This is a genomic window from Pseudomonas sp. GD04091 (assembly GCF_029836165.1).
GTDB lineage: Bacteria > Pseudomonadota > Gammaproteobacteria > Pseudomonadales > Pseudomonadaceae > Aquipseudomonas.
Genome location: NZ_JAOEBG010000003.1, coordinates 1 through 55927, shown reverse-complemented (window position 1 = coordinate 55927; position 55927 = coordinate 1). Strand labels below are relative to the sequence as shown.

The following is a 55927-nucleotide window of genomic DNA, read 5'->3' as shown; positions in this document are numbered from 1 at the left end:
GCCGAGCACGGCGGTGACGACCACCCCCGTCGCCGCCACCGTGGCGTAGCTGGACGATGACATCATCACCCCGGCACCGATGGTGCCCGCCAGGATCGCCAGGAAGGTGCCCATCTCGACCAGGCCGTTGCCCCCCACCAGCTCCTCTTCACGCAGGGCCTGGGGCAGAATCGAGTACTTCACCGGGCCGAACAGCGCCGAGTGGGTGCCCATGGCGAACAGTGCCACCAGCATCAGCTCCAGGTGGTGGGTGACGAAACCGGTCGCGCCGATGGCCATGATGACGATTTCGGCCAGCTTGATCGCGCGGATCAGGCGGTCCTTGGCGAACTTCTCGCCGAATTGCCCGGCCAGCGCCGAAAACAGGAAGAACGGCAGGATGAACAGCAAGGCGCACAGGTTGACCCAGATCGAGCGGTCGCCTTCCAGGCTCAGCTTGTAGAGGATCGCCAGGATCAGCGACTGCTTGAACAGGTTGTCGTTGAAGGCGCCCAGCGACTGGGTGATGAAGAACGGCAGGAAGCGCCGCTTGCCGAGCAGGGTGAATTGCGAGGGGTGACTCATCGTCCGTGTACCTGGTTGGGCTTTGTCATTGGAGGCACGCACAGCGCGCAAAGCCACAAATCTGCACGGGATCGGCCCCAGGTACAAGATTTACCCAGGCCGGTCCCGCTCCAGTAAAAGCCAGGACAGGATCAAGACTGGGCAATGCACGGCGACACGAACAACTCGCCGCGCCAGGCCCCACGCAGGGTCCGACTGGCCACCAGCAGCCAGAGCAGCGCCAGCGCCACCACCAGCACCTGGCCGAACACCGCGAAAAATCCCAGCCCCAGCCAGGCGGCCAGCTTCAAGGTGGCCAGGCAGTACACGCCCAGCGGGAAGGTGAACCCCCACCAGCCCAGGTTGAACGGCATGCCCTGGCGCATGTAGCGCAAGGTGATCAGCACCGCCGTCAGCAACCACCACAACCCCGCACCCCAGAGCACGATGCCGGCCACCAGGCCAAGTCCCCGGGCCACCTCGCCGAGGCTGCCCAGGCCGTTGGCAGCGAACACCGCCGGCGCATCGCCGCCCAGCACCAGCATGCCCAGCGCGCCGGTGCCGATCGGCCCGAGCGCCAGCCAGCTGGAGGCCGCCATGTTGGCCGGCGGCAGCTTGTGCAGCGCCATGCGCAGCATGAGGATGGTGAGGATGCTGAATGCCACCGGCAACGACACCGCCCACATCACATAGCTGGTGATCACCACCAGGAACTGCCGGTGGGCATCCAACAGGTGCGGCGCCAGCAGCCCACCGCTGGCGGCGGCGACCTCGGCCGCCACCACCGGCAGCAGCCAGACCGCGGTCATCTGATCGATGCTGTGCTCCTGGCGGGTGAACATCAGGTAGGGAATCGCCACGCCGCACAACAGTGCCAGGCCGACATCCAGCCACCACAAGGCTTCGACCCACGGCACCAGCCCCTCGCCCCAGCGCGCCAGGCCGAACACCAGCGCACCATTGAGAATGGTGGCCAGCCCCATGGGAATGGTGCCGAAGAACATCGACACGGTGGAGTGGGCGAAAATTCGCCGAGCCTCGTCGAAGAACAGCACCCAGCGTGCGCCATACAGGACACAGAACAGGACGAACAGGCCAATGGTCAGCCACCACAAGCCTTCCGCCAGGCTATCCAGGCCGGGCACCTGCAGCTGATGAAACGCCAGCGCCAGCACACCGGTTCCCATGGTGGCGGCGAACCAGTTGGGAGTGAACTGGCGGATCACCTCGCGGGGGTGGGCCAGCTGGCTGAGCGGGCGCCACGAGGAGGCGCGGGTCTGGGGGCATGGCATGGGATGTCTCCTGGCCTTGTGTAAGGTGAGCTCATCTTATGCCCACATCGAATATCTATATAACGGGTAATTTCTCTAACTATTATCTGTTTTGCAGATATAGCAAAAGCCATGGATGCTGGAATATGCTTGGCGCGGCTTTCCCACGACAAGAATGACAAGGACGTGTCGATGCTCACCGCTCTCAAGGGTTATCCCAAGCCTGTCCGGCTGCTGCTGCTCACCACCTTCACCCTGACCATCGCCCGGGCGATCACCCTGCCCTACCTGGTGGTGTACCTGTCCGCGCACATGGCCCTGTCGATCGGCCAGACCGGCCTGCTGGTCGGCGGCGCGATGTTCGTGGCCTCGTTGCTGGGACTCTATGGCGGTCACCTGGTCGACACCCTGCGCAGCCATACGCTGATCGTCGCCAGCACGCTGGTGTTCGCCCTGGCCTTCGTGGGGATCGTGGCCAGCACCTCGGCCACACTGTTCTTCTGCTTCCTGGTCGTGGCCAATCTGACCCAGACAGTGGTGGACATCGCCGCCAAGGCGGGCTTCTGCGCCTTGCTGCCGGAGGACAGACGCGGCGAGGTGTTCGCCATCAAGTACACCTTCAACAACATTGCCTGGGCCGGTGGGCCGATGCTCGGGGTGTTGCTGATCGGAACCGACGACCACCTGCCGTTCCTGGTCTCCGCCCTGATAGGCCTGGGCCTGAGCCTGACCTACTACCGCCTGGGCGAACGTGACCTGATGAGCCGCACCGAAGGCGAACCGGCGGCGGGCTTCGCCGAAGTCGCCCTGGGCATGCTGCGCGATCGGCGGCTGGTCTGCTTCACCTTGGGCGGTGTGCTCAGTGCCGTGGTGTTCGGGCAATTCACCGCCTATCTGTCCCAGTACCTGGTGGTGACCATCCAGGATCCCGCCGAGGTGGCGCGGCTGGTGGGCTACCTGGTGACCACCAACGCCGTCACGGTGATCGTCCTGCAGTACGTGATCGGCCGACGCATCGCCCGCCAGCAGCTGATGGGCTGGCTGATGGCCGGCATGGCCATGTTCATCGCCGGACTGCTGGGATTCTCCATGGCCGGTTCGGTACTGGCCTGGTGCCTGGCCATGCTGGTGTTCACCCTGGGCGAGATCATCGTGATCCCGGCCGAATTCATGTTCATCGACCTGATCGCGCCGGAGCACCTGCGCGGCGTCTATTACGGCGCGCAGAACCTGTCCAACCTGGGCGCGGGGCTGGGGCCGATGCTGGTGGGCCTGGCGCTGGGGCACCTGATGCCGGCGGCGGTGTTCTACCTGCTGATCGCTTCGGTGATACTGGCGGGATGTTTCTATTACCTGGGGACGCGTCGTCAAGGTTGAGGCGGGAGCGGCGGTGAACCAATGCGACTTGCCCGGCGATGACGATGTTCGACATGACATCGCAATCGCGGGGCAAGTCCGCTCCCGCAAATGAGTCCTGCGACGACCTGCCACTGCGACCATGGTCGGCGCTGACGAACCGAGTCCTGCGTGCCAGACTGGTTGATCGGGACCGCGTTTCTTTTCTTGCTCCGGAGTTTGCATGTCGTTGTCCAGCGGGCTGATCGCCGTGGTCGCCCTGGCCTATATGGCCATCATGTTCGCCATCGCCTTCTATGGCGACCGCCGCAGCACGCCGTTGCCGCCGCGCTTGCGTGCCTGGGTGTACAGCCTGTCGCTGGCGGTGTACTGCACCAGCTGGACCTTCTTCGGCGCGGTCGGCCAGGCCGCCGAGCAGCTCTGGGCCTTCCTGCCCATCTACCTGGGCCCGGTGCTGTTGCTGATCTTCGCGCCCTGGGTGCTGCAGAAGATGGTGCTGATCAGCAAACAGCAGAACATCACCTCCATCGCCGACTTCATCGCCGCCCGCTACGGCAAGTCGCAGAGCCTCGCGGTGGTGGTGGCGCTGATCTGCCTGGTCGGGGTGCTGCCCTACATCGCCCTGCAGCTCAAGGGCATCGTCCTCGGCGTGAACCTGCTGATCGGCGCCAATGCCGATGCCACCGGCAGCCGCGTGCAGGACACCGCGCTGGTGGTGTCGCTGGTGCTGGCGCTGTTCGCCATCGTCTTCGGCACCCGCAGCCTGGATGTCACCGAGCACCACCGCGGCATGGTCCTGGCCATCGCCTTCGAGTCGCTGGTCAAGCTGCTGGCCTTCCTCGCCGTGGGCGCCTTCGTGGTGTTCAACCTGTACGACGGTTTCGACGACCTGTTCACCCAGGCGCGCCAGTCGGTGCACCTGAGCGATTACTGGAACGAGACCATCAACTGGCCGTCGATGGTGGTGCAGACCGCCGTGGCGATGATGGCGATCATCTGCCTGCCCAGGCAGTTCCACGTCACCGTGGTGGAGAACATCGAGTCCCAGGACATGCGCCTGGCCCGCTGGGTGTTCCCGCTGTACCTGGCGCTGGCCGCGCTGTTCGTGGTGCCGATCGCCCTGGCCGGGCAGATGCTGCTGCCGGGCACGGTGATCTCCGACTCCTTCGTGATCAGCCTGCCGCTGGCCGAGGCGCACCCGAGCCTCGCGCTGCTGGCCTTCATCGGCGGCGCCTCGGCCGCCACCGGCATGGTCATCGTCGAGGCCGTGGCCCTGTCGACCATGGTCTCCAACGACATGCTGCTGCCCTGGCTGCTGCGGCGCAACAACGCCGAGCGACCGTTCGAGGTGTTCCGCCACTGGATGCTCTCGGTGCGTCGGGTGACCATCGTGGTCATCCTCCTGCTGGCCTACGTCAGCTACCGCCTGCTCGGCTCCACCGCGAGCCTGGCGACCATCGGCCAGATCGCCTTCGCCGCGGTGACCCAGCTCACCCCGGCCATGCTCGGCGCGCTGTACTGGAAACAGGCCAACCGCCGTGGTGTGTTCGCCGGCCTGGCCGCCGGCATCTTCCTGTGGTTCTACACCCTGGTGCTGCCGATTGCCGCCCACAGCCTGGGCTGGTCGCTGTCGCTGTTTCCGGGCCTTGCGTGGCTGCACGGCAATCCGTTCAACCTGCCGATCACCCCGCTCACCCAGGGCGTGGTGCTGTCGCTGGCGGGCAACTTCACCCTGTTCGCCTGGGTCTCGGTACTGTCGCGTACCCGGGTGTCCGAGCACTGGCAGGCGGGCCGCTTCATCGGCCAGCAGACCAGCGCCCGCCCGTCCAGCAAGCCATTGCTGGCGGTGCAGATCGACGACCTGCTCAAGCTCGCCGCGCGCTTCGTCGGCGAGGAGCGCGCCCGGCAGAGCTTCATCCGCTTCGCCTACCGTCAGGGCAAGGGCTTCAACCCCAACCAGAACGCCGATGGCGACTGGATCGAACACACCGAACGCCTGCTCGCCGGGGTGCTCGGCACCTCCTCGACCCGCGCCGTGGTCAAGGCCGCAATCGAAGGCCGCGACATGCAGCTGGAGGATGTCGTGCGCATCGCCGACGAGGCCAGCGAAGTGCTGCAGTTCAACCGGGCGCTGCTGCAAGGCGCCATCGAGAACATCAACCAGGGCATCAGCGTGGTCGACCAGAACCTGCACCTGGTGGCCTGGAACCGTCGCTACCTCGAGCTGTTCAACTACCCCGACGGGCTGATCAGCGTTGGCCGGCCGATCGCCGACATCATCCGCTACAACGCCGAGCGTGGCCTGTGCGGCCCCGGCGAGGCCCAGGTGCATGTCGCGCGGCGCCTGCACTGGATGCGCCAGGGCCGCGCACACTCTTCCGAACGCCTGTTCCCCAATGGCCGGGTGATCGAACTGATCGGCAACCCGATGCCGGGCGGCGGCTTCGTCATGAGCTTCACCGACATCACCCCGTTCCGTGAGGCCGAGCAGGCCTTGCGCGACTCCAACGAAGGGCTCGAACAGCGAGTCGCCGAACGTACCCACGAACTGTCGCAGCTCAACCAGGCTCTGACCGAGGCCAAGAGCCGCGCCGAAGCGGTCAGCCAGTCGAAGACGCGTTTCCTGGCCGCCGTCAGCCACGACCTGATGCAACCGCTCAACGCCGCCCGGCTGTTCTCCGCCGCCTTGTCCCAGCAGGCCGAAGGCATGAACGACGAGGCCCGCCAGCTGGTGCAGCACATGGACAGCTCGCTGCGCTCGGCCGAAGAGCTGATCAGCGACCTGCTGGATATCTCGCGTCTGGAGAACGGCAAGGTCACCCCCGATATCAAGCCTTTCGCCCTCAACGAACTGTTCGACACCCTCGGCGCCGAGTTCAAGGTCCTGGCCGCCGAGAAAGACCTGGAGTTCCGCCTGCGCGGCAGCCGCCTGCGGGTGGACAGCGACATGAAACTGCTGCGCCGGGTGCTGCAGAACTTCCTCACCAACGCCCTGCGCTACGGCAAGAGCCCGATTCTGCTGGGCGTGCGCCGCCAGGGCGGGCAGCTGTGGCTGGAGGTGTGGGATCGCGGCCCCGGTATCGCCGACGACAAGCTGCAGGTGATCTTCCAGGAGTTCAAACGCCTGGACAGCCACCGCACCCGCGCCGAAAAGGGCCTGGGCCTGGGCCTGGCGATCGCCGACGGCCTGTGCCGGGTGCTTGGGCATCCGCTGGAAGTGCGTTCGTGGCCGGGCAAGGGCAGCGTGTTCCGCGTCGGCGTGCCGATCGCCCAGAGCGCCGCGCCGGCGGCCACGGCCCCCGTGGAACAGGCCGGCCAACCGCTGGCCGGCCTGCAAGTGCTGTGCGTGGACAACGAAGACAGCATCCTGATCGGCATGAACAGCCTGCTCAGCCGCTGGGGCTGCCAGGTGTGGACCGCGCGCAACCAGGCCGAATGCGAGGCGTTGCTGGGCAAAGGCCTGCGCCCGCACCTGGCGCTGGTGGACTACCACCTGGACGACGGCGAAACCGGCACCGGCCTGATGGGCTGGCTACGGGCACGCCTGGGCGAGCCGGTACCGGGCGTGGTGATCAGCGCCGACGGGCGCAACGAGACCATCGCCATGGTCCACGCCGCCGGCCTCGACTACCTGGCCAAGCCAGTCAAGCCGGCGGCCCTGCGCGCCCTGCTCAATCGGCATCTGAGCCAGGTTCAGTAAGGGCTTCGTCAGTCAGGGCGCGCTCGATCAGCTCGGCCGGCAGGCTCTTGCTGGCCCGGGCGCCAAGCAGCTTGAGCTGCTCGCTGCGGCTGACCAGGTTGCCGCGCCCCTCGCACAGCTTGTTGCGCGCCGCCGCGTAGGCCTTGTCCACCTGGGCCAGGCGCGCGCCCAGTTCGTCCAGGTCCTGGATGAACAGCACGAACTTGTCGTAGAGCCAGCCGGCGCGCTCGGCGATCTCACGGGCGTTCTGGCCCTGGCGCTCCTGCTTCCACAAGCTGTCGATCACCCGCAAGGTGGCCAGCAGGGTGGTCGGGCTGACGATCACGATCTGCCGGTCGAAGGCCTCCTGGAACAGGTTGGGCTCGGCCTGCAGCGCCGCCGAGAAGGCCGCCTCGATCGGCACGAAGAGCAACACGAAATCGAGGCTGTGCAGGCCTTCCAGGCGGCTGTAATCCTTGCTCGAGAGCCCTTTTACATGGTTGCGCAGCGACTGCACGTGCTGCTTGAGCGCCGCTTCGTCGTTGCTGCCGACGAACTGCTGGTAAGCGGTGAGGCTGACCTTGGCATCGACCACCACTTGCTTGTCGCCCGGCAGCATGATCAGCACGTCGGGCTGGAAACGCTCGCCGTCGGCGCTCTTGAGGCTTACCTGGGTCTGGTACTCGCGGCCCTTCTCCAGGCCGGCATGCTCCAGCACCCGCTCCAGGATCAGTTCGCCCCAGTTGCCCTGGGTCTTCTGACCCTTGAGTGCCTGGGTCAGGTTGGTGGCCTCGTCGGACAAGCGCAGGTTGAGCTGTTGCAGGCGCTCGAGCTCCTTGCCCAGGGAGAAACGTTCGCGGGCTTCCTGCTGGTAGCTTTCCTCGACGCGCTTCTCGAACGCCTGGATGCGCTCCTTGAGCGGGTCGAGCAACTGCCCCAGGTGCTGCTGGCTGGTCTGGGCGAAGCGCTGTTCGCGCTCGTCGAAGATCTTGGTGGCCATGTCGGCGAACTGGGCGCGCAGCGTGTCGCGGGCTTGCTGCAGGTCTTCGAGACGCTGCTGATGGTTTTCCTGCTGCTCGCGCAGTTCCGCCTCCAGACGCGCGCCCTGGGCCTCCAGACGGCGCAGTTCAGCCTCACGGTTGGCACGCTCGAGGCCCCAGGCGTGTGCGGCATCGCGGGCGTTGTCGCGGTCGATCTGCAGCAATTCCAGCTCACGGCCCTGGGCCGCCAGCTGAGTCTGCTTGACGGTGTTGGCTTCGCTGAGGTCGCTGATCTCGTCGCGACTGGCCTCCAGTTGCGCCTGCAGGCCCGCCTGGGCCAGCTGTGCGGCGTTGAGGCGCTCTTCCAGCAAGGCCTGCTCGGCCTTGCGCGCACCCTGGCCGCGCTGCATCTGCATGACCCAGCCCAGGCAGGGCACGGCACCTGCCATCAAGCCCAGCAGAATGCTGGTCAGATCCACTGTCATGCTTACCCCGATCGAACGTTGACGAATGCTGCGCAGCTTATCAGCCTGTTGGCGCGGTTGCCTGTTGCGCTCCAGGGCAGCGGGTTTACCCGCGAAGCAGGCGCCGCGCCTCCTGGGATCCCTGCCCCGCCGCGAGCTCCAGCCAATAACGGGCCTGCTCCGGCTCCCGGGCCTGGCACTGCCGGCCGTATTCCAGCTGTGCCCGTCGATCACCGGCACGGGCCGCCTGGCGCAGCAGCTCATGGCCGATACGCCGGTCGCGCGCATTGCCGCAATCGCGGCAGAGCATCTGTCCCAGGCGGCTCTGGGCCACCACCACTCCCTGGCGCGCAGGCTGCTTGAGCAGTCGCCCGGCCAAGTGCTTGACGCTGGGCCTGTCGCCCAGGCGCGGGCTGTCGAGCAGCCACAAGGCCACTTTCAGGGACAAGCGCTTGGGGGGAGGCAACGATGGGGAGGCGACAGGGCTGGAGAGGTGTTTACCGCGAAGCTTCATGACCGACAGCGATGGTGACTCGAAAGGCGCGCCACTCTACTCCTTTTTGTCGGTTCTGACCTGATCGACTTATGGCTGATCGCTTTTTTTTTCGATGTTTTTTTCTTGACGTTTTCCCGGGAAAAATGCCGGGTCGGCGCCCCTCGCCCGATTGTCGGACACTTGATGAAACTGCTGGCACGCCCGTGCTAGAGCAAGCGCCCGGGACAATCCACAGATCCTGTGGATAACTCGGTGGACAACCGCTCCACGCTGCCCTCAAACCCCTGTGAAATGGGGCTTTCAGTCAAACTGACGATTTTTTCACCAGCAAAAATTAGTGTTTTTTTTCATTGACTTACCCCTTGAGTCAAGTCATTGGCGAGCCTTCCACAGGATGTTGCAAGAGGGTTACAACTCCCCGTCCGAGTGTGTACAAGTGCACCATCAAACGGCATATCGATGCACGAAAACGGTACATTGGGGCTATTGACGGGGCATTTCCCCCTCTTCACAGCCACGCCGATAGGCGACATAATGGCCGGCTCCGCGCAAGAAGAGCCAAACACTTGCATTACCTTGAATGTTCGTGTAGGTTTGCGCCCCGTTAGTACCCAGCTGAAAGTCATTCTGGCCATCACGTCCCTCCAGCCCTACCCTCGAAGACGAGCAGGCGCTGCCATTCAGGACCGGCCCATTCGATGATTCACTTGGCAATCCATGCCTGGCACGAATCACGTCTCAGATTGATCAGGATCTTCCCCGGCGCCTAGAACCCTGGCCCCGGAGTGCTGCCTGCCTTCTGTCGTACCTACCAGTCAGCCCAGCGCCCACCTATTGCATGCGCCCCTCTGGCTGCCCTGTTCCAGTCAGGTTCTGCGTCTCCTTAATAAAGACGTCACTGGAACGTTTCTATTGTGCACGGATCAAAAACCGTGTCTTACGCAGGAACATCCAACAATATGAGCAACCATCAACAAATCCAGGCTGCCTTTGGCACCCTTTCCCAGGCCTTCGCACCACTGAAGTGCCTGATCGTCGCCCCACGCAAGGGCAGCTTCAGCTTCACCCTGGTCGACGAACATGGCGTCGCCTGTCACACCGAACGCCTCTACCCGGAGCAGTACAACCGGGCCGAGCCGCTGCAGGCCGTGATCGATCGCACGCGACAGTCGCTGACCGCATGAATGAATGGCGGGCAATAAACGCCATGAATACGCCATCGCGTCATCAGCCTGAAGGTAATTGGCTTAATCGCCAGCGGGCATATGCCCCGCGCCTTCGGGCTGCAATCGATTTAAAAACAGCCCTTTACACCACAGTTATCACACTACACTTCAACTCGAGCGGCGCTTGCCGCTTCCGGCGGGCCTGACCACTCACCAGCTGCCAAGCTCCAGCGCCCGTCGGCCCTTTTCAGCAGAGGGCATCATGGGCATCGCTGCGAACGAGTTGAGTCAATACGTGATCCGGCCAACCCTGATCTACCTGGACCGCCACTGCGCCAGCGCCGAAGCTTTGTTGCTGGGTGTTGCCGCCAGCCAGTCGGGCCTGGGTTCCGCCCTGCATGACCGGCGCGGCCATGGCTTGTACCGAATCGGCGAACATCGCCACCGCTGCCTGTGGGACGACTTCCTCGCCCGCGATCCCGAGCTGGCCAGCCTGGTCCGCGGCCTGGCCAGCCAGCACGCCTTCCTCGGCGGCCCCCACCTGGAACTCACCGTCAATCTGCGCTACGCCACGGCCATCGCCTGGATGCTCATCGAAGAGCAGGCCACGCCCTTGCCGGCGGCCGACGACCTGCTGGGCCTGGCACGCATCTGGCGCCAGACGTTCCACCCCCAGGGGCGCCTGCGTGACTTCACCCAGGCCTGGCATCACTGCGTCGCTCCCGAACAGGTGATGGCCTCCTGACAAGCCTTCGCATTTGCAACATGAAAAAAAGGAATTTTGGTCGGATTGTCCTACAAAACCGCTCTATCTCCTGCGTTTGAGCCTATAGCGTGGAGCGGTATTTGTTGGTAGCTTTTCGCCCCGGAGATCCCAAGGAGTTTCTAATAATGAAAAAAGTAATGCTCAAAACCTCTCTCGGCATTGCCGTTGCCCTCGCTTCCAGCCAATTGCTCGCCAGTGGTTTCGCCCTGAACGAACAAAGTGTCAGCGGCATGGGGACAGGTTTTGCGGGTCGTTCTTCTGCTGCCGAAGATGCAAGTACCGTGTACGGCAACCCGGCGGGCATGTCCCGCCTGAAGCGCGACCAGATGACCGTCGGCGGTGCCGCGGTCATCGCCAAGTCCGATATTTCCGGGCCTGGCAGCAACAAAGGGGGGGAAACTGACGGTGACATGGTGCCTGTGGTCGGCGTGCCGATGGGCTACTACGTCAAGTCGATCGATGACCACTGGAGCGTCGGTTTCGGCGTCTACGTGCCATTCGGCCTGGTCACCGACTACGGTAGCGACGATGCTGCGCGCTACTGGGGCAAGAAGAGCCATGTCGAGGTCGTGACCTTCCAGCCGACCGTGAGCTATGCGTTCAACGACAAGGTTTCGATCGGTTTCGGTCCGACCATCAACCGCATCAAGGGCGAGCTCGGCTCGAACCTGGCCAGCGTGTCGCCGCTGCGCCCGGCCGATGGCGAGGTCAAGATCAAGGGTGACGATACCGCCGTTGGCTACAACATCGGTATCCTGGTGCAGGCCACCGACCGTACCCGCGTCGGCCTGACCTACCACTCGATGGTCGACTACAAGCTCGAAGGCAAGACCAAGGTCAGCTACCCGCTGCTCGGCCTGGACGGCAACAAGTTCGATGCGTCCCTGAAGATCAAGACGCCCGAGTCGGTGGACTTCTCGGTCACCCACGAGCTGGACGACCAGTGGACCCTGTACGCAGGCAGCACCTGGACCCGCTGGAGCCGACTGGAAGCGATCACCGTCAACAACGACGTTCCGGCAGGCCCTGCCGGGCAGTTCGCGACCATCTCCGAGGAGCAGAACTGGCACGACACCTGGGCTCACGCCATTGGCGCCTCCTACAAGGTGAACAAGGAGTGGACCCTGCGTACCGGTTTCTCGGTCGACCAGTCGCCGACCAACAACACCAACCGCTCCCCGCGCATCCCCACTGGCGATCGCAAGATCTTCAGCATCGGTGCCGGCTGGAGCCCGACCGACGACATGACCATCGACGTGGCCTACTCCTACCTGTGGGAAGAGGACACCAAGGTCAACAACCAGCCGCACAGCGTTAGCGAAGCAGGTCTCAAAGGCAGCTACCAGGCCAAGTACGAAAACAGCGCCCACGGCGTTGGCGCTTCGCTGACCTACCGCTTCTAAGTGACATCCGCTGCATGAAGAAACCGCCCTCGTGGCGGTTTTTTCATGCCTGCACGCACCAGCTCTCTCCCAGGCACTGTTGCAGGTAGTCCATGAACACACGCACCTTGGTGGTCATGGCATAACGGTCGGCCACGCACAGGTAGACGTCCATCGGCTCCGTCTGGGCGTACGCCTGACCGCCCTCGCTCAAGGCGAACAGCTGCACCAGGGCGCCGGTTTCCAGGTGCGGGCGCACGATGAACTCGGCCAGCCGGGTGATGCCGCCGTCATGCAACGCCATCTGGGTCAGGGCCTCGATATCGTCGCTGATCAGCGTCCTGCCGAAGCGCGCCTCGAAACGCGCCCCGTCACGCATGAAGCCCCAGGGCAGGAAACGCCCGTCGACCGGATAGCGGAACACCAGGCAATTGTGGTCGTGCAGCGCTTCGGGCGTGACCGGCCAGCCGGCGCCGGCCAGGTAACCAGGGGATGCGCAACAGATGAACGGTATACGGGCGATATGCCGGGCCAGCAGCTGATCTTCCAGCTGTGGCGTGATGCGCAGGCTCACATCCACGTCTTCACGGGCATGATTGACCTTGCGATCAGTCATCAACAACTCTATCGAAAGCAACGGATAACGCTTGCTGAAGGCCGGTATCAGCGGTGCCAGCACATGCCGGCCGAACGCCGACGTGGACGCAATGCACAGGCGCCCCTGAGGCTCGCTGTCGGGCGTGCTGACGGCCTGCTCGGCGAACTCCAGGTCACGCTCGATATGTCGCACCCGCTGGTAGTACAGGTTGCCTGCGCCGGTCAGCGCCATGCTGCGTGTGGTACGGGCCACCAGGCGCACCTGCAGGTGCGCCTCCAGCCTGGCCAGGTTCTGGCTCACCGCCGCCGGGGTCAACCCCAGTGCCCGGGCGCCACCGGCAATGCTGCCGGCTTCGACCACCTTGATGAAACTGCGGATGGCATTGAGCAGGTCCATGTGGCGCTCTCGAGATTCGTAAGAATTTCTTTATAAAGAACTCAATGCCCAGGGTCTACAGCGCCGCGCATGGCCATTGTTAACCTGCCCGCTCACCCCTTAGAGCAGGAGACACGATGAACGAAACAACCTCCACCCGCAGTCGCCGCAAGCTGCATCCCAGGGCGACGCCCTATGTGTTCGCCCTCTACATGTCGGCGATCATGGCATTGCTGATGTGCTTCGTGATCACGGCGGCGAACGCCGGGGTCGATGCCCACTACCTGGGCAACGTGCTCAAGGCCTACCAGTTGGCGATGCCGGTGGCCTTCGTCTGCGTGCTGATGGTGCGTCCGCTGGTGATCCGCCTGGTGGCGCTCACCGTCCACGCGCATTGAACCCACCGGGCCCCGTGCGGCCCGCGTCAGGGTTGCGAGGCGATGGCCTTCTCGATCGCCGCCTTGAAGGCTGGATCATCCGGTTTGGTCAGGCTGGAGAAGTTGCCGATCACCTTGCCCTTGCGATCCACCACGTACTTGTAGAAATTCCACTTCGGCGCGCTGCTCTGCCGGGCCAGCTCGACGAACAGCGGGATGGCGTCCCGGCCGCGCACCGGCTGGGCCTTGGTCATGCTGAAGGTCACGCCGTAATTGGCGTAGCAGACGTTGGCGGTCTTCTCGCTGTCGGCGTCTTCCTGCTTGAAGTCGTTGGACGGCACGCCGAGCATCTCCAGGCCTTGCTCCTGGTAGTCCTTGTACGTCGCCTCCAGCCCTTCGAACTGCGGGGCGAAGCCGCAATAGCTGGCAGTGTTGATCACCACCAGCGGCTTGCCGGCGAAGCGCTGGCACAGGTCGATCTGCTCCTTGCCACGCAGCTCCGGCAGGCTGCCCTGGAGCAAGGCCGGGCAGTCCGCCGCCCAGCTCGAGGTGGCGGCGGCGAAGGCCAGGACGGGTATCGTCAGCCAGCGTGCATGCATCGTGTCGGTCTCCTGCAAGACATTCCCTGAATGTGCAGGGTAGCGCTTAACACACGCTCATGCCCAACTGCATCAATGCCAGCCCGCCCTTGTGCCAGCCCCACCACGCCAGCGCCAGCACCAGCAATGCCGCGATGAGCAGCAGGCCGCGCCCCAGCAGGCGGTTCATGCGGCCTGGGCCTGCAGGCGCGCGACCGGACGCTCGCGCACCGGCCAGTTGAGGGCCGCGGCCAGCAGGCTGAGCAGGATCGAGATCTGCCACACCAGCTCGTAGCTGCCGGTCTGGTCATAGACCACGCCGCCCAGCCAGCCGCCGAGGAACGCACCCAACTGGTGGAACAGGAACACGATGCCGCCGAGCATGGACAGGTTGCGCACGCCGAACAGCGTGGCCACGGTGCCGTTGGTCAGCGGTACCGTGGACAGCCACAGCAGGCCCATGGCGATACCGAACAGGTAGGCGCTGAACTGGGTCACCGGGGCCCAGAGGAACAGCACGATGACCACGGCTCGCAGCAGGTACAGGCCAGTCAGCAGGCGCGGCTTGGACATGCGCCCGCCCAGCCAGCCCGCGGTATAGGTGCCGATGATATTGAACAGGCCAACCAACGCCAGCACGGTGGTGCCGGTGGTCGCCGGCAGGTGCTGGTCGACCAGGTAGGCCGGCAGGTGCACGCCAATGAACACCACCTGGAAGCCACAGACGAAAAAGCCCAGCGCCAGCAACCAGAAGCCTGAATGCGAACAGGCCTCGCGCAGTGCCTGGCCGAGGGTCTGCTCGGCGCCGTGGCTGGGCAGCGGGCGGTCACGCAGCATGCCCACGAAAGGCACGATCAACGCCACCAGCAGGCCCAGCACCAGCAAGGCCGCCGACCAGCCCAGCCACTGGATCAGCCCCAGCGTGCCGGGAAGCATGGCGAACTGGCCAAAGGAGCCGGCCGCGCTGGCGATGCCCATGGCCATGCTGCGCTTCTGCGCTGGCACGGCGCGCCCGACCACACCGAGGATCACCGAGAACGAGGTGCCCGAAAGGCCGATGCCGATCAGCAGTCCAGCGCTCAGCGACAGCGACCAGGCCGAATCGGCCAGGCCCATCATCACCAGGCCGACGGTGTAGAGAATACCGCCGATGACCACCACCTTGGCCGCGCCGAGGCGGTCGGCCAATGCCCCGGAGAACGGCTGGGCCAGGCCCCAGATCAGGTTCTGCAGGGCGATGGCGAAGGCGAACACCTCGCGGCCCCAGCCGAACTCGGCGCTCATCGGCGCTAGGAACAGGCCGAATCCATGCCGCACCCCCAGCGACAGCGCCAGGATCAGCGCCGCCCCCAGTAGTACCCAACCGCTGCTGCGCCAAAGGGAAGTCATTGTCGTTGTCTCCAGCCCATCGCAAGGTTAATACGGGTATATACCCGCTTTTAGTCGTAATGAATCAGGCCAACTGCTCCAGCAGGCGCACCAGCTCGTCGCGCTGGCTTTCACCCAGTCGTTGCACCAATTGCCCCTGGGCCAGTTGCCAGGCCGGGTGGGCGGCGTCCAGCAGCGCCCTGCCCGCATCGCTCAGCAGCACCACACGGTTGCGCTGATCGTCGCCGTCCGCCAGCACCACCAGGCCATCGGCCTCGAGCACCCTGAGGTTGCGGCCCAGGGTGCTGCGCTCCAGCCCCATCGCTTCAGCGAGGCTGGTGATACTGGGCTTGTCGAGCCTCTGCACATGGCGCAGCAGGGAAAACTGGGCGACGTTGATGCCGAAGCCGGCAAGGGCTTCGTCATAATCCCGGCTCACCCCTCGGGCGGCACGACGCAGGTGGGTACAGATGCATTCACTGGTCAGCATGAATGCGTGTATATACCCGCACCTTCGATGTTGCAAGAAATTTCAATGACTCGGCCCAGGTCGCAGACGCCGACGAATCGGCTCGAACGCTGCCGTGGCCTGGCGCACCAGCGGATCGGGCGTGCCCTTGTCGATGGCCTGCCAGTAGCGCCACGGCACTTTCGCCGTGCCCAGTTCGTAATCCATGCCGTCCCAGCTGTCTTCACGGAAGCTGTAGAACGCCCAATGCAACTGGTGGCGGTCCAGTACCGTCAGCACGTCCTCCAGGTACTGGCGGCAGCCCGCCAGTCGCCGCATGCAACCGAACTCGCCGACCACCAGTCGCGAACGCGGCAGGCGCTGCGCATCGGCCCAGTCCACCGGCTGTTGCAGGTAGCGCGCGACCCGCTCGCCATCCCATGGCTGCAGCTGCCCGGCGAACGGCACGGGGCCCGGGTAGGGAATCGGCTGCGGGCGGGCGAGGTTCGGTGCGCTGGTGGCCGCGTAAGGCTCGTACATGTGCACGCTGTACAGCACGCGCTGGTCCGCCAGAGCCCGGGGCCAGTAGCCGAAGGCGTCGGCGGCGGCATACCAGCCGGCATCGACCATGACCGGCGTCTTGTCGTCGACTTCGCGTATCGCCGCGAGCAACTGCCGATAGAGCGCCGGCAGATCACGCGAGCCGCCCTGCTCCCGGGCATACCACTGCTTCATCAGGACAAGGTCGGCATGCTCGGCCAGGCCGCCGTGCTTCTCGGGCGCGGGTTCGTTGACCAGGTTGTAGGCGGCCACGCCGGGATGGTCCTTGAGCGCGTGGGCGAGGTCACGCCAGAAGTGGGCGGCCTGGGTCCAGAAGCGCTTGTCCTGCCACAGGCGATCGTCGAAACGGTCCTGGTTGTTCTGCGCCCAGCGCATGCCGGGGAGCGACAACGGCGTGATGACCACCTTGAGGCCGGCGGCATGGGCGCGGTCGAGCACGTCGACCAGTTGCTTCAGGTCGGCGTTGACCAGCCCCTGGTAGGCATCGGCATTGCCCAGCAGGAAGTCGCGCTCGGCGGGATGCCACTTGTCATAGGACAGACGTACCCAGCTGGCGCCGTAGCCTCTCAGGGCATCGAAATAGGCCTGGTCCGGGGGCAGGCGGTTGAAGCTGTTGCCGCCGTGGCGCGGGGTGTTCCAGAAGTCGATCAAGTCAGCGGCGCTGGCCGGGATGGTGGCGAGAGCCAGCAGGCTGGCGAGTATCCAGTGGTGCATGGCGGGCATTCCTGGCGGTTTGGGGAGCGACCGAAGATAGACGCAATGTTTGGGAATGACTTCCGAGATCTTCGCAGGACACCTCCTAACCCCCTGTGGGAGTATGCCGAGCCTCTCCGTGTGACGGCCTGGGCAGCACCGTCAGTGCACAGCCAGGGTCACCACCACCGTCAACTCCAGAAGCTCCAGCAACGCTCCGGCCGTATCGCCGGTGGTTCCGCCCAGCCGGCGGCAAATCAGGTGACGCAACCCGACGAACACGAGCGACGCCGCCAGCAGCGCCCCCGACACTGCCCAGCCCCCCAGCGCCAGGCTGGCCAGCACACAGCTCGACAACACCCACCCCGCACTGCGCCGAGGCAGGTGCTCGGCCAGGGCGGCGCCGAGCCCCCCCGAGCGCACGTAGGGCGTGCTCAGGAACAATCCGAGCATCGCCGTGCGCCCCACCACCGGCGCCAGCACCAGCAGGCCACCTGCGCCCCGCTCGACCAGCACCCACAGCGCACAGAACTTCAGCAGCAGCACCAGCACCAGTGTCACCACGGCGATCGGCCCGCTGCGCGGATCCTTCATGATCCGCAGGGTACGCTCGCGGTCGCCGAAGCCACCCAGCCAGGCATCGGCGCTGTCGGCCAGGCCGTCCAGGTGCAGCGCGCCGCTGAGCAGTACCCACAACGCCAGCAGCAAGGCGGCATGCAAGGGCGCAGGCGTGCCTTGCAGCAGGTGACTGGCGAGCCACAGCAACAGACCGAACAGCAGCCCCACGAGGGGATAGAACAGCAGCGAACGCCCCATCTCCCGCGACGCCGGCATGCCCGGCAGGCGCACCGGCAGGCTGCTGAGGAACTGCAGGGCGATCCAGAACGGCAGCATCTCACCGCACCTCGCGCATCAGGCCGCCGTCATCCAGCACCAGGCGCACCAGCGCTGCGTGCCCGACCTCGACCTGCAACAGCTGCTCGCGTGGCAACCCACGCGCCCTGGCCAGCAGCAGGCGCATCACGCCACCGTGAGTGACCAGCAGTACCCGCTTGCCCGCGTGCTCGCGCCGCAGCCCTTGCACCGCGGCCAGCACCCGCTCGGCAAAATCGAGCACCGGCTCGCCCGCGGGCGGGGTGAAGGCATAGGGATCGTTCCAGAACAGGCCCAGGCCATCGGCGTCGGTCTGCATGATCTGCGCGGCGCTGCGCCCTTCCCAATCGCCGAAATGCAGTTCGCGCACACCCGCCTCACGCTGGACCGGCAGGTCCAGGCGGGCGCCCAGCTCTTCGGCGAACGACAGGCAACGCTGCAACGGCGAGCTGACCAGCACGTCCCAGGGACCGGCACCGCTCACGGCCTGGCGCATCTGCGCCCAGCCGGTGACGGTCAAGGCATCGTCGAGGCTGCCGCGCAAGCCGCCGCCCAGTTCCGTCTCGCCATGGCGCAGCAGGTCGAGGATCATGCCGGGCGATCCGCCACCGCCGCCTCGGCGAAGGTCGCCATCTGTCCGTGCAGGGCACAGGCCAGGCGCATCAGCGGCACCGCCAGCGCCGCGCCGCTGCCCTCGCCCAGGCGCAGGCCCAAGGCCAGCAGCGGCTCGGCCTCCAGGGCCGCCAGCAAGGCCCTGTGCCCCGGCTCGGCGCCCTGGTGGGCGAACAGCAGCCAGGGACGGCTTTGCGGGTTGAGGCGCACCGCCACCAGGGCGGCGACACTGCAGATGAAACCATCGACCAGCACCGCCACGCCGTGCTGGGCACAGGCCAGGTAGGCACCGACCAGCGCGGCGATCTCGAAACCACCGACACAGGCCAGTGCCTGCAGCGGCTGGTCGGCACGCAGGCCGTGCAGCACCAGGGCTCGCTCGATCACCTCGGCCTTGTGGCGCACGCCAGCGCTGTCCAGGCCGGTGCCCGGGCCGCTCAGTTCACTCGCCGGGCACCCCAGCAAGGCACTGGCCAGCGCCGCCGCCGCCGTGGTGTTGCCGATACCCATTTCGCCACCGATGAACAGCTGGGCGCCGTTGTCACAGGCGCGCAGAGCACTGTCGCGCCCCGCCTGCAGCGCCGCGGCCAGTTGCGCATCGCTCATCGCCGGCTGCCGGGCGAAGTTGGCGGTGCCGGTGCCCAGGCGCAGGTGATGCACGCCGGGCAGATGCAGATCCGGGTCGATGGTGCCGAGGTCGACCACCTCCAGATGGGCGTCCAGCTGGCGCGCCAGCACGCTGATCGCGGCGCCACCGCCGACGAAGTTGCGCAGCATCTGCCCGGTCACTGCCTGCGGGTAGGCGGAGATGCCCTCCGCCACCACGCCATGGTCGCCGGCGAAGATCGTGATCGCGACCTGCTCCAGGCCGGGACGCTCGCGCCCTTGCAGGCCGGCCAGGCGTATCGCCAGGCCTTCGAGCTGGCCGAGGGAGCCAGCCGGTTTGGTCAGTTGCTGCTGACGGGCGCGGGCCTGGTCCATGGCGGCGGTGTCGAGGGGTTGGCAGGCGTCACGCCACCACATCGGGGTCATAGGGCAGGTCCTTTGAGCATGAGAGGAAGGCCGGCGACGGTCAGCACCACGCGCTGGCAGCGCTCGGCCACCGCCTGGTGCAAGGTACCGGCGAGGTCGACGTAGCGACGCGTCAGTTCGCCCATGGGCACCACGCCCAGGCCGGTTTCGTTGCTGACCAGGATGATCGTGCCCGGTAGTTGCGCCAGGTCATCGAGCAGTGCGTCGCGCTCCTGCGCCAGACGCCGGTCATCCTCGAGCATCAGCAGGTTGGTCAGCCACAACGTCAGGCAGTCCACCAGCAGGCAGCGCCCTTCGGCGGCTTCGGCACGCAGCGCGGCGGCCAGCGCCACGGGCTCTTCAACCAGCCCCCAGTGGGCCGGGCGACGCTCGCGGTGCAGGCGCACGCGTTCGTTCATCTCGCCATCCAGCGGTTGGCTGGTGGCGATGTAAGTCACCGGCAGGCCACTGGCATCGGCCAGTTGCTCGGCCAGACGGCTCTTGCCCGAACGGGCACCGCCGAGGATCAGGTTGCGCATCTTGAGGCGACTCCACACAGTTGGCGCAGGCGCGCGGTGTCCAGGTGCTGCTCGACCAGGTCGGCCAGGCGCTCGATGTCACGCTCGCGCAGGGCTTCGTAGTCGATGGTCTGCGCATCGGCCAAGCCGGCCCAGCGCAGCAGCGCGGCGCACGACTGGCTGCCCTCGAACAAACCATGCAGGTAGGTGGCGAGGATCTGTCCGTCGGCGCTGATGGCGCCGTCGGCTCGGCCATCGGCCAGTAGCACGGCCGGACGCTCCAGCGCCGGGCCGCTGGTGACGCCGGCATGGATCTCGTACCCCGCCACTGGGGCCTGCTCGAGGGCGAGCGCGCCCGACACATTGCGCAGCTGCTTTTCGGCCTCCAGCACGGTGCCGTAGTCCAACAGACCGAGACCGGCGCTTGAGCCGGCCGGGCCCTCGAGCCCCAACGGGTCATGCACGTGCCTGCCCAGCATCTGCAGGCCACCACAGATGCCGATGAGCTTGCCGCCGTAACGCAGATGCCGAGCGATGGCCGTGTCCCAGCCACGCTCGCGCAGTTGCGCCAGGTCGCCGCGCACGCTCTTGGAGCCGGGCAGGATGATCAGGTCAGCGGGCGGAATCGGCTGGCCCGGGCCGATGAACTGCAGATCCACCTGCGGATGCAGGCGCAACGGGTCGAAGTCGGTGTGGTTGCTGATGCGCGGCAGCACCGGGACGATCACCTTGAACAGCCGCTCGCCCTTCACCCCCTGGCGGGTATCGATACCATCCTCGGCCTCCAGGTGCAGGTCGGTGACATAGGGCAACACCCCCAGCACCGGCTTGCCGGTGCGCTGCTCCAGCCAGTCCAGGCCCGGTTGCAGCAAGGCGATGTCGCCACGGAAACGGTTGATGACGAAGCCCTTGATGCGCGCCTGCTCGCTCGGCGACAGCAGCTCCAGGGTGCCGACCAGGTGGGCGAACACGCCGCCACGGTTGATATCGGCCACCAGGATCACCGGGCAGTCCACCGCTTCGGCAAAGCCCATGTTGGCGATGTCGCCGGCGCGCAGGTTGATCTCCGCCGGGGAGCCGGCGCCTTCGACCATCACCACCGGGTAGGCCTGGCGCAGGCGCTCATGGGAGGCGAGCACCGCCTGCATGGCGATGGCCTTGTAGTCGTGGTAGGCGACAGCGTTCATGCTGGTCACCGCCCGGCCATGGACGATCACCTGGGCGCCGGTGTCGCTGTTGGGCTTGAGCAGCACCGGGTTCATGTCGGTGTGCGGCGCCAGCCGGCAGGCCTGGGCCTGCACCGCCTGGGCGCGACCGATCTCGCCGCCGTCGGCGGTCACGGCGCTGTTGAGCGCCATGTTCTGCGGCTTGAACGGCACCACGGCGACGCCCTGGCGCAGCAGCCAACGGCACAGGGCGGTGACCAGCGTGCTCTTGCCGGCATCGGAGGTGGTGCCTTGCACCATGAGGGTGGTCATGCCGATTCCTTCTGGTAGTCCGCCAGGGCCTGGGCCAGGCGTCGTTCGTCCGCCTCGCTGGCCGGCAAGCCGAGGCGCAGCGCGCGTGGTTGCTCGAACAGACGCACGAGGATGCCTCGGCGGGCGAGAAAGTCATGCAGGTGCGCGGCCCGCTCGCTGCGCACGTACTGGAACAGGTCGCAGCCGCCAGTGGGCGTCAGGCCGGCGTCGGCCAGCAAGGTGGCCAGGCGCTGGCTGGCCTGGGCACAGCGGGCGATCTGCGCCTGGTGCGCCGCGCCATCGCCGAAGCACGCCTGGCCCAGCACCCGGGTCGGGCCACCGACGGTCCAGGGCCCGAGCGCCTCGGCCAGCGCCTGCAGCACATCGGCCTGGGCGACGACGAAACCCAGCCGGACACCGGCCAGGCCAAAGAACTTGCCGAACGAGCGCAACACGATCAGCCCGGGCTGCGCGGCCTGCTCGACCACGCTGTGTCCGGGGGTGTTGTCCATGAAGGCTTCATCCACCAACAGCCAGCCTCCCCGTTCGGCCAGGCGCGCCTGCCAGGCCAGCAGACGCTCGCGGGGCACGCAACGGCCGGTGGGGTTGTTGGGATTGACCAGCACCAGGACATCGAGGCTGTCGAGCTCGTCGTCGACCTGGGACTCGTCCAGCTCGACCAGCGCGTGCCCTGCTCGCGCCCAGGCGTAAGGATGCTCGGCGTAGCACGGCGACAGGACCCCGACCCGACCGGCCGGGCGCAAGTACGGCAGCGCCTGGATCGCGGCCTGGGAACCGGCCACCGCCAGCAGTTGCCGGGCGCCATAGTACTGGCGCGCCGCCGCCTCCAGGCCGTCCTCGGTCTCCGGCAGGCGGGCCCAGGCCTCCACGGGAATCGGCGGTATCGGGTAGGCCCAGGGCGCGATGCCACTGGACAGGTCGAGCCACTGCTCCCGGGGGATACCGTACTGTTTCACCGCCCGCAGCAGGCGACCACCGTGTTCAAGCATTCAGATAGGCTCCCACGCAGATCAGCAGCAGCCACAACCACACGCCCCGTTGCACCAGGCCCCAGCCACGCTCGATGGCGTCGGCGTCGGCCATCGGCCCGTCGCCCAGCCGCGGGCGCTCGTGCAGCTCGCCGTGATACACCGCCGGGCCACCCAGCTCCACACCCAGCGCACCGGCCCCCGCCGCCATCACCGGGCCGGCATTGGGGCTGTCCCACAGCGGTGCCTGGCGGCGCCAGCAGGCCAGGGCCAGGCGGGTCCTGCCCAACAGCGCATAGGTCAGCGCCACCAGCCTGGCGGGGAGGTAGTTGAGCACATCGTCGATACGCGCCGCGCACCAGCCGAAGCGCTCGAAGCGTTCGTTGCGATAGCCCCACATGGCATCCAGGGTATTGCTCAGCCGATACAGCACCACGCCCGGCGCCCCGGCCACGACGAACCAGAACAGCGCGGCGAACACCGCGTCGCTGCCGTTTTCCAGCACCGACTCGGTGGCCGCTCGGGCCACGGCCGGCTCGTCCAGTTCGCGGGTCTCGCGGCTGACCAGGTAACCAACGCGCCGCCGCGCCTCGTCCAGGTCGCCCTGGCGCAACGCCTGGGCCACCGGCAGCACATGTTCGCCCAGGCTGCGCAGGCCCAGGGCGCAGTACAGCGCCAGCACGTCCACCAGCCAACCGATATAGGGCAGCCAGGACAGGATCAGCGCCAGCAGGGTCAGCGGCACCACCGCCAGGAACCAGGCCGTGACGCCATGGCTGCGCCAGCCCCGGCCACCGGCGTTGAAGCGCTGTTCCAGGCGCGAGGCAAGGTTGCCGAACCCTACCAGCGGATGGCGTCGGCGTGGCTCGCCCAGCAGCGCATCCAGGGCCACGCCCGCCACGGTCAGCAAGGCCACGCTCATGGGCGCTCTCCCCAATGGTTCTCGTACAGCATGTCACTCAACGGCCGTTGCTCAGCCCAGTCTTGCAACACGAGCATCGGCGCCGGATAGAACTCGGTGACCGGCCCCAGGCACAGCACCGCCATGGGCTTGGCGCCTTCGGGCATGCCCAGCAGCTCGGCCAGGGCCTGCGGGTCGAACAGCGACACCCAGCCCATGCCCAGCCCCTCGGCGCGCGCCGCCAGCCACAGGTTCTGGATCGCACAGGCCAGCGAGGCCAGGTCCATCTCGGGCAGGGTGCGGCGGCCGAAGACATGCGCCTCGCGCTTGTCCATCAATGCGGCCACCAGCACTTCGGCGCAGTCGTTGATGCCCTCGACCTTGAGCTTCATGAATTCATCGGAGCGCTCGCCAAGGGCGTCGGCGGTACGCACCCGCTCGTCCTCCACCAGCGCCTGGATACGTCCGCGCAGGTCACGCTGACTGATGCGGATGAAGCGCCACGGCTGCATCAGGCCCACGCTGGGCGCCTGATGGGCAGCGGCCAGCAGGCGCCCCAACAGTTCCGGAGCCACCTCGCCACCGGCGAAATGGCGCATGTCGCGGCGCTCGCCGATGGCCCGGTAGATGGCCTGGCGTTCAGCCTCGCTGTAGGCATGTCGGTTCATGGTCGCAGCAGCGCCGCCGCCGCGTCGGGGTTGGAAGGGAAATAGAAGTGCACGTAGGAGGCGGTCAGGCGCCCCAGGCGATAGACTGCCTCGTTGCCCCGTCCACCGTTGGGGCTCAGGCCCCGGGCGATCGGTGCCAGATCGGTGCTGGTCAGCGAATGGTGGTAGGTGTGGCCACGCAGGGTGCCTTCGGGCAACTCGACCGCTTGCAAGGCCAGGGCTGCCAGGCGCTTCTGCATGGTCGCCTCGCCCGGCAGCAGCCCCAGCAGCGGTGCACGCATGCCGGCCACGTCGGTCAGGGCGTCGAGCAGATAGAGCATGCCACCACATTCGGCCAGCAGCGGCTTGCCCTGGACGTGATGGCCACGGATCGCCTCGAGCATCGGCGCATTGGCCGACAGCGCCTGGTGATGCAGCTCCGGATAGCCACCGGGCAGGTAGAGGCTGTCCACCACGGGCAGTGCCCGATCATGCAGCGGCGAGAAGAATTCGAGTTGCGCACCGAGCTCGCGCAGCAGGTCCAGATTGGCCCCGTAGGTGAAGGCGAAGGCCTCGTCACGGGCCACGCCGATGCGCACGCCGGTCAGCGACGCGGTACAGGTTTGCGGCGTGGGTTCGGCGAAGCGCACCGGTGGCGGCAAGGCGGCATCGCAACTGGCGCCCAGCGCCTCGGCGGCGGCGTCCAGGCGCGCGTCCAGATCGTTCAGTTCGCTGGCCTGCACCAGGCCGAGGTGCCGACTGGGCAACTCGATGCCGCGCTCGCGGGACAACCCGCCATACCAGCGCAGGCCTTCGGTCAGGCTGCCTTCGAGCAGTTGCGCATGGCGCAGGCTGCCGACCCGGTTGGCCAGCACCCCGGCGAACGGCAGGTCGGCCTGGTAGCGCGCCAGGCCCAGAGCCAGGGCGCCGAAGGTCTGGGCCATGGCCGTGCCGTCGATCACCGCCAGCACTGGCACACCGAAGTGGCGCGCCAGGTCGGCGCTGGACGGCGTGCCGTCGAACAGGCCCATCACCCCCTCGATCAGGATCAAGTCGGCCTCGCCTGCCGCTTCCCACAGCAGGCGGCAGCTCTCGTCGGCACCGATCATCCACAGGTCCAGCTGATAGACCGGCGCACCGCTGGCACGCTCGAGGATCATCGGATCGAGAAAGTCAGGGCCGCACTTGAACACCCGCACCTTGCGACCAAGGTTGCGGTGCAGGCGCGCCAGGGCCGCGGTGACCGTGGTCTTGCCCTGGCCGGAGGCAGGCGCCGCGATCAACACGGCGGGACAGTGGCGCGGCTCACTCACAGTTCGACGCCCTTCTGCGCACGGATACCGGCCTGGAAGGCGTGCTTGAGCATGCCCATCTCGGTGACGGTGTCGGCCAGTTCGATCATTTCAGGTTTCGCCGCGCGACCGGTGACGATCACATGCTGCATGGGCGGTCGGGCCTGGATGTCCGAGAGCACCTGGTCGAGGTCGAGGTAGCCGTGCTTGAGGGCGATGTTCAGTTCATCGAGCACGACGAACTGGACCGACGGGTCCTGCAGCAACTGGCGCGATACCGCCCAGGCGGCCTCGGCCGCGGCGATGTCGCGCTGGCGGTCCTGGGTCTCCCAGGTGAAGCCCTCGCCCATCACGTGGTAGCGCACCTGCTCGGGGAAACGACGGAAAAACAGTTCTTCACCGGTGCTGTTGCGGCCCTTGATGAACTGCACCACGCCGCACTGCATGCCATGGCCCAGGGCCCGGGCGAGCATGCCGAAGGCCGAACTGCTCTTGCCCTTGCCATTGCCGGTCAGCACCAGCAGCAGGCCGCATTCGTTGGGGGAATTGGCGATGCGCTCGTCGATGATCGCCTTCTTGCGCTGCATGCGCGCCAGGTGACGTTCGTCGCGTTCGGGGGATTCGCTCATCAGGGGTCTCCGCAGACTGCCGCGCGGACGGCGGCAGGTGAAAGGCAGGCAGACGAGGAGCGCGCAGGGGCATGGCACACAGGCCATATCGCACCGCGCATCACCCTCCGTGATGCCGTTGGCAGTGACAGGCCGGTCTCCGGGCTCGTGAGCGGGCCATGGCCCGTAGCCGCGCGCCTTCCCGGGCCAATCACCCAGTGGCCCTGCGCGGCCTTTGACTCACCTACCGTTGCGGGGGCAGCGCCGGGATCGCACCTTGTCGGCGCCCACCGGCTTCCCAGTTTCACCCTGCCGAAACCCAAGGCTCGCAAGGCACCTGAAACACGCCGCGAAGGTTAGAGGGTTGCACCAGGAGCGTCAATCGAACGCGACGGATCCGGCCCGGACCAATGGCCGGTCCGTCCGCTTGTGTCATAGGCTCAGCAGTGATATCACATAGCCATCACCGGCTGACCTCGATCACAATGACAAGGAGCGCGCAGCATGCAAGGCCTGATCATCAACAACACGAACCTGGAGTTCCTGCGCCCCGCCCTGGAACGCTGGGTCGACTGCATCGACCGCTTCAATCAGCTCCAGGGCGACAACGAGGCCCCCTACTGGCACGGCAGCGCCGCCAATGTCGGGCTGCTCGCGGCCGCCGCCTGGCAGGGCGAACTGGTGGCACTGCAGCAATACACGAGCAAGAAGCAACGCGACGAGGGCGAGCGCGAGGGGCGCTGCGACCTTTCGATCAGCAGCGCCGAGTCGACCCTGCACCTGCACGCCAGCCAGCGCTGGCCACGCCTGGGGCGCCTCGACCTGGCGGCAGCCCTGCAGGAGACCAGCACGCTGGCCAGGCACATCACCTATGCCAGCCAGCTGCGTGCCGGCGCCCTGTTCGTCACGCCGTGGAAGGCTGGCCAGCACGCCAGCCCGGAAGAACTGCAGGATCTGGTCGATGACCTGCAAAAGCACACCGCGTGCGCGATCGCCTGGTACTTCCCCTACGCCTATCGCAAGCTGCACAACGAGCTGGGGCAGTACTTCCCAGGCGTGGCCTTACTGCTCAAGCAAGCTTGAAGCCGGCTCGGCGGCGCTCGGGAAGAAGCGCTGTGCCAAGGTTGGCGTCTTGATCCGCGCGACGAAGCTCGCCCGGTCGAATGCCTGGCCGGTACGCAGATCGTAGACCGGCCCCGACACAGGGCCGACCACCTGGCTGAGCGTGACGTGGATGAAGCGAAAGTGCTCGCCGTAGACCTGCTCCAGTTTGTCGACGCGAAAATACCGGCCCGGCAGGAACACCGTCTCGCCCTCGTCCCAGTACAGGGAGAACGGGCTGATCGGCGTCCCATCCTGATAGCTGCCGGCTGGCAGCTCATAGATGATTGAACTGTCATCGAAGACGCCCACCAGGCCCTGCGGGGCCTGCGTCCGGTGGGTAGAGGCAAACTCACCCACCTTGTACGGATTCTCGGTGAAGGACGCGATATCGGTATTGACCAGCACGTCCCCGACCTTCAACTGCCCCCCTCGATAGCGCTCGCCCCCGGTACCGCGCGAACTGTGCCCACCTCGATACAGGCTGACCTTGTTACTCCGGGGCAACTGCTCGAGGCTGTCGGCAAGGTCCTTGATGTAGTCGTCCTCGTCGCCATAGCGGTAGGTACCGGAGCGAAACACATCGTTCACCCGTGACTCATCGCTGGTGTAGTACTCGATCAGCGAATTGAAGTAATCACGGCCATGGCGATAGGAGTAGTGGGTGGCCCCCGCCGTCAGCACGCAATCCAGACCATGGCCATCCAGCGCCGGCACGGCACCTGGCGCCAGCTCCGCGACCGGCCACTGCCTGAGGAGGGCCTTCTGCCGGTGCAGGGCGTTGGCGGAAAGCACTCGACTGGACACCTCGTCCAACGTCACATGGCTGGCCCAGAAGCGCGAAGTAACACTGGCCATCCCCTCCACCGCCGGCGGGCTTCCACCGGCCAGCCGCGGGGGCTGCAGCAGCCGCCACACCCCGTTCTCGTCCAGGCGCACCGGGTGCAGGGGGGCGAAAGCAAAGGGATCGTCGGGGGGCACGATCAGCCACACGGCCAGCTCATGGCTGTAACGCACCCGATAGCTCAGGCCGTCCAGGACGATCCAGCAGCCGCCGCTCTCGTCGAGCCGCATCCCCCGTAGCCGCCCGGCCAGCTCGGTCTCACCGGCAAGCACCTGGTTGGCCTCCAAGTCTTGCAACGCGGGCGCAACGGACTGCGCAGGCGTCCAGTCCGCCAACGAGGTGCTGCGTTCATTGAACGGCGCCTCGTAGGTCAGGGACACCAGGCTGGACTGAAACCCCAGATCGGCCATGTTCAGTGCCGCGAACAAGCTGTCGAAGATGGCGTCGCGCAGCGCGGCCCTGCGGGCATGATCGTCGACGGCGCTCGCGGCCGCGTCCACGTCGAGCGCCACCTTGGCGACACTGGCGCCGAGCAGGGTCAGGGTCATCGGCCAGCCCAACGGCGCAAAACCGCCAAATACCCTGAGGAACGCGGCCAGGTAACCGCTCCACATCGCCTTGCGCAGGTCGGCGTTGTCGAGCATGGTCGAGGCGTTCTGGCGCATTTCCTCATTGGCACGATCACCAAGGTAGGTGAACAGCACACCGCTGATCGGCTGTCTCAGGTAGGCCAGGACCACCACGGCCGCCTGCTCGGACCGGCTGTTGGCAATGCTCTGCAGGGTGGCCTTGACCTCGTGGGTACGTACGCTGTCGCGGGCGTCGACATGGGCGGCGCGGGTGAATGTGCCCAGCGTGTCGGCGTCCTGCAGCTGTTCGCGCAACCAGCGGGCCATGGTCAGCTCGGATTCGAACCCCTTCAACGCTTCGGCTGCCCATGGACGATAGAGCACCACCCGACCGTCCTGCGCCGCGAAACTGTAGAGGCAGCCACGGTCGACCCGGTCGATCGCATAGCGGCTCGCGACCAGCGGGTTCGCGGTGCTGTCGCGCTGCAGCATGTCCAGCGTCGGCACCCCGGTGACGCTCAGCTCATGGCTGACCATGGCGCGCAGTCGGGTCCAGTCGTCGACGGTAATGCGCCCGTCGCGCCTGGCTGCGTGCGCCTGGCCCAGCAGGTTGATCTTGGCCAGCACACGAAACTTGTCACCATAGGTGGACCAGAAGCTCGCGAGCTCGGCACGGTAGGCGACGGCAAAATCCAGCGCCCACAGATCCTGCTGCACCGCGCTACCCAGCATCGGCACCTCATTGCGCTCATCGAACGCGCTGGCATGGTGCCCCTGGCGGTAGAATCCGCCATACAGGTCCAGCTCATCGGGCGCCTGCTGGAAGCGCGCGTCGAAACGCTGTACCACCAGTTCGGCAAGATGCATCGACTTGCTGGGCGAACCGCTGTGCCACCACCCGGTGAAACTCCGATTGCTGGTGCTGGCCCTGTCGAACTGGTGCCACCAGACGAACCTGGGGTCCATCGCCCTGCCCGTGTGCCTGGACAGGATGCGTTGCGCATGCTGGCGCGCCAGCTCGTATGGGTCGGGGTAGGCGCCGATGATCTCATCCACCAGGCTGGCCAGCGGCCGCCCTGCGTCCAATGCGTCGAGACTGCGCTCCACGCGCTCCTTGATCGTGCTCATGCCCCACTCCCGGGATGTCGTTATCGGACGAGCATCCTGGCCACTGGCGGCTGGTGGGGAGCGGTAGATGTTTGTGCGAACGGCTCAACCGTCCGCAAGGGGAGACTCAGGGATTTTGCGCCAGGTGCCCAGGTGGCAGTACACGCTTGGCCTGCAGGTAGGCCTTGGCCCAGTAGCTGTTCGACAGGTAGTCCAGGCGCACGGTGCCGCCGCTGGAAGGCGCATGGACGAAACGCCCTTCACCGACGTAGATCCCGGCATGGCTGACCTGCGAGCCGCCGCTGGTGGCGAAGAACACCAGGTCGCCGGACTGCAGCGCGGTGATGTCCACGTTCGGCGCGCGCATCACGATCATCTCGCGGGTCGAGCGCGGCAGGCTGATACCGGCGGCGTCGCGGTACACATAGCCGATCAGCCCGCTGCAATCGAACCCGGAGTCGGGCGTGTTGCCACCCCAACGGTAGGGGGTGCCTACCAGGCCGATGGCGCGGAACAGCACGTCGTCCGCCGCCGGCGACGCCGGGCCTTGCTGATTGAAGGTGAAGGCAGGCTTGACCACCGGGGCTGGTGCCGGAGCACGACTGGAGCAGGCCGCCAGCAGGGCCACGAAGCAGAGGAATGCGAAGCGCGCCAACATCGCCATGATGTGAACGTCCTGTCATCAGCCCTCCGGCGACGGCCGAAGGTCAAAAGAGTTGAGAATTTAGATTAGACGCTTTCTGTAAATGCGCACGGCGGCGAGCTTTTTCAGCTTCGCCGCCGTGCGAGGTTACAGCATTTTGATATCAAATCAATTGCGCGAGATCGTGGTCGGCGCCATGGCGAGCGCGCGCTTTGCCTCGATGAAGGTCTTGCTCCAGTAGCGATCGCCCAGGCTGTCGATACGCACGCCACCGCTGCGGCGGCTGCTGGAGTGGATGAACTGGTTGTCACCCAGGTAGATGCCGGCGTGGCTGACACGACCACGGCCGTTGGTGCTGAAGAACAGCAGGTCGCCCGGCTTGAGCTTGTTGCGCGCGACCTTCGGCGCATCGACGTTGATCATCTCGCGGGTCGAGCGCGGCAGGTTCATGCCCGCTTCCTCGCGGAACAGGTAACCGATGAAGCCGCTGCAATCGAAGCCGGACTTCTCGGAGGTACCGCCGAAGCGGTAGCGGGTGCCGATCAGCGACATACCGCGCTCGAGAATGCTGTCGGCCAGTACCGGCAGCTGGTACGGCTTGCTGTTGCTGGAAAATGCCTCGAGGTCATCTTCGCTGGCCAGCTCTTCCTCGGTGAATACGGAAGAAGCGGAAGCCTTGGCCTTGACCGATTGCTCGGCGGCCAGTGGATGATCCTGGGAGGGCGAGACCGGGCCCTGGGAGGCGCAGCCGAAAAGAAGGGTGACGAGTGCAAGTGGCACGAGGGGTGCGAAGCGCTTCAGCATGGGCACGACCGTGTCTGTAGTCCTTTAGAAGGGGGAAACTATGCCCTCTATCGAGCCCATTTGCAAATTTTATCGAAAAAGATGTGACTTTTCCGTTTTGACGCTCTGGCACAGTGTTTTCAGGCTACCAGCCGAGGGTTTCCTTGAGGAACGGGATGGTCAGCTTGCGCTGGGCCTGCAGCGAGGCCTGGTCGAGGCGCTCGAGCAGGTCGAACAGCGCGCTCATGCTGCGCGTACCGCGGGTGAGAATGAAATGGCCGACCTCGTCGGTCAGGTGCAGCCCACGGCGCGAGGCCCGCAGCTGCAGGGCGCGCAGCTTGTCTTCATCGGACATGCCGCGCATCTGGAAGATCAGCGCCAGGGTCAGTCGCGACTTGAGGTCGGCCAGCTTGATCGGCAGCTCGCGCGGTGAGCTGGAAGCGGCGAGCAACAGGCGCCGGCCACTGTCGCGCAGGCGATTGAACAGATGGAACATGGCCTCTTCCCAGTCCGCCTTGCCGGCGATCACATGCAGGTCGTCGATGCACACCAGCTCGTACTGTTCAAGGTGGTCGAGCAGTTCGACGCCGCGATCGAGCAATTGCGCCAGGGGCAGGTAGACAGCGGGTTCACCCAACTGCTGGAAACGGTGGGTGGCGGCCTGCAACAGGTGGGTACGGCCCACGCCCTGCTTGCCCCACAGGTAGATAAGGCTCTCGGTCCAGCCGGCGTCGGCTTCGCACAGCCGCTCGACATAGCCCAGTGCCGCGGCATTGGCGCCGGGGTAGTAGTTGATGAAGGTGGCGTCGTCGCGCAGACGCACACCCAGGGGCAACTGGATCGGTTTCATGCTCGCGGGCGGTCGCGGGGGACCACAGGGGCCTTTGGTGAACAGTGTGCAAAGTCTATACCCGCAACGCGGACGGCACAATCGGCGAGGGGAATAGCTCAAGCAAAATCAAGCAGTTGCGCAATATCAAAGCGCATCGCGGGGCAAGCCCGCGCCCACGAAAGCCTGGGATCGTGGGCGCGGGCCCGCCCTGCGATCGGTCACAGATCCGGGTCGACATCCCCGGCATACATGTCCGATTCCTTGTACAGGTCATGCACATGCCGCAGCAGCACCATGATCACCGCCGCCACCGGCAGCGCCAGCAGCACGCCGGTAAAGCCGAACAGATCGCCACCGGCGAGGATCGCGAAGATCACCGCCACCGGGTGCAGGCCGATACGATCGCCCACCAGCAATGGCGTCAGTACCATGCCCTCCAGCGCCTGCCCGATCATGAACACCGCGACGATGCCGAGCATCGGGTACAGGTCACCGCCGAACTGGAACAATCCGGCGACCAGCGCCGCGCCAATGCCGATGATGAAGCCCATGTACGGCACGATTGCCGCCAACCCGGCCAGCATGCCGATCAGCAGGCCCAGCTCCAGCCCCACCAGCATCAGCCCGGTGGAGTAGATGACGCCCAGCGCCAGCATCACCAGCAACTGGCCACGCACGAACGCCCCCAGCACCTCATGGCATTCCCCGGCCAACCCCACCACCTGCGGCTCGCGCTGGCGCGGCAGCAGGCTGCGCAGCTTGGCCATCATCAGGTCCCAGTCGCGCAGCAGGTAGAAGCCCACCACCGGGATCAACACCAGGTTGGCCAGCCAGCCGATCAGCGCCAGGCCCGACGCGGTGGCCTGGGACAGCAACACGCCGACGATATCGGTAGTCTGCCCCATGTGCTCGCCGATGGCGGCCTTGATCTTGTCGAACTTCCAGAAACCATCGGCAAGCCCCAGGCGGCTCTGCACCCAGGGCAATGCCACATGCTGCAGCCAGTCGAGCATCTGCGGCGCCAGCTCGTACAGACGCACCAGCTGCTTGGCCAGCATCGGTACCAACACCAGCAGCAGGGCCAGGAAGATCAGGGTGAACAGGCTGAACACCACCACCACGCCCCAGGTCCGCGACAAGCCGAGCCGTTCCAGGCGATCGACCAGCGGATCAGCCAGGTAGGCCAGGAGGATGCCGACCAGGAACGGCGAGAGAATGTTGTGCAGGAAGTACAGGAGCACGGCGATCACCAGTGCCACGCCCAGCCACATCCAGCGGCGCATGTCAGTCATTGCCATCACTCCTTACCAGCGAAAACGCAAGCCGTCGAACGGCTTGGCAATGACAGGCGCTACGGCTCCCGGCTCGGCCTGAGGCGCTGGCGTCGCCGCCTGCTCGACGGGCAGTTCCTGCAGCTTGGCCAGGCCCAACTGCGCCCGCAATTGCTCGCGATTGCCGCTGACGCGATAGGTCAGGGTTGCGCCGTCAGCCATCTGCAGACGGGCGCCGTACGGTTCGAGCACACGGCTGAGTTCGGCATAGCGCGGCAGGTTCATGCCCTGGACCTGCACCTGCAGATCGCTGCTGGCCCCCGGCCGGGTGACATAACGCGGCGCCAGGCGGTTGCTTACCGCCAGCAGCACGGCATCGGCCAGGGCCGCCTGGTCGGCCGCCTCGGCACTGCCCTGCTCACGCTGATCCCCCAGCCACAGCTGCCACTTGCCTTGCCATTTGCCATCGGCCTCGTGAGCGTGCACCGCCAGCAAGGCATCGGCGCCATAGCGCTCGGAAGCCTCGCGCAGCGGCGCCGGATCGTTGCCTTCGAGCTGCTTGGCATTGGCCACCAGTTGCTCCTGCAGATCGGCCAAGGGCAGGCGCAGTGGCAGGCCTCGGTGCTGCGCCGCACGACGCAGCGGGTCGGCGGCGGCCTGGCCATCGCCCACCAGATTGCTGCCCTCGACAGTGTCGTTCAGCCACCAGCCGAGGATCGATGGCCGGTTGCTGCCCCACAGGGCAAGCCCGGCCTGACGCAGGGCGCGCTCGGTGCTGCCGGGGTCGAACTCGACCAGCACCGATTCGGGCGGCCCGGCTTCGGTGCCGACCTGGTTGATGATCTGCTGCGGGTCCTTGCGCAAGGCGGCAAGCGCCGGGTTCTGTGGCGCCTTCGGGTCGCCGGTCAGGCGCAGCACCAGGGTGTCCAGGGCCTTGCCGGTCGCCTGGGCGCGAGCGTCGCTGCCCTGCCCGTCAAGGGGTTCGCGAACCTGATACAGGCCGGAAACGGTTTCGGCCTGGGCCGCTGCAGCGACGAAAGCCAGGCAACCAGCGGCGAGGAAATTGAAAAGACGCATGGGGGATTCCTGTCCGGTTCAGCTTCAAGCCTCGAGCTTCAAGCCGCGAGAAAAAGCGGGTCAAGCGCCGCACGGCTGCTTTTGCAGCATGGCACTTGTGGTTTGCAGCTTATACAGAAGCGGCCGTATCAACCACCCGCAAGGCTTTTTGCCCGGATTTGCCGCCTGCCCGTCGGCCTGAGGATGGCCGCTGCGGGGCAACCCTGATAAAATCGCGCGCCTTCGCAGACCAGTGACGTACACCTTGGCCGTCCCGGTCGTTTTCCACGAATCCCTCCCTCTTAAAGGCCTGGATCAATGAGCAAGCAACCCTCCCTGAGCTACAAAGACGCCGGTGTAGACATCGACGCCGGCGAAGCACTGGTCGAACGTATCAAGGGCGTCGCCAAGCGCACCGCACGCCCTGAAGTCATGGGTGGCCTGGGTGGCTTCGGCGCCCTCTGCGAGATCCCGGCCGGCTACAAGCAGCCCGTGCTGGTCTCCGGCACCGATGGCGTCGGCACCAAGCTGCGCCTGGCGCTGAACCTGAACAAGCACGACAGCATCGGCCAGGACCTGGTCGCCATGTGCGTCAACGACCTGGTGGTCTGTGGCGCCGAGCCGCTGTTCTTCCTCGACTACTACGCCACCGGCAAGCTCAATGTCGACGTGGCCGCCACCGTGGTCACCGGCATCGGCGCCGGTTGCGAACTGGCCGGCTGCTCGCTGGTCGGTGGTGAAACCGCCGAGATGCCAGGCATGTACGAAGGCGAAGACTACGACCTGGCCGGTTTCTGCGTCGGCGTGGTGGAAAAGTCGGAAATCATCGACGGCTCGAAAGTGGTCACCGGCGACGCCCTGATCGCCCTGCCGTCGTCCGGCCCGCACTCCAACGGCTACTCGCTGATCCGCAAGATCCTCGAAGTCTCCGGCACCGACATCGCCAACACCCAGCTCGACGGCAAGCCATTGGCCGACCTGCTGATGGCCCCGACCCGCATCTACGTCAAGCCGCTGCTGCAGCTGATCAAGGAAACCGGCGCGGTCAAGGCCATGGCCCACATCACCGGTGGTGGCCTGCTGGACAACATCCCGCGCGTGCTGCCGGAAAACGCCCAGGCCGTGATCGACGTGGCCAGCTGGCAGCGTCCGGCGGTGTTCGACTTCCTGCAGGAAAAAGGCAACGTCGACGAGCATGAAATGCACCGCGTCCTGAACTGCGGCGTGGGCATGGTCATCTGCGTGGCCCAGGACCAGGTCGACAATGCCCTGAACGTGCTGCGCAAGGCTGGCGAGCAGCCTTGGGTGATCGGCCGTATCGACGTGGCCGCCGAAGGCGCCGCCCAGGTCGAGCTGAACAACCTCAAGGCGCACTGATGCCGGGCAAGACCTGTAACGTTGTCGTGTTGCTGTCCGGTTCCGGCAGCAACCTGCAGGCCCTGATCGACAGCAGCCTGACTGCCGACAGTCCGGTGCGCATCGGCGCGGTGATCTCGAACCGCGCCGAGGCCTACGGCCTCGAACGCGCCAAGGCGGCCGGCATCGACACCGCCGTGCTCGAGCACACCGGTTTCGATGGCCGTGAAGCCTTCGACGCCGCGCTGACGACGCTGATCGATGGTTTCACGCCCGACCTGGTCGTGCTGGCCGGGTTCATGCGCATCCTCAGTGGCGGCTTCGTGCGCCACTACCAGGGGCGCCTGCTCAACATCCATCCGTCACTGTTGCCAAAGTACAAAGGCCTGCACACCCATCAACGCGCGCTCGACGCCGGCGATGCGGAGCACGGCTGCAGCGTGCATTTCGTCACCGAGGAACTCGATGGCGGGCCTCTGGTCGTACAGGCAGTGGTGCCGGTTGCAACGGATGACACCGCGCAGACGCTCGCCCAGCGCGTGCACCTGCAGGAACACCAGATCTACCCGCTGGCGGTGCGCTGGTTCGCCGAAGGACGCTTGCGTCTGGGCGAACAGGGTGCATTACTGGATGGCCAGCCGCTGGCGGCCAGCGGTCACTTGATTCGATCCTAGGAGAACTTATGCGTCGCGCCCTGCTCTTGGCACTTGCCGTGCTCGCCCTGCCCCTCCAGGCAGCTGATCTGAAGCCATTCGCGGCCAGCTACACCGCCGACTGGAAGCAGCTGCCCATGAGCGGCACCGCCGAACGCAGCCTGGAAAAGAATGCCAACGGTACCTGGAGCCTGAACTTCAAGGCTTCGATGATGATCGCCAGCCTGACCGAGCAAAGCACGCTGCGCATGGACAACGACACCCTGCTGCCGCAGAAGTACCACTTCGAGCGTGGCGGCCTGGGCAAGGCGAAGAAGGTCGACCTGGATTTCGACTGGACCAGCAAGAAGGTCACCGGCAGCGACCGTGGCGATGCCATCAGCCTGCCGCTCAACCGCGGCGTGCTGGACAAGTCGTCCTATCAGCTGGCATTGCAGCATGACGTGGCGGCCGGCAAGAAGAGCATGACTTACCAGGTGGTCGATGGTGACGAGATCGACACCTACGACTTCCGCGTACTGGGCACTGAAAAAGTGGCCACCAAGACCGGCCAGGTCGACGCGGTCAAGGTCGAGCGCGTGCGCGACCCGAGCCAGAGCAAGCGCATCACCGAGCTGTGGTTCGCCAAGGACTGGGACTACCTGCTGGTGCAACTGCGCCAGGTCGAGACCGATGGCAAGGAGTACGTGATCGTGCTGCAGGACGGCACGGTCGATGGCAAGGCGGTCAAAGGCAACTGATAGCGTCGCCTGCGCCACCCGAAGCCCCGCCTCGTGCGGGGCTTCTTTTTTGATGAGTGCCTGTACCGACCTGATCGCGAGGCAAGCCCGCTGCCACGAGACGGTCGTTGCCGTTCATGAAACTTGTTTCATCGCCAGTTTATTTACTTAGCCTGCTAACAAATTCTATAAAGGAGTCCTGCGACACAGTGCCGCAGCTAACCGAGAAGTGGAGTTTAACGATGACAGTCCAAGTAACCGAACGCGACGAATCGAAAATGTCCCACGAAGGCCTGGCCGCCGGCGTGCGGATCTGGGATGTCCACCAGCAGGGCCAACTGGTCGGCATGTTCCACGACGAACACCAGGCGCACCAGTACCGCATGGAACTGGAATACCTCGAGAACCAACGACCGTCGCAATGACACAGTCTTCAAATGAAAAACCCCGCCAAGGCGGGGTTTTTCGGGTTTACCACATCAGATCGTCCGGGATCTTGTAGGCCGCGTACGGATCGTCCTCGTCCGCTTCCTCGACATGGGTGTTGAGCAACAGGATGCGCTGGGGATCGCGCTCCTGGATCTTCACCGCCGCCTCGCGCGGGATCACTTCATAGCCACCGCCGTGGGCGACGACGGCCAGCGCGCCATTGCTCAGCTTGCTGCGCATCAGGGCGTTGACAGCGATGCGCTTGACCTTCTTGTCATCGACGAAGTTGTAGTAGTCCTCGGTGGTCAGCTTGGGCAGGCGGGTCGCTTCGATCAATTGCTTGATCTGCGCGGCACGGGCCTTCTGCTCGGCCTTGTCCTGGAGCTGACGGTTCAGTTCCTGGTCCTTTTTGGCCTTCTCGGCCATGGCTTCCTTGGCCAGGCGCTGCTGGCTGTCGTCCACCTCGACCTGGCCTTTGTGCTCCAGGCGTTTCTGTTTCTTCTCGGCCTTGTTGGCCTGAGAAACCTGTTTCTGGTTGACCAGACCGGCTTTGAGCAATTGGTCGCGAAGGGAAAGGCTCATGGGTGTTCACTCACTTATGCATCAGCTCAGCCGCAGCTGGGCAGGTTCTTTTCCTGACGCTTGGCCTCGCCCCACAGGGCGTCCAGCTCGTCGAGGGTACGATCTTGGATGGACAGGCCCTGCTCGCGCAATGCCTGTTCGATGAATCGCAAGCGCCGTTCGAACTTGCGGTTGGCGCGGCGCAAGGCACTTTCCGGGTCGTGCCTGAGGTGGCGCGCCAGGTTGACGGTGGCGAACAACAGGTCGCCGAGCTCGTCTTCCAGGGCATCGCTGTCGCCATCGGCCATGGCCTGCAGCACTTCGTCGAGCTCCTCGCGCACCTTGTCCAGCACCGGCAACGCCTCGGGCCAGTCGAAACCGACCGTGGCGGCGCGCTTCTGCAGCTTGGCGGCGCGAGATAGCGCTGGCAACGCCGCCGGGACATCGTCGAGCAGCGACAACTGCTCGGGCTCGCCCTTCTCGGCACGTTCTTCGGCCTTGATTTCCTCCCAGCGTGACTTGACCTGGGCCTCGCTCAGCGCCGGAGTATCCAGAGACGCGTAGAGATCGCCCGTGGGAAAGACATGGGGGTGGCGACGGATCAGCTTGCGGGTGATCGAGTCGACCACGCCATCGAACGCGAAACGCCCTTCCTCCCTTGCCAACTGGCTGTAGTAGACCACCTGGAACAGCAGGTCGCCCAGTTCGCCCTGCAGGTGCTCGAAGTCACCGCGCTCGATGGTGTCGGCCACTTCGTAGGCTTCTTCGATCGTGTGCGCGACGATGCTGGCGTAGTCCTGCTTGAGGTCCCAGGGGCAGCCATATTGCGGGTCGCGCAGGCGAGCCATGAGATGCAGCAGGTCGTCTAGGGTGTAGGTCATGAGTTGTCCTTACCGGCCTCATCGCGGGGCAAGCCCGCTCCCACGCCACCTTACGGTCGGTTCGTGGGAGCGGGCTTGCCCCGCGATGAAGGTATCAAGGGGTACGATTACGCCGCGTCTCGATGATGTTGGGCAACTGCGAGATCCGCCCCAGCAGACGCCCGAGGGCATCCAGGCCGGGAATCTCGATAGTCAGCGACATCAGCGCGGTGTTGTCTTCCTTGTTCGAGCGGGTATTGACCGCCAGCACGTTGATCTTCTCGTTGAGCAGCACCTGCGACACGTCGCGCAGCAGCCCCGGCCGATCATAGGCACGGATGACGATGTCGACCGGGTAGGTCTGCACCGGGATCGGCCCCCAGCTGACCTGGATCATGCGTTCGGGCTCCTTGCCCGCCAGCTGCAGAACCGAGGCGCAGTCCTGGCGGTGGATGCTGACGCCACGGCCCTGGGTGATGTAGCCGACAATGGCATCGCCCGGCAGGGGCTGGCAGCAGCCGGCCATCTGCGTGAGCAGGTTGCCGACCCCCTGGATCTGGATATCGTTGCGCTTGCCCGCACGGATGCCTCGGGCCTGACGCGGAACCAGCTCGACCGGTTCGAGACGCTCGGGCTCCAGCAGTTGCTGAGCGGCGTTGACCATGTGCGCCAGGCGCAGGTCGCCGGCGCCAAGGGCGGCGAACATGTCCTCGGCGGTCTTGACGTTGGCCTTCTCGGCCAGGCGCTCGAAGTCCACCTGCGGCAGCCCCAGGCGAGCCAGCTCGCGTTCGAGCAGGGTCTTGCCGGCGGCAACGTTCTGGTCGCGAGCCTGCAGCTTGAACCAGTGGACGATCTTGGCCCTGGCGCGCGAGGTGGTCACATAGCCCAGGTTCGAGTTCAGCCAGTCGCGGCTCGGGCTACCGTGCTTGCTGGTGATGATCTCCACCTGCTCGCCGGTCTGCAGGCTGTAGTTCAGCGGCACGATGCGCCCGTTGATCTTGGCGCCACGGCAGTTGTGGCCGATCTCGGTGTGCACGCGGTAGGCGAAGTCCAGCGGCGTGGCGCCCTTGGGCAGGTCGATGGCATGACCGTCCGGGGTGAACACGTAGACCCGGTCAGGCTCGATGTCGACCCGCAGCTGTTCGGCCAGCCCGCCGATATCGCCCAGCTCCTCGTGCCATTCGAGTACCTGGCGCAACCAGGAGATCTTCTCCTCGTAGTGGTTGGAGCTGGACTTGACGTCGGTGCCCTTGTAGCGCCAGTGCGCGCAGACGCCGAGCTCGGCTTCCTCGTGCATGGCGTGGGTGCGGATCTGCACCTCCAGCACCTTGCCCTCCGGGCCGATCACCGCGGTGTGCAGGGAGCGGTAGCCGTTTTCCTTGGGGTTGGCGATGTAGTCGTCGAACTCTTTCGGGATGTGCCGCCACAGGGTATGCACGATGCCCAGCGCGGTGTAGCAATCGCGCACTTCGGGCACCAGCACGCGCACCGCGCGCACGTCGTAGATCTGGCTGAATTCCAGGCCCTTGCGCTGCATCTTGCGCCAGATCGAATAGATATGTTTCGCCCGGCCGCTGATATCGGCCTTCACGCCGGTGGCCAGCAGCTCGTTCTGCAGCTGGTTCATCACGTCGCTGATGAAGCGCTCGCGGTCCAGCCGGCGCTCGTGCAAGAGCTTGGCGATCTGCTTGTACTGGTCAGGTTCGAGGTAACGGAAGGAAAGGTCTTCCAGCTCCCACTTGATATGGCCGATGCCCAGGCGGTGGGCCAGCGGCGCGTAGATATCGAACACCTCGCGGGCCACGCGCAGGCGTTTCTCGTCGTCGGCGGCCTTCACCGCGCGGATGGCGCAGGTGCGCTCGGCCAGCTTGATCAGTGCCACGCGCACATCGTCGACCATGGCCACCAGCATCTTACGCAGGTTCTCGACCTGCGCCTGGGAGCCCAGCACCAGCGACTGGCGAGGGCTGAGACTGGCACTGATGGCGGCCATGCGCAGCACACCGTCGATCAGCTTGGCCACCACCGGGCCAAAGCGCTGGCCGACTTCGGCCAGCGTCACCTTGCCCTCCCGCACCGAACGGTAGATGACGGCGGCCACCAGCGAATCCTGGTCGAGCTTGAGGTCGGCGAGGATTTCGGCGATCTCCAGTCCCGCCTGGAAGCTGGATGTGCCGTCGGCCCAGGAATGCTTGGCCGGGTTGCCTTTCTTCTCGACTTCCTGGGCGAACTCGCAGGCCTCCTTCAAGGCCGGTCGATCGAGTTGCGAATCGACGCTCACCACATGATCGAGCCATGCTTCGAGATTGATACTGCCGTCGTTGTTGACCGGCTGGTGCACTCTCACCTGTACCATCTTTGCTTTACCTTTCCATACAGCGCACCACAGGGGTGCGCTGGCTATCACTTGTACGGCCTTCGTTCCCTGAACACCGCACCAAGGGGCCAGCCTCGCTAGCCCGCTTCGAATAACGCCATGGCCTCGACATGCGCCGTCTGAGGAAACATGTCGAGAATCCCGGCCCTTTTTAACCGGTACCCCTGCCCGGCCAGCACCTGCGCGTCTCGCGCCAGCGTGGCCGGGTTGCACGATACATAGACCAACCGTTTCGCGCCGAGCCGGGCGATGCCTTGCACCACCTCGAAGGCCCCGTCACGCGGTGGGTCCAAGAGTACCGCAGAAAAGCCCTCGGCGACCCATCCGGCGCCGGCCAAAGGCTGCGATAAATCGGCCTGAAAAAACCGAGCGTTATGCACATTGTTGTGCCGGGCATTGGCTTCGGCACGCTCGACCATCGCCTGCACGCCCTCCACCGCCACCACTTCACGCGCCTGCCGGGCCAGCGGCAGGGCGAAGTTGCCGAGGCCGCAGAACAGGTCGAGCACCCGCTCGTGTGCCTGAGGCGCCAGCCAGGCCAGGGCCTGCTGGATCATCAGCGTGTTGACCTGGGCGTTGACCTGGACGAAGTCGCCCGGCCTCCAGGCCAGTTCGAGCCCCCACGGCTCCAGGGCAAAACCCAGCTGCGCCGCGGCATCCGCCGCTGCCGGCTCGCCCTCGCCCTGCAGCCACAACTGGGCGCCGGCTTCGCGGCAGAATGCCTCGAGGCGCGCCAGGTCTTCAGCTGGAAGCGCTGCCACATGGCGCACCAGCACGGCCTCGGCGGTGCCGCTGAACAGCTCCACGTGCCCTAGCGCCTGCGGCTTGCTCAAGCTGCGCAGCACGGTCGGCAGATGACGGAGGATGCTCTGCAAGGGTTGTACCAGCACCGGGCAGTCGTCGATGGCGACGATGTCCTGGCTGGCCTCGGCGCGTAACCCCACGTCCAGTTGACGCGCCTTGGCGTCCCAGCGCACGGCCACCCGCGCCCGGCGCCGATAGCCGAACTCCGCTCCGCTCAAGGGCGCGGCCCACTCCTCAGGCTGAAGGCCGGCAACGCGCTGCAACTGCTCGGCCAGCAAGCGTTGCTTGAGCGCCAGCTGACCTTCGTGGGGCAGGTGCTGAAGGTTGCAACCGCCGCAGCGATCATAATGCCTGCACGGCGCCTCGCGACGCTCCGGGCTGACCTGGAAGACGCGCTCCAGACGCGCCTCGACCACCTTGCCACGCGCGCCAAGGACGCGGGCCTCGACCTCCTCGCCGCCGAGCGCGCCGCTGACGAACCAGGTACGTCCATCGACGAAGGCGATGCCGCGGCCATCACCGGCCAGGCGCTCGATCTGCAGGCGCTGCTTCTTGCCCACGGGAACCTGGGGGGCACGGTTGCCGCCGGCCGGCTGGAAGCGCAGGCCGCCGTTGCTTTTCTTTCTGGACATCAGGTCGCGTCGAACAGGCCGGTGGACAGGTAACGGTCGCCGCGATCGCAGATGATGGCGACCATCACCGCGTTCTCGACTTCCCGGGACAGGCGCAGCATCGCCGCTACCGCACCGCCGGAGGACACGCCGCAGAAAATGCCCTCTTCGCGGGCAAGGCGGCGGGTGGTGTCCTCGGCTTCCTGCTGGGACATGTCCACCACGCGATCGACGCGACTGGCGTCGAAGATCTTCGGCAGGTACTCGTGCGGCCAGCGGCGGATACCGGGGATGGCCGAGCCTTCCATCGGCTGCAGGCCGACGATCTGCACCGCCGGATTCTGCTCCTTGAGGTACTGCGAGCAGCCCATGATGGTACCGGTGGTGCCCATGGAGCTGATGAAGTGAGTGATGGTGCCCTGGGTCTGCTGCCAGATTTCCGGGCCGGTGCTGTTGTAGTGAGCGATCGGGTTGTCGCCATTGGCGAACTGATCGAGCACCAGACCGCGGCCCTCTGCCTGCAGTTTCTCGGCGAGGTCGCGCGCGCCTTCCATGCCCTCTTCCTTGGTCACCAGGATCAGCTCCGCGCCGTAGGCGGTCATGGCCGCCTTGCGTTCGGCGGTGGAATTGTCCGGCATGATCAGGATCATCTTGTAGCCCTTGATCGCCGCGGCCATGGCCAGGGCGATGCCGGTGTTGCCGGAGGTGGCCTCGATCAGGGTGTCGCCCGGCTTGATCTGGCCGCGCAACTCGGCGCGGGTGATCATCGACAGCGCAGGGCGGTCCTTGACCGAGCCGGCCGGATTGTTGCCTTCGAGCTTGAGCAGCAGGGTGTTGCTGGTGTCCCCGGCAATGCGCTGCAGGCGAACCAGAGGCGTATGGCCGACGCAATCGGCGATGGTGGGGTACTGCAGGGTCATGGGCGTGTTCGCAATCCGGACGGCAGGGGCGCCTATCATACCGGCAAACCTCGCGCGGCCATATCACGCAATCGTCGGACATTATAGCGGCTGGCTATAAACGATGATGGGGTGGGTTCACCCATGACGCGGCTTCCACGGGGGCTTGGCACCGGCTACGCCGGTGTTCGCGGCTAAAGCCGCTGCCACGGCGACCGCACTGATCTGGTGACATGCGCCATTGCTGTGAGAGCGGGTTTACCCGCGAAGCAGACAGCGCGGTCCGGTCGCCTGCAAGGAGCTAGACAGAGGACGCCACCTTGCAATCGCGCTCACACACCGCCAAGCGCATGCATACCCGCAACCCACGCGCCCCGTTGGTCGCCCACACCCGTCCGCCCTGGCGCTCGATGGCACTGCGGGCGATGCTCAATCCCAGGCCGAAGCCGCCATCCCCTGGACGCGATCCATCCAGCCGCGAGAACGGTGCGAAGATCCGCTCCAGGTCGCCCTCGGCCACCCCACCGCCCTCGTCCTCCAGCTCGATGCGCCAACCATTGCCGTCGCGCCACCCACTCAGCGTCACCACGCCACCGCCCGGCGAATGGCGGATGGCATTGCGCAGGATGTTCTCCAGCGCCTGGGCCAGATGATTGAGGTTGCCTTGCACCCAGCAGCCGGGCGGCAGCTCGCAGCGCAGTCGATCCGGCGTCCAGCCGCTTTCGTAGCAGGCATTCTCGCTGAGCATGTCCCACAGCGCCTGCAGCTGGATCGGCTCGAGATTCATCGGCGCGCGCTCGGCGTCCTGCCAGGCCAGTTGCAGGGTGTCCTCCACCAGTTGCTGCATGCCGTCCACTTCCCGGTGCAGGCGTTCACGCAGGCGCTGCAGGTCGGTCTCGCCGTCGCAGGCCACCCGCAGACGGCTCAGAGGCGTGCGCATTTCATGGGAAAGGTCGCGCAGCAATTGCTGCTGCAGCGCCACGGTGCCCTGCAGGCGCTCGGCCATCTGGTCGAAGGCCCGGGCCAGCTCGCCGAGTTCGTCATGGCGCTGGGTGGTACGCGGATCCAGGCGTGCCGCCAACTGGTCGGCACGCCAGGCATTGGCCTGCTCGCGCAGCTGATTGAGCGGCACGATCAGCATGCGATAGAGGCCGACGCAAAGCAGCAAGGTGAACAGGCCTGGAATGATGCCGTTGGTCATCACGCGCCAGAACAGTCGGTATCGGCCCGGGTTGAAGCGCTCGGGCAGTTCGATCACCAGCATGCCCAACTCCGGCGAGCCCGGGAACGAAAGGCGCAGCCAGGGCTGGCCGATGCTGCGCCGGCTCATGGGCCAGTCGACACCGCGCAGCCGGGTCAGACGCTGGATCTCGCCGGCGCTCAGCTCGCCGCTGCCCAGAGGCCGCAGGTTGTTGTCGAGCACCCCCAGCCAACCGCGCTCACGCTCATGCATGTCGGCCAACCAGACATCCACGCCATCACGCCCGCCCTTGCGCCAGGCCTGCTCGGCCTCGGCGGCATAGCCACGCAGGACGTGCCGGGCAGGCTCCGACAGAAAGGCGTCCTGCGTCTCCATATGACGACCCCAGCTGTAACTCAGGCCAATCATCAGCAGGCAGAAGCCCACCAGCAGGATCGTCAGCTTCCAGAACAGCGAGTGGCGGTCGAGCATGATTCAGTCAGCCTCACCCGCACCGCACACGTAGCCCTTGCCCCACACCGTGCGGATCTGCCGTTCGTGGTAGCCGATGGCCTTGAGCTTGCGACGGATCTGGCTGACATGCATGTCCAGGCTGCGATCATGGCGCGAGTAGCCGCGCTGCAGGACCTGCTGATAGAGGAAGGGTTTGCTCATCACCTCGTCGGGGCTGCGATGGAGGGTATCGAGCAGGCGGTACTCGCTTGGCGTCAGCCCAGCCCACGCCCCCGCGAGGCTGACATCCGTGGCCTGCTCATCGAAGTGCAGCTGGCCAGACTCCACCTGGCTCGGCGCCAGCGCGCGCCGTTCGAAGGCAACCCGACGCAGGATCGCTTCGATGCGCACGCGCAGCTCGGCGAAGCTGAACGGCTTGGGCAGGTAATCGTCGGCGCCGCGCTCGAAGCCGCAGATCCGGTCCGCCTCCGCCCCCAGCGCCGACATCAGGATCACCGGGGTGGCACTGTGGCGGCGCAGGCGGGCCAGCGCGTCCAGGCCGTTGAGCCCCGGCAGCAGGATGTCCATCAGTACCAGGTCGAACACCTGTTGGCCGGCCACCTCCAGGCCTTCCAGGCCATTGCGGCACCAGGTGACCTCAAAGCCGCCGCGCTGCAGCTCGCCCTGCAGGTACGCGCCCAGCACGGGATCATCCTCGATGGCGAGGATGCTGGGGGTATGAATAGCTACGGGATTCATTGGCAACTGCCATCAATTCTCAGTTGCGCGATTATTGGGCAGGCAGTCCGGGCAAGGCAACCGAAGTCCGACTGCCGTCACGTGGGAAAACGCCAGGCAAGGCTGAAACGGCCGCGCCGCCGGCAAACAAATGGGTGCAATGGCATCGGGTGCGGAGTAACGTTCCGGCTGAAGCGCGAATCGCGCCCTTAGGCACATGACAGGAGACAGGTGTGCTCGACCGTTTGGGAATCCGCAGCCGGGTATTGCTGCTGGCCTTGCTGCCCGCCAGCCTGATGGCGCTGGTGCTGGGCAGCTACTTCACCTGGCTGCAGCAGAACGAGCTGCGCACGCAGCTGCTGCAACGCGGCAAGATGATCGCCGAACAACTGGCGCCGTTGGCCGCCCCGGCCCTCGCTCGTCAGACGCCCGCGCAGCTGGAGCGCATCGCGGCGCAGGCGCTGGAGCAGTCAGACGTGCGCGCCGTGGCCTTTCTCGCCGCCGACCGTTCGCGCCTGGCCCATGCCGGCCCGAGCATGCTCAACCAGCCGCCCAGCGGCGGCACCGGCACGCAGTTGCTGCAGCGCACCGGCAACGATGCCACTCGCTATCTGATGCCGGTGTTCGGCCATCACCGCGACCTGGCCACCGACGCCGTGCCCGCCGAGGCCGAGCGCCTGCTCGGCTGGGTCGAGATCGAACTGTCCCACGATGGCACCCTGCTGCGCGGCTATCGCAACCTGTTCACCACCCTGCTGCTGATCTTCGCCTGCCTGACCCTGACCGCCCTGCTCGCCCTGCGCATGAGCCGCACCATCAACGACCCGATCAACCGCATCAAGCACGCGGTCAACCAGCTCAAGGACGGCAACCTCGAGGAGCGCCTGCCGGCCATGGGCAGCCACGAACTGGATGAACTGGGCGCAGGCATCAACCGCATGGCCGAAACCCTGCACAGTGCCCACGAGGAGCTGCAACACAGCATCGACCAGGCCACCGAGGACGTGCGCCAGAATCTGGAAACCATCGAGATCCAGAACATCGAGCTGGACATGGCGCGCAAGGAAGCCCTGGAGGCCAGCCGCATCAAGTCCGAATTTCTGGCCAACATGAGCCACGAGATCCGCACCCCGCTCAACGGCATCCTCGGTTTCACCCACCTGCTGCAGAAAAGCGAGCTCACCCCACGCCAGCTCGACTACCTGGGCACCATCGAGAAATCCGCCGACAACCTGCTGGGGATCATCAACGAGATCCTCGACTTCTCCAAGATCGAGGCCGGCAAGCTGGTGCTCGACAGCATTCCGTTCAACCTGCGCGACCTGATCCAGGACACCCTGACCATCCTCGCCCCGGCCGCCCACGCCAAGCAGCTGGAGCTGCTCAGCCTGGTCTACCGCGACACCCCGCTGTCGCTGGTCGGCGACCCGCTGCGGCTCAAGCAGATCCTCACCAACCTGGTGAGCAACGCCATCAAGTTCACCCGCGAAGGCACGATCGTGGTGCGCGCCATGCTCGAGGACGAGCAGGACGACTGCGTGCAGCTGCGCATCAGCGTGCAGGACACCGGTATCGGCCTTTCGCCCCAGGACGTGCGCACCCTGTTCCAGGCCTTCAGCCAAGCCGACAACTCGTTGTCGCGCCAGCCCGGCGGCACCGGCCTGGGGCTGGTGATTTCCAAGCGCCTGATCGAGCAGATGGGCGGCGAGATCGGCGTCGACAGCACGCCGGGGGAAGGTTCGCAGTTCTGGATCAGCCTCAACCTGCCCAAAGCCCACGACGACGCCGACGAGCACCCCTTGCAGGCGCTGCTCGGCCGTCGCGTGGCCATCGTCGACGGCCACGACCTGGCGCGCCAGGCCCTGGAACATCAGCTCGAGGACTGCGGCCTGACGGTCACCCTGTTCTCATCGTGCGAGCAGCTGTTGCAGGCCGTGCAGGCCGCCAGCCTCGCCGGCCAACCCTTCGAGTTCGCCGTGCTCGGCGTCAATCTGGGCAGCCTGAGCCCCGAGCAGCTCAGCCAATACCTGCAACAGCTCGAGCGCCTGGGGTGCCAGTGCGTCGTGCTGTGCCCGACCACCGAGCAACCGCTGTACCACCCATACCTGGCCAATTTCCATTGCCAGTTGCTGGCCAAGCCCACCTGCACGCGCAAGCTGCGTCGGCTGTTGCTGGAACTGGTGCAACCGCGCCGCCCGCTGGGCGAGCGACGCGCCAGCAGCGGCCAGCGCATGCCGAAGATTCTCTGCGTCGACGACAATCCGGCCAACCTGCTGCTGGTGCAGACCCTGCTCGAAGGCATGGGCGCCGAAGTACTGGCGGTGGACAGCGGCTATGCCGCGGTCCAGGTCGTTCAGGACGAACCGTTCGACCTGGTGCTGATGGACGTGCAGATGCCCGGCATGGATGGCCGCGCCTGCACCGAACAGATCCGCCAGTGGGAGACCAGCCAGAGTGGCCCGGCCCTGCCGATCGTCGCCCTCACCGCCCACGCCATGGCCAACGAAAAGCGCGCCCTGCTGCACAGCGGCATGGATGACTACCTCACCAAGCCGATCAGCGAGCGCCAGCTGGCCCAGGTGGTCATGAAGTGGACCGGCCTGAGCCTGGACACCCCGCAACAGGAACGCGCCATCGAGCGAATGCCGGACAGCAGCGAACTGAAGGTGCTCGACCCGGAAGAAGGCCTGCGCCTGGCGGCGGGTAAACCGGACCTGGCGGCGGACATGCTGGCCATGTTGCTCGCCTCGCTGGAATCCGATCGCGAAGCGATCCAGGCCGCCCGCGACGCCGCCGACCGCACCGCGACGATCGAGCGGGTGCACCGGCTCAACGGTGCCTCGCGCTACTGCGGCGTACCGCAGTTGCGCGCGGCCTGCCAGCGCAGCGAGACCTTGCTCAAGCAGGACAGCCCGCAGGCCGCGCAGGCGCTGGACGAGCTGGACCAGGCCATCGCACGGTTGGCCGAACAGGCGCGCCAGAGCGCATGACGTCCCGGCCTCTTCGCAGGTTTACCCGCGAAGAGGCCGGCACAGGTCAACACCGATGCAACCCGCCTGTCTAAACTGCGCTTTCCCGCCAGAGGAGTTCCACCATGCGCGTCCTGTTGTTCAGCAGCCAGCACTACGACCAGGAAAGCTTCACCCAGGCCGCCAGCAGCAGCGCCCTGGACCTGCACTTCCAGCCAGCCAGGCTGACCCTCGACACGGCGGCCCTGGCCCAAGGCTTCGAAGTGGTCTGCGCGTTCATCAACGACGAGCTGGATGCCCCGGTGCTCGAGCGCCTGGCCGCAGGTGGCACCCGCCTGATCGCCCTGCGCTCGGCCGGTTACAACCACGTCGACCTGAGTGCCGCGCGGCACCTGGGCCTCACTGTGGTGCGCGTGCCGGCCTACTCGCCCCACGCGGTCGCGGAACATGCCGTGGCCCTGATCCTGGCCCTCGATCGCCGCCTGCACCGGGCCTACAACCGCACCCGCGAAGGCGACTTTACTCTCCACGGGCTGACTGGCTTCGACCTGCATGGCAAGACGGTCGGCGTGGTCGGCACCGGCCAGATCGGCGCGGCGTTCGCCCGCATCATGGCCGGTTTCGGCTGCCAGCTGCTGGCCTACGACCCCTACCCCAACCCCGAACTGCTCGCCCTCGGCGCCCGCTATCTGGAACTGCCCGAATTGCTCCGCGAATCCAGGATCATCAGCCTGCACTGCCCGCTGACCGAGGGCACGAAGCACCTGATCAATGCGCGCAGCCTGGCCCAGTTGCAGCCCGGCGCCATGCTGATCAACACCGGTCGTGGCGCGCTGGTCGACACCCCGGCACTGATCGACGCGCTCAAGAGCGGCCAACTGGGTTACCTGGGGCTGGATGTGTATGAAGAAGAAGCGCAGCTGTTCTTCGAGGACCGCTCCGACCTGCCGCTGCAGGACGATGTGCTGGCGCGGCTGCTGACCTTCCCCAATGTGATCGTCACCGCGCACCAGGCGTTTCTCACCCGCGAAGCGCTGGACGCCATCGCCGCCACCACCCTGGACAACATCACCCGCTGGGCGGCAGGCAATCCGCACAATCTTGTAAACGGTTGATGCTAGGATACGCGGCAATTTTGGAGGACCCATGGTCGAACACGATTTCCGCTACACCCTTTTCAACCCGCAACACACCCTGATCGAATGCCGCGCGCTGGTGCCGGGCCGCTATCAGGTCACCGGCAACGGCGGCTCGATCCAGAAGGGCGACGTGCTGCTGGTCACCCTCAAAGGCAGCAAGGACCTGTCCATGCGCCTGACCGTCGAGACCGTGCGTCACCTGATCAACCCACACGGCCAGTGGGTCGCCGTGGCCCAGGGCCCGGTATTCAACGAACTGGAAATCCTCAACTGGCAGGTCAAGTGCGACAGCTGTGACGCCGTGCTGGACTTCGAGTTCGCCAACGACGCCAAGCTCGGCAAGAAGGGTCAGGCCCCGGCCGCCAGCGCCCGTATCCAGGCACTGGGCTGGGCCAGCAAGGGCGACAAGCATGTATGCCCACAGTGCCGGGAGCGTGGCTGAGTGAAACATCTGCTGACCGGCGTGCTGATCGCCAGCGGCCTGCTGGGCTGTGCCGCGCAACCTTCGAAACTGCAGCAAGAGCAGAGCTATCGGCTGGAATGGATCGGCGAGCGACCGCTGATCGACTACAGCCACCTGACGCTGACCCTGGCCAGCGATGGCCGCGCCTACGGAAATGGCGGCTGCAACCACTGGTTCGCGCCCTATACCCTGGACGGCGAGCGCATCAGCTTCGGCAAGGTCGGCAAGACCCGCAAACTGTGCGCGCCGGCGCTGATGGATCAGGAACGGCGCTTCCTGCAGGCGCTGGAGACGGTGCAGCGCTGGGACGAGTCGCCGATCGAACAGATCCGCTTCTGGCCGGCCGAGGGCATGCCGCTGCGGTTCTGGGCTGAGGAAGGCTGAAATCATCGCGGGGCAAGCCCGCTCCCACGGACTGTGGAAGCGGGCTTGCCCCGCGATGCCTGGAACTCAGGCGCCGCCCTTGAGCGCCTTGATCTTCGCGTGCAGCCCTTCGAGCGTCTGTTCGCCCATCAGCTGCTCACGCACCTTGCCCTTGTCGTCGATGATGTAGGTCACCGGCAGCGCCTCGCTGCGCGGCAGCTCGTAGCGTTCGGCCGGGTCCTGCGCCAACACCGTGAAGCCGATCCCCAGGGTGTCGGACGCGGCCTTGAGGTCGGCGCCCTGCAGCCCGTCGAAGTTCACCCCCACCACCTTGATGCCCTGGGCTTCCCACTGCTTGGCCGCAGCGTTGAGCTCGGGGATTTCGGTGCGGCACGGGCCGCACCATTCGGCCCAGTAATTGAGCACCAGCCAGTGCCCGTCGATCTGTTCGGCCTTCACCGTGTTGCCGTGCTGGTCCACGCCGTAGTCCGCACCGCAGCCGCCGAGCAACAGGCTCGCGGTGATGGCCAGTGCAGCTGCCAAACGCCTTGCCATGGGTCAATCCTTCTCGAAGTTTTCAAGCATTGAAGTCGGTCGCTGCGGTTAGAATAGCCGCCACACCCAGCTGGATGCGACCCGTCATGACCGAACTGACTCTCTATCATAACCCGCGCTGCTCGAAATCCCGCGGCGCCCTGGAGCTGCTCGAGGCACGCGGCCTGGCGCCGACCATCGTGCGCTACCTCGAGACCCCGCCCGACGCCGCCACCCTCGGGCAACTGCTCGGCAAGCTGGGCATCGCCCCGCGCCAGCTGCTGCGCAGCGGCGAGGACGAATACAAGGCCCTCGACCTGGCCAACCCGGACCTGACCGACGCCCAGCTGATCGACGCCATGGTCCGGCACCCCAAGCTCATCGAACGCCCGATCCTCGTTGCCGGTGACAAGGCCGTGGTCGGCCGCCCACCCGAGAAGGTCCTGGAGATCCTGCCGTGAGCGCCCCCTACATCCTGGTGCTGTACTACAGCCGCCATGGCTCGACCAGCGAGATGGCCCGCCACATCGCCCGCGGCATCGAGCTGGCCGGCCTGGAGGCACGCCTGCGCACCGTGCCGGCGATCTCCACCGAATGCGAAGCCGTGGCCCCGGACATCCCGGCCAGCGGCGCGCTGTACGCCACCCTCGACGACCTGCGCCACTGCGCCGGCCTGGCCCTGGGCAGCCCGACCCGCTTCGGCAACATGGCCGCGCCGCTCAAGTACTTCCTCGACGGCACCAGCAGCCTGTGGCTGGGCGGTGAACTGGTGGGCAAGCCGGCGGCGGTGTTCACCTCCACCGCCAGCCTGCACGGCGGCCAGGAAACCACCCTGCTGTCGATGCTGCTGCCACTGATGCACCACGGCATGCTGGTGACCGGCCTGCCCTACAGCGAATCGGCGCTGCTGGAGACCCGCGGCGGCGGCACGCCGTACGGCGCCAGTCACCATGCCGGCGCCGACGGCAAGCGCGAGCTGGACCAACACGAGATCACCCTGTGCCGGGCCCTCGGCCAACGCCTGGCGAACACCGCCAAGGCACTGGGTGGCGAACGTGGCTAGGCAGCCCAAGGTGCTGCCGCCACTGGACTGGCTGGCCCCCCGGGTGCGCCTCACCCGTGCCCTGAGCCTGGCCTGCCTGTTCGGCCTGATCACCCTGCTGCTGGTGAACAACCTGTGGTTCGCCGACCTGCACGGGGCACGGGTCGAGGTGATCATGGCCATCGAGCTGATCCCGCTGCTGCTGGTGCTGCCGGGCATGCTGATGGGCAGCGCCCGGGCCCATGCCTGGACCTGTTTCGTGGTGAACATCTACTTCATCAAGGGCGTGCTGGCGGCGTTCGATCCGGCGCGGGCGGTATTTGGCTGGGTCGAGGTGCTGGTAAGCCTGGGGTTGTTCGTCAGCGGGTTGCTGTTCGTGCGCTGGAAGTTCCAGCTGGAGCGGCGTCTGTCCGGAGAAGGGCGTTAATCTCCGGGCTGCTTTGCAGCCCTTTCGCGACACAAGGCCGCTCCTACAGGAGTACGCGTTCCCCTGTAGGAGCGGCCTTGTGTCGCGAAAGGGCCGCACAGCGGCCCCGGCGATATCAATGGTTGACGGTATGCGCCAGCATCACCGACAGCTGGCACAACGGTCGCCCACTCTCGGCGTGCCACTGGTTGAACGCCCGCTGCACCAGCGCCAGGTCGCGCTGGCTGGTCGGCGGCTTGTCGATGATCTTCTGCGCGATCAACGCCGCCGCCATGTCGTCGGTGGGAATGAACGTGTCCTTGCCGACCATGCGCAGGAAGCGCGGCGCCGACAGCCCGCCCAGCTGGTTGCCATGCTTGGCCAGGTACTTCCACAAACCGACGATATCGGTCTCTGGCCAGTCGGCGATAAACGCGCCGAAACTGCCCTTCTCCTTCGCCACGTCGAGGATCATCTGCGCATTGCGCGGCACGCTCTTGAGCTTGCCCAGGTGACGGATGATGCGCTCGTCGTGCATCAACCGCTCCAGGTGCTCGGCGCCCATCAGCACCACTTTCTCGGGATCGAAACCGAAGAACACCTGCTCGAACGCCGGCCACTTGGCATCCACCAGGCTGTGCTTCAGCCCGGCGCGGAATACGCGCAGGGCCAGGGTCGACAGATAGCGGTCGTCAGGGATGTCGCGCAGCTGCGCAGGCGTGCGCGGCTGCGGCAGGAAGGCTTCCAGCGCCTGGGCCGAGCCGAAGCGGTTCAGGCAGTACTCGAGCAGCCACTGATAGTCGCGCATGGGGTCAGATGTTCAGCACGTCGAGAAAACGCGGCGTGGCGCTCTCGTCGATCTTCAAGCTGGTGAAGTCGAACAGGTTGCGGTCGGCCAGTTGCGATGGCGCGACGTTCTGCAGGGCGCGGAAGATGCTTTCGGTACGGCCCGGGTGCTTGCGCTCCCACTCCACCAGCATGTCCTTGACCACCTGGCGCTGCAGGTTCTCCTGCGAGCCGCACAGGTTGCACGGGATGATCGGGAATTCCTTCATGTCCGAGTAGGCCTGGATGTCCTTCTCGCTGCAGTAGGCCAGTGGGCGGATCACCACGTTGCGCCCGTCATCGGCGCGCAGCTTCGGCGGCATGCCCTTGAGCGCGCCGTTGAAGAACATGTTGAGGAAGAAGGTCTCGACGATGTCGTCGCGGTGGTGCCCCAGGGCCATCTTGGTCGCGCCGATCTCGTCGGCGAAGGTGTACAGCGTGCCGCGGCGCAGGCGCGAGCACAGCGAGCAGGTGGTCTTGCCCTCGGGTACCAGCTCCTTGACCACCGAATAGGTGTCCTTTTCGACGATGTGGTACTCGACGCCCAGTTCCTTGAGGTAGGCCGGCAGCACGTGTTCGGGGAAACCCGGCTGTTTCTGGTCCATGTTCACCGCGACGATCTCGAACTTGATCGGCGCCACCTTCTGCAGGTGCAACAGAACGTCGAGCATGGTGTAGCTGTCCTTGCCGCCGGACAGGCAGACCATGACCTTGTCGCCATCCTCGATCATGTTGTAGTCGGTGATGGCTTCGCCGGCGAGACGACGCAGGCGTTTTTGCAGTTTGTTCTGGTTGACCGAGAGGGTGCCCATAGCGCTTGGATCCGCGAGGTGTGACAAAAGCCGGCTATTTTACGCACAAACCGCACGCTGCAGTAGGACCTTCCGATAAAGACTTCAAGGGAATCAGCAATGGCGCTGACAGCGCGATTTGCTCTAAAAAGCCGGTTTTATGCCGGGAACGGCTTCCTATACTGCGACATAAGGCCACATTGCCGTAATGATCGGTGTTCCTGGCCTCGGGCCACAGGCGCTCCATCTGGGGGGCGTTTGGCAACGACGATAGGAGTGACCAGTATGATTCATCACGTTGTTGGGCTGTTCACCCACCCTGACCAGGAGTGGCGGGAGATCCGTGGCGAGGAAGAAAGCATCAGCCACATGTACCTGACCCATACGCTGATCCTGGCGGCGATCCCCGCCGTCTCGGCGTTCATCGGCACCACCCAGGTCGGCTGGGTGATCGGCGACCGGCCAGCGGTGATGCTGACCATGGAAAGCGCGCTGTGGATGAGCATCATGTCGTACCTGGCGATGCTCGCCGGGGTCGCGGTGATGGGCGCCTTCATCCACTGGATGGCGCGCACCTACGACGCCAACCCGAGCATGGCGCAGTGCATCGCCTTCGCCACCTACACCGCCACCCCGCTGTTCATCGGCGGTCTCGCGGCGCTGTACCCGCACCTGTGGCTGGGCATGCTGATCGGCACGGCGGCGATCTGCTACACCGTGTACCTGTTGTACGTCGGGTTACCGACATTCATGAACATTCCATCCGATGAAGGCTTCCTGTTCTCCAGCTCCGTGCTGGCGGTGGGCCTCGTGGTGCTGGTGGCGATCATGGCCGCGACCGTGATCATCTGGGGACTGGGCGTGGGGCCCGTCTACACCAACTGAAACGCAGACCAAGCAGATCCAACCAACACTGGGGCATCACCCGAGGCCGCCGCAAGGCGGCTTCGTTTCGTGTGCCTGACCGGCGGCTCGGCAGCCGGCCTTTGCCTGCGGCATAATGCCCGGTCAGGAGAACTACCCCGCCATGCCCGAGCTGCTCAAACAACGCGTCGAAACCTGTTACCAGCAAGCCGAAACCTTCTTCAAACGCCCCTTTCCACGCCCGCAGGTGAGCTTCAAGCTGCGCGGCCAGAAAGCCGGCGTCGCCCACCTGCACGAGAACCTGCTGCGCTTCAACCTGCAGCTGTACCGCGAAAACCAGGAAGACTTCCTGCGCCAGACCGTGGCCCACGAAGTGGCGCACCTGGTCGCTCACCAGCTGTTCGGCGAGCGGATCCAGGCCCATGGCGAGGAGTGGCAACTGATCATGCGTGGCGTTTACGAGCTGCCGCCGAACCGTTGCCACAACTATGAAGTGCAGCGACGGGTGGCGACGCGCTACATCTACCGCTGCCCGTGCCCGGAGAGCGACTTTCCGTTCACTGCCCAGCGGCACAAGCTGGTGCGCCAGGGGCGGCGGTACCTGTGCCGGCGGTGTCGGGAGATTCTGGTGTACAGCGGCGAGACCCGCGTCGAATAAACGCCGACTGCGAAGCTC

56 protein-coding genes and 1 riboswitch (1 of these 57 cut by a window edge) are annotated in these 55927 nt (G+C 65.8%); of the genes, 20 read left to right on the top strand and 36 right to left on the bottom strand.

The window, feature by feature from the left end:
* Positions 1–564 carry the start of an MFS transporter gene (locus N7422_RS05210; protein ID WP_279805504.1) on the bottom strand. The gene continues 1311 nt to the left of window position 1, outside the view, so the window shows 564 of its 1875 coding nt (coding positions 1–564); it begins with the start codon at positions 562–564; its stop codon lies beyond the left edge, outside the window.
* 131 nt (positions 565–695) lie between these two features.
* The gene (locus N7422_RS05205) at positions 696–1835 is read right to left on the bottom strand and encodes a TDT family transporter (protein WP_279805503.1); all 1140 of its coding nucleotides are present in this window, start codon (positions 1833–1835) and stop codon (positions 696–698) included.
* A 171-nt stretch (positions 1836–2006) separates the two neighbouring features.
* Between N7422_RS05205 and N7422_RS05200 the strand changes: the two genes are divergently transcribed.
* On the top strand, positions 2007–3191 hold the full coding sequence (locus N7422_RS05200) for an MFS transporter (RefSeq protein WP_279805502.1): 1185 nt from the start codon (positions 2007–2009) through the stop codon (positions 3189–3191).
* Between the two features lie 202 nt (positions 3192–3393).
* On the top strand, positions 3394–6870 hold the full coding sequence (locus tag N7422_RS05195; RefSeq protein ID WP_279805501.1) for a PAS domain-containing hybrid sensor histidine kinase/response regulator: 3477 nt from the start codon (positions 3394–3396) through the stop codon (positions 6868–6870).
* Here N7422_RS05195 and rmuC read toward each other — a convergent pair.
* Both rmuC and N7422_RS05185 read right to left on the bottom strand, forming a co-directional pair.
* On the bottom strand, positions 6842–8200 hold the full coding sequence (gene rmuC / locus N7422_RS05190) for a DNA recombination protein RmuC (RefSeq protein WP_279805760.1): 1359 nt from the start codon (positions 8198–8200) through the stop codon (positions 6842–6844). The two genes, N7422_RS05195 and rmuC, sit on opposite strands and share 29 nt — an antisense overlap.
* Positions 8201–8399: 199 nt before the next feature.
* Complete coding sequence (locus N7422_RS05185; RefSeq protein WP_279805500.1) at positions 8400–8807, bottom strand: sel1 repeat family protein; 408 nt, start codon at positions 8805–8807, stop codon at positions 8400–8402.
* A 941-nt stretch (positions 8808–9748) separates the two neighbouring features.
* On the opposite strand from N7422_RS05185, the gene N7422_RS05180 reads away from it, so the two are divergent.
* From N7422_RS05180 to N7422_RS05170, 3 genes are all read left to right on the top strand, one after another.
* Positions 9749–9973 (top strand): hypothetical protein, encoded by a 225-nt coding sequence (locus N7422_RS05180; RefSeq protein WP_279805499.1) that lies wholly within the window; start codon positions 9749–9751, stop codon positions 9971–9973.
* Between the two features lie 244 nt (positions 9974–10217).
* Positions 10218–10700, top strand: a complete 483-nt coding sequence (locus N7422_RS05175) for a hypothetical protein (protein ID WP_279805498.1) — start codon at positions 10218–10220, stop codon at positions 10698–10700.
* Between the two features lie 146 nt (positions 10701–10846).
* Positions 10847–12124, top strand: a complete 1278-nt coding sequence (locus N7422_RS05170; protein WP_279805497.1) for an outer membrane protein transport protein — start codon at positions 10847–10849, stop codon at positions 12122–12124.
* A gap of 43 nt (positions 12125–12167) precedes the next feature.
* On the opposite strand, the gene N7422_RS05165 is transcribed toward N7422_RS05170, so the two are convergent.
* Complete coding sequence (locus N7422_RS05165; protein WP_279805496.1) at positions 12168–13097, bottom strand: LysR family transcriptional regulator; 930 nt, start codon at positions 13095–13097, stop codon at positions 12168–12170.
* A 116-nt stretch (positions 13098–13213) separates the two neighbouring features.
* Between N7422_RS05165 and N7422_RS05160 the strand changes: the two genes are divergently transcribed.
* A complete protein-coding gene (locus N7422_RS05160) occupies positions 13214–13474 on the top strand; it encodes a DUF2798 domain-containing protein (protein WP_279805495.1) in 261 nt (86 codons plus the stop codon).
* A 26-nt stretch (positions 13475–13500) separates the two neighbouring features.
* On the opposite strand, the gene N7422_RS05155 is transcribed toward N7422_RS05160, so the two are convergent.
* From N7422_RS05155 to cobO, 15 genes are all read right to left on the bottom strand, one after another.
* Positions 13501–14052 (bottom strand): glutathione peroxidase, encoded by a 552-nt coding sequence (locus tag N7422_RS05155; RefSeq protein ID WP_279805494.1) that lies wholly within the window; start codon positions 14050–14052, stop codon positions 13501–13503.
* Between the two features lie 46 nt (positions 14053–14098).
* Positions 14099–14221, bottom strand: coding sequence for a hypothetical protein (locus tag N7422_RS05150; RefSeq protein ID WP_279805493.1), 123 nt, complete (start codon positions 14219–14221; stop codon positions 14099–14101).
* Entirely contained in the window at positions 14218–15420 is a 1203-nt protein-coding gene (locus tag N7422_RS05145) for an MFS transporter (protein ID WP_279805492.1), read from the bottom strand. Before N7422_RS05145 ends, N7422_RS05150 begins: the two co-directional genes overlap by 4 nt.
* Before the next feature lie 64 nt (positions 15421–15484).
* Positions 15485–15889 carry a MarR family winged helix-turn-helix transcriptional regulator gene (locus N7422_RS05140; protein WP_279805491.1) on the bottom strand — a complete coding sequence of 135 codons (405 nt, stop codon included), beginning with the start codon at positions 15887–15889 and terminating at the stop codon, positions 15485–15487.
* A 42-nt stretch (positions 15890–15931) separates the two neighbouring features.
* Positions 15932–17122, bottom strand: coding sequence for a cellulase family glycosylhydrolase (locus tag N7422_RS05135; RefSeq protein WP_279805490.1), 1191 nt, complete (start codon positions 17120–17122; stop codon positions 15932–15934).
* Between the two features lie 141 nt (positions 17123–17263).
* On the bottom strand, positions 17264–17995 hold the full coding sequence (locus tag N7422_RS05130; protein WP_279805489.1) for an adenosylcobinamide-GDP ribazoletransferase: 732 nt from the start codon (positions 17993–17995) through the stop codon (positions 17264–17266).
* Position 17996: 1 nt separating this feature from the next.
* Positions 17997–18566 (bottom strand): alpha-ribazole phosphatase family protein, encoded by a 570-nt coding sequence (gene cobC, locus N7422_RS05125; protein WP_279805488.1) that lies wholly within the window; start codon positions 18564–18566, stop codon positions 17997–17999.
* Positions 18563–19618: a nicotinate-nucleotide--dimethylbenzimidazole phosphoribosyltransferase gene (gene cobT, locus N7422_RS05120; RefSeq protein ID WP_279805487.1), complete on the bottom strand. Its 1056-nt coding sequence runs from the start codon at positions 19616–19618 to the stop codon at positions 18563–18565. Before cobT ends, cobC begins: the two co-directional genes overlap by 4 nt.
* On the bottom strand, positions 19615–20136 hold the full coding sequence (gene cobU / locus N7422_RS05115) for a bifunctional adenosylcobinamide kinase/adenosylcobinamide-phosphate guanylyltransferase (protein WP_279805486.1): 522 nt from the start codon (positions 20134–20136) through the stop codon (positions 19615–19617). Before cobU ends, cobT begins: the two co-directional genes overlap by 4 nt.
* Positions 20124–21593: a cobyric acid synthase gene (locus N7422_RS05110; RefSeq protein WP_279805485.1), complete on the bottom strand. Its 1470-nt coding sequence runs from the start codon at positions 21591–21593 to the stop codon at positions 20124–20126. Before N7422_RS05110 ends, cobU begins: the two co-directional genes overlap by 13 nt.
* Entirely contained in the window at positions 21590–22582 is a 993-nt protein-coding gene (gene cobD, locus N7422_RS05105) for a threonine-phosphate decarboxylase CobD (protein ID WP_279805484.1), read from the bottom strand. Before cobD ends, N7422_RS05110 begins: the two co-directional genes overlap by 4 nt.
* Positions 22575–23483, bottom strand: a complete 909-nt coding sequence (gene cbiB, locus N7422_RS05100) for an adenosylcobinamide-phosphate synthase CbiB (protein WP_279805483.1) — start codon at positions 23481–23483, stop codon at positions 22575–22577. Before cbiB ends, cobD begins: the two co-directional genes overlap by 8 nt.
* Positions 23480–24130, bottom strand: a complete 651-nt coding sequence (gene bluB, locus N7422_RS05095; protein ID WP_279805482.1) for a 5,6-dimethylbenzimidazole synthase — start codon at positions 24128–24130, stop codon at positions 23480–23482. Before bluB ends, cbiB begins: the two co-directional genes overlap by 4 nt.
* Positions 24127–25422: a cobyrinate a,c-diamide synthase gene (locus N7422_RS05090; protein ID WP_279805481.1), complete on the bottom strand. Its 1296-nt coding sequence runs from the start codon at positions 25420–25422 to the stop codon at positions 24127–24129. The genes bluB and N7422_RS05090 overlap by 4 nt, the downstream gene beginning before the upstream one ends.
* Positions 25419–26030, bottom strand: coding sequence for a cob(I)yrinic acid a,c-diamide adenosyltransferase (gene cobO, locus N7422_RS05085; protein WP_279805480.1), 612 nt, complete (start codon positions 26028–26030; stop codon positions 25419–25421). The genes N7422_RS05090 and cobO overlap by 4 nt, the downstream gene beginning before the upstream one ends.
* Positions 26031–26142: 112 nt before the next feature.
* Positions 26143–26365: riboswitch (cobalamin riboswitch) on the bottom strand.
* Between the two features lie 148 nt (positions 26366–26513).
* On the opposite strand from cobO, the gene N7422_RS05080 reads away from it, so the two are divergent.
* Positions 26514–27092, top strand: coding sequence for a hypothetical protein (locus N7422_RS05080; RefSeq protein ID WP_279805479.1), 579 nt, complete (start codon positions 26514–26516; stop codon positions 27090–27092).
* On the opposite strand, the gene N7422_RS05075 is transcribed toward N7422_RS05080, so the two are convergent.
* From N7422_RS05075 to N7422_RS05050, 6 genes are all read right to left on the bottom strand, one after another.
* Positions 27072–29651: a DUF6543 domain-containing protein gene (locus N7422_RS05075; RefSeq protein WP_279805478.1), complete on the bottom strand. Its 2580-nt coding sequence runs from the start codon at positions 29649–29651 to the stop codon at positions 27072–27074. The two genes, N7422_RS05080 and N7422_RS05075, sit on opposite strands and share 21 nt — an antisense overlap.
* 106 nt (positions 29652–29757) lie before the next feature.
* Positions 29758–30294, bottom strand: coding sequence for a C40 family peptidase (locus N7422_RS05070; protein WP_279805477.1), 537 nt, complete (start codon positions 30292–30294; stop codon positions 29758–29760).
* Between the two features lie 147 nt (positions 30295–30441).
* Entirely contained in the window at positions 30442–31077 is a 636-nt protein-coding gene (locus tag N7422_RS05065) for a C40 family peptidase (RefSeq protein ID WP_279805476.1), read from the bottom strand.
* A gap of 124 nt (positions 31078–31201) precedes the next feature.
* Entirely contained in the window at positions 31202–31906 is a 705-nt protein-coding gene (gene hda / locus N7422_RS05060) for a DnaA regulatory inactivator Hda (protein WP_133331767.1), read from the bottom strand.
* A 200-nt stretch (positions 31907–32106) separates the two neighbouring features.
* The gene (locus tag N7422_RS05055; RefSeq protein WP_279805475.1) at positions 32107–33180 is read right to left on the bottom strand and encodes an AI-2E family transporter; all 1074 of its coding nucleotides are present in this window, start codon (positions 33178–33180) and stop codon (positions 32107–32109) included.
* Between the two features lie 12 nt (positions 33181–33192).
* Complete coding sequence (locus N7422_RS05050) at positions 33193–34236, bottom strand: DUF2066 domain-containing protein (RefSeq protein WP_279805474.1); 1044 nt, start codon at positions 34234–34236, stop codon at positions 33193–33195.
* Positions 34237–34533: 297 nt separating this feature from the next.
* On the opposite strand from N7422_RS05050, the gene purM reads away from it, so the two are divergent.
* The 4 genes from purM (at position 34534) to N7422_RS05030 (ending at position 37368) form a co-directional block, all read left to right on the top strand.
* The gene (gene purM, locus N7422_RS05045) at positions 34534–35592 is read left to right on the top strand and encodes a phosphoribosylformylglycinamidine cyclo-ligase (RefSeq protein WP_279805473.1); all 1059 of its coding nucleotides are present in this window, start codon (positions 34534–34536) and stop codon (positions 35590–35592) included.
* The gene (purN, locus tag N7422_RS05040; protein ID WP_279805472.1) at positions 35592–36245 is read left to right on the top strand and encodes a phosphoribosylglycinamide formyltransferase; all 654 of its coding nucleotides are present in this window, start codon (positions 35592–35594) and stop codon (positions 36243–36245) included. Before purM ends, purN begins: the two co-directional genes overlap by 1 nt.
* A gap of 8 nt (positions 36246–36253) precedes the next feature.
* Positions 36254–36964 (top strand): DUF3108 domain-containing protein, encoded by a 711-nt coding sequence (locus N7422_RS05035; protein WP_279805471.1) that lies wholly within the window; start codon positions 36254–36256, stop codon positions 36962–36964.
* Between the two features lie 221 nt (positions 36965–37185).
* Entirely contained in the window at positions 37186–37368 is a 183-nt protein-coding gene (locus N7422_RS05030; RefSeq protein WP_279805470.1) for a hypothetical protein, read from the top strand.
* 46 nt (positions 37369–37414) lie between these two features.
* On the opposite strand, the gene N7422_RS05025 is transcribed toward N7422_RS05030, so the two are convergent.
* From N7422_RS05025 to N7422_RS04995, 7 genes are all read right to left on the bottom strand, one after another.
* Positions 37415–37954, bottom strand: a complete 540-nt coding sequence (locus N7422_RS05025; protein ID WP_279805469.1) for a DUF2058 domain-containing protein — start codon at positions 37952–37954, stop codon at positions 37415–37417.
* A 26-nt stretch (positions 37955–37980) separates the two neighbouring features.
* Positions 37981–38814, bottom strand: coding sequence for a nucleoside triphosphate pyrophosphohydrolase (mazG, locus tag N7422_RS05020; RefSeq protein ID WP_279805468.1), 834 nt, complete (start codon positions 38812–38814; stop codon positions 37981–37983).
* A gap of 94 nt (positions 38815–38908) precedes the next feature.
* A complete protein-coding gene (relA, locus tag N7422_RS05015; protein ID WP_279805467.1) occupies positions 38909–41149 on the bottom strand; it encodes a GTP diphosphokinase in 2241 nt (746 codons plus the stop codon).
* Between the two features lie 98 nt (positions 41150–41247).
* Positions 41248–42606, bottom strand: coding sequence for a 23S rRNA (uracil(1939)-C(5))-methyltransferase RlmD (gene rlmD / locus N7422_RS05010; protein WP_279805466.1), 1359 nt, complete (start codon positions 42604–42606; stop codon positions 41248–41250).
* A complete protein-coding gene (gene cysM, locus N7422_RS05005) occupies positions 42606–43505 on the bottom strand; it encodes a cysteine synthase CysM (RefSeq protein ID WP_279805465.1) in 900 nt (299 codons plus the stop codon). The genes rlmD and cysM overlap by 1 nt, the downstream gene beginning before the upstream one ends.
* 280 nt (positions 43506–43785) lie before the next feature.
* Positions 43786–45156, bottom strand: a complete 1371-nt coding sequence (locus N7422_RS05000) for a sensor histidine kinase (RefSeq protein ID WP_279805464.1) — start codon at positions 45154–45156, stop codon at positions 43786–43788.
* A 3-nt stretch (positions 45157–45159) separates the two neighbouring features.
* Positions 45160–45876, bottom strand: coding sequence for a response regulator transcription factor (locus N7422_RS04995; RefSeq protein ID WP_279805463.1), 717 nt, complete (start codon positions 45874–45876; stop codon positions 45160–45162).
* 212 nt (positions 45877–46088) lie between these two features.
* On the opposite strand from N7422_RS04995, the gene N7422_RS04990 reads away from it, so the two are divergent.
* The 4 genes from N7422_RS04990 to N7422_RS04975 all read left to right on the top strand — a co-directional run bounded on the left by N7422_RS04990 (position 46089) and on the right by N7422_RS04975 (position 50810).
* Entirely contained in the window at positions 46089–48845 is a 2757-nt protein-coding gene (locus N7422_RS04990) for a response regulator (protein WP_279805462.1), read from the top strand.
* Positions 48846–48949: 104 nt separating this feature from the next.
* A complete protein-coding gene (locus N7422_RS04985) occupies positions 48950–49939 on the top strand; it encodes a 2-hydroxyacid dehydrogenase (protein WP_279805461.1) in 990 nt (329 codons plus the stop codon).
* 31 nt (positions 49940–49970) lie between these two features.
* Positions 49971–50405: a hypothetical protein gene (locus N7422_RS04980; RefSeq protein ID WP_279805460.1), complete on the top strand. Its 435-nt coding sequence runs from the start codon at positions 49971–49973 to the stop codon at positions 50403–50405.
* Positions 50406–50810, top strand: coding sequence for an META domain-containing protein (locus N7422_RS04975; RefSeq protein WP_279805459.1), 405 nt, complete (start codon positions 50406–50408; stop codon positions 50808–50810). It abuts the gene before it with no gap.
* A gap of 66 nt (positions 50811–50876) precedes the next feature.
* Here N7422_RS04975 and N7422_RS04970 read toward each other — a convergent pair whose 3' ends face one another.
* Positions 50877–51344: a TlpA disulfide reductase family protein gene (locus N7422_RS04970; RefSeq protein ID WP_279805458.1), complete on the bottom strand. Its 468-nt coding sequence runs from the start codon at positions 51342–51344 to the stop codon at positions 50877–50879.
* Positions 51345–51430: 86 nt separating this feature from the next.
* Between N7422_RS04970 and arsC the strand changes: the two genes are divergently transcribed.
* From arsC to N7422_RS04955, 3 genes are read left to right on the top strand one after another with little or no spacing between them, the layout of a single operon-like run.
* Positions 51431–51784, top strand: coding sequence for an arsenate reductase (glutaredoxin) (gene arsC / locus N7422_RS04965; protein ID WP_279805457.1), 354 nt, complete (start codon positions 51431–51433; stop codon positions 51782–51784).
* Positions 51781–52386 carry an NAD(P)H:quinone oxidoreductase gene (gene wrbA / locus N7422_RS04960; protein ID WP_279805456.1) on the top strand — a complete coding sequence of 202 codons (606 nt, stop codon included), beginning with the start codon at positions 51781–51783 and terminating at the stop codon, positions 52384–52386. The genes arsC and wrbA overlap by 4 nt, the downstream gene beginning before the upstream one ends.
* Complete coding sequence (locus N7422_RS04955) at positions 52379–52792, top strand: DUF2069 domain-containing protein (RefSeq protein WP_279805455.1); 414 nt, start codon at positions 52379–52381, stop codon at positions 52790–52792. The genes wrbA and N7422_RS04955 overlap by 8 nt, the downstream gene beginning before the upstream one ends.
* Positions 52793–52907: 115 nt before the next feature.
* On the opposite strand, the gene N7422_RS04950 is transcribed toward N7422_RS04955, so the two are convergent.
* Positions 52908–53579 carry a DNA-3-methyladenine glycosylase I gene (locus N7422_RS04950; protein WP_279805454.1) on the bottom strand — a complete coding sequence of 224 codons (672 nt, stop codon included), beginning with the start codon at positions 53577–53579 and terminating at the stop codon, positions 52908–52910.
* 4 nt (positions 53580–53583) lie between these two features.
* Positions 53584–54408 (bottom strand): tRNA 2-thiocytidine(32) synthetase TtcA, encoded by an 825-nt coding sequence (gene ttcA / locus N7422_RS04945; RefSeq protein WP_166883942.1) that lies wholly within the window; start codon positions 54406–54408, stop codon positions 53584–53586.
* Between the two features lie 264 nt (positions 54409–54672).
* Here ttcA and N7422_RS04940 point away from each other — a divergent pair, with 264 nt between their 5' ends.
* Together N7422_RS04940 and N7422_RS04935 are read left to right on the top strand one after the other, a co-directional pair.
* Positions 54673–55272 (top strand): Yip1 family protein, encoded by a 600-nt coding sequence (locus N7422_RS04940; protein ID WP_011532642.1) that lies wholly within the window; start codon positions 54673–54675, stop codon positions 55270–55272.
* Between the two features lie 142 nt (positions 55273–55414).
* A complete protein-coding gene (locus N7422_RS04935; RefSeq protein ID WP_279805453.1) occupies positions 55415–55909 on the top strand; it encodes a SprT family zinc-dependent metalloprotease in 495 nt (164 codons plus the stop codon).
* Positions 55910–55927 lie beyond the last annotated feature (18 nt).

Bases quoted from the DNA above. Each gene is read 5' to 3' on its own strand.
- N7422_RS04950 (WP_279805454.1), bottom strand. From the start codon at position 53,579: ATGCGCGACTATCAGTGGCTGCTCGAGTACTGCCTGAACCGCTTCGGC.
- N7422_RS05000 (WP_279805464.1), bottom strand. From the start codon at position 45,156: ATGCTCGACCGCCACTCGCTGTTCTGGAAGCTGACGATCCTGCTGGTG.
- hda (WP_133331767.1), bottom strand. From the start codon at position 31,906: ATGAAACCGATCCAGTTGCCCCTGGGTGTGCGTCTGCGCGACGACGCC.
- N7422_RS05080 (WP_279805479.1), top strand. From the start codon at position 26,514: ATGCAAGGCCTGATCATCAACAACACGAACCTGGAGTTCCTGCGCCCC.
- N7422_RS05030 (WP_279805470.1), top strand. From the start codon at position 37,186: ATGACAGTCCAAGTAACCGAACGCGACGAATCGAAAATGTCCCACGAA.
- cobO (WP_279805480.1), bottom strand. From the start codon at position 26,030: ATGAGCGAATCCCCCGAACGCGACGAACGTCACCTGGCGCGCATGCAG.
- N7422_RS05165 (WP_279805496.1), bottom strand. From the start codon at position 13,097: ATGGACCTGCTCAATGCCATCCGCAGTTTCATCAAGGTGGTCGAAGCC.
- N7422_RS05075 (WP_279805478.1), bottom strand. From the start codon at position 29,651: ATGAGCACGATCAAGGAGCGCGTGGAGCGCAGTCTCGACGCATTGGAC.
- N7422_RS05130 (WP_279805489.1), bottom strand. From the start codon at position 17,995: ATGCTGCCGTTCTGGATCGCCCTGCAGTTCCTCAGCAGCCTGCCGGTG.
- bluB (WP_279805482.1), bottom strand. From the start codon at position 24,130: ATGAACCGACATGCCTACAGCGAGGCTGAACGCCAGGCCATCTACCGG.
- N7422_RS04940 (WP_011532642.1), top strand. From the start codon at position 54,673: ATGATTCATCACGTTGTTGGGCTGTTCACCCACCCTGACCAGGAGTGG.
- arsC (WP_279805457.1), top strand. From the start codon at position 51,431: ATGACCGAACTGACTCTCTATCATAACCCGCGCTGCTCGAAATCCCGC.
- N7422_RS05035 (WP_279805471.1), top strand. From the start codon at position 36,254: ATGCGTCGCGCCCTGCTCTTGGCACTTGCCGTGCTCGCCCTGCCCCTC.
- N7422_RS05170 (WP_279805497.1), top strand. From the start codon at position 10,847: ATGAAAAAAGTAATGCTCAAAACCTCTCTCGGCATTGCCGTTGCCCTC.
- N7422_RS05175 (WP_279805498.1), top strand. From the start codon at position 10,218: ATGGGCATCGCTGCGAACGAGTTGAGTCAATACGTGATCCGGCCAACC.
- N7422_RS04985 (WP_279805461.1), top strand. From the start codon at position 48,950: ATGCGCGTCCTGTTGTTCAGCAGCCAGCACTACGACCAGGAAAGCTTC.
- N7422_RS05135 (WP_279805490.1), bottom strand. From the start codon at position 17,122: ATGCACCACTGGATACTCGCCAGCCTGCTGGCTCTCGCCACCATCCCG.
- N7422_RS05065 (WP_279805476.1), bottom strand. From the start codon at position 31,077: ATGCTGAAGCGCTTCGCACCCCTCGTGCCACTTGCACTCGTCACCCTT.
- relA (WP_279805467.1), bottom strand. From the start codon at position 41,149: ATGGTACAGGTGAGAGTGCACCAGCCGGTCAACAACGACGGCAGTATC.
- N7422_RS05145 (WP_279805492.1), bottom strand. From the start codon at position 15,420: ATGACTTCCCTTTGGCGCAGCAGCGGTTGGGTACTACTGGGGGCGGCG.
- N7422_RS05110 (WP_279805485.1), bottom strand. From the start codon at position 21,593: ATGACCACCCTCATGGTGCAAGGCACCACCTCCGATGCCGGCAAGAGC.
- N7422_RS05160 (WP_279805495.1), top strand. From the start codon at position 13,214: ATGAACGAAACAACCTCCACCCGCAGTCGCCGCAAGCTGCATCCCAGG.
- N7422_RS04970 (WP_279805458.1), bottom strand. From the start codon at position 51,344: ATGGCAAGGCGTTTGGCAGCTGCACTGGCCATCACCGCGAGCCTGTTG.
- mazG (WP_279805468.1), bottom strand. From the start codon at position 38,814: ATGACCTACACCCTAGACGACCTGCTGCATCTCATGGCTCGCCTGCGC.
- purN (WP_279805472.1), top strand. From the start codon at position 35,592: ATGCCGGGCAAGACCTGTAACGTTGTCGTGTTGCTGTCCGGTTCCGGC.
- cobT (WP_279805487.1), bottom strand. From the start codon at position 19,618: ATGACCCCGATGTGGTGGCGTGACGCCTGCCAACCCCTCGACACCGCC.
- N7422_RS05150 (WP_279805493.1), bottom strand. From the start codon at position 14,221: ATGAACCGCCTGCTGGGGCGCGGCCTGCTGCTCATCGCGGCATTGCTG.
- N7422_RS05140 (WP_279805491.1), bottom strand. From the start codon at position 15,889: ATGCTGACCAGTGAATGCATCTGTACCCACCTGCGTCGTGCCGCCCGA.
- N7422_RS05200 (WP_279805502.1), top strand. From the start codon at position 2,007: ATGCTCACCGCTCTCAAGGGTTATCCCAAGCCTGTCCGGCTGCTGCTG.
- N7422_RS04980 (WP_279805460.1), top strand. From the start codon at position 49,971: ATGGTCGAACACGATTTCCGCTACACCCTTTTCAACCCGCAACACACC.
- ttcA (WP_166883942.1), bottom strand. From the start codon at position 54,408: ATGGGCACCCTCTCGGTCAACCAGAACAAACTGCAAAAACGCCTGCGT.
- cobD (WP_279805484.1), bottom strand. From the start codon at position 22,582: ATGCTTGAACACGGTGGTCGCCTGCTGCGGGCGGTGAAACAGTACGGT.
- N7422_RS05025 (WP_279805469.1), bottom strand. From the start codon at position 37,954: ATGAGCCTTTCCCTTCGCGACCAATTGCTCAAAGCCGGTCTGGTCAAC.
- cobU (WP_279805486.1), bottom strand. From the start codon at position 20,136: ATGCGCAACCTGATCCTCGGCGGTGCCCGTTCGGGCAAGAGCCGTCTG.
- N7422_RS05155 (WP_279805494.1), bottom strand. From the start codon at position 14,052: ATGCATGCACGCTGGCTGACGATACCCGTCCTGGCCTTCGCCGCCGCC.
- N7422_RS05070 (WP_279805477.1), bottom strand. From the start codon at position 30,294: ATGGCGATGTTGGCGCGCTTCGCATTCCTCTGCTTCGTGGCCCTGCTG.
- N7422_RS05055 (WP_279805475.1), bottom strand. From the start codon at position 33,180: ATGACTGACATGCGCCGCTGGATGTGGCTGGGCGTGGCACTGGTGATC.
- N7422_RS05185 (WP_279805500.1), bottom strand. From the start codon at position 8,807: ATGAAGCTTCGCGGTAAACACCTCTCCAGCCCTGTCGCCTCCCCATCG.
- N7422_RS05180 (WP_279805499.1), top strand. From the start codon at position 9,749: ATGAGCAACCATCAACAAATCCAGGCTGCCTTTGGCACCCTTTCCCAG.
- N7422_RS05205 (WP_279805503.1), bottom strand. From the start codon at position 1,835: ATGCCATGCCCCCAGACCCGCGCCTCCTCGTGGCGCCCGCTCAGCCAG.
- rlmD (WP_279805466.1), bottom strand. From the start codon at position 42,606: ATGTCCAGAAAGAAAAGCAACGGCGGCCTGCGCTTCCAGCCGGCCGGC.
- N7422_RS05050 (WP_279805474.1), bottom strand. From the start codon at position 34,236: ATGCGTCTTTTCAATTTCCTCGCCGCTGGTTGCCTGGCTTTCGTCGCT.
- N7422_RS04935 (WP_279805453.1), top strand. From the start codon at position 55,415: ATGCCCGAGCTGCTCAAACAACGCGTCGAAACCTGTTACCAGCAAGCC.
- purM (WP_279805473.1), top strand. From the start codon at position 34,534: ATGAGCAAGCAACCCTCCCTGAGCTACAAAGACGCCGGTGTAGACATC.
- N7422_RS04995 (WP_279805463.1), bottom strand. From the start codon at position 45,876: ATGAATCCCGTAGCTATTCATACCCCCAGCATCCTCGCCATCGAGGAT.
- cysM (WP_279805465.1), bottom strand. From the start codon at position 43,505: ATGACCCTGCAGTACCCCACCATCGCCGATTGCGTCGGCCATACGCCT.
- N7422_RS05195 (WP_279805501.1), top strand. From the start codon at position 3,394: ATGTCGTTGTCCAGCGGGCTGATCGCCGTGGTCGCCCTGGCCTATATG.
- cobC (WP_279805488.1), bottom strand. From the start codon at position 18,566: ATGATCCTCGACCTGCTGCGCCATGGCGAGACGGAACTGGGCGGCGGC.
- cbiB (WP_279805483.1), bottom strand. From the start codon at position 23,483: ATGAGCGTGGCCTTGCTGACCGTGGCGGGCGTGGCCCTGGATGCGCTG.